Annotated in this window: 37 protein-coding genes (1 of these 37 only partly in view); 26 read left to right on the top strand and 11 right to left on the bottom strand. The window is 31.9% G+C overall.

Annotated features, from left to right (window positions below):
* Positions 1-218 precede the first annotated feature (218 nt).
* Entirely contained in the window at positions 219-2,051 is a 1,833-nt protein-coding gene (rpsA, locus tag Q4Q40_RS13985; protein WP_303302489.1) for a 30S ribosomal protein S1, read from the bottom strand.
* Positions 2,052-2,324: 273 nt separating this feature from the next.
* On the opposite strand from rpsA, the gene Q4Q40_RS13980 reads away from it, so the two are divergent.
* On the top strand, positions 2,325-2,705 hold the full coding sequence (locus Q4Q40_RS13980) for a LysM peptidoglycan-binding domain-containing protein (protein ID WP_303302488.1): 381 nt from the start codon (positions 2,325-2,327) through the stop codon (positions 2,703-2,705).
* Positions 2,706-2,779: 74 nt separating this feature from the next.
* Here the strand turns inward: Q4Q40_RS13980 and Q4Q40_RS13975 are convergent, their stop codons facing one another.
* From Q4Q40_RS13975 to Q4Q40_RS13955, 5 genes are all read right to left on the bottom strand, one after another.
* Entirely contained in the window at positions 2,780-3,484 is a 705-nt protein-coding gene (locus Q4Q40_RS13975) for a DUF547 domain-containing protein (RefSeq protein WP_303302487.1), read from the bottom strand.
* Between the two features lie 136 nt (positions 3,485-3,620).
* A complete protein-coding gene (gene cmk / locus Q4Q40_RS13970; protein WP_303302486.1) occupies positions 3,621-4,316 on the bottom strand; it encodes a (d)CMP kinase in 696 nt (231 codons plus the stop codon).
* Between the two features lie 121 nt (positions 4,317-4,437).
* Positions 4,438-5,457 (bottom strand): type IX secretion system protein PorQ, encoded by a 1,020-nt coding sequence (porQ, locus tag Q4Q40_RS13965; RefSeq protein ID WP_303302485.1) that lies wholly within the window; start codon positions 5,455-5,457, stop codon positions 4,438-4,440.
* 110 nt (positions 5,458-5,567) lie between these two features.
* Positions 5,568-8,018 carry an endopeptidase La gene (gene lon, locus Q4Q40_RS13960; RefSeq protein ID WP_303302484.1) on the bottom strand — a complete coding sequence of 817 codons (2,451 nt, stop codon included), beginning with the start codon at positions 8,016-8,018 and terminating at the stop codon, positions 5,568-5,570.
* Between the two features lie 190 nt (positions 8,019-8,208).
* Positions 8,209-8,859 carry a rhomboid family intramembrane serine protease gene (locus tag Q4Q40_RS13955; RefSeq protein ID WP_303302483.1) on the bottom strand — a complete coding sequence of 217 codons (651 nt, stop codon included), beginning with the start codon at positions 8,857-8,859 and terminating at the stop codon, positions 8,209-8,211.
* Between the two features lie 62 nt (positions 8,860-8,921).
* Between Q4Q40_RS13955 and Q4Q40_RS13950 the strand changes: the two genes are divergently transcribed.
* Positions 8,922-9,803: a lysophospholipid acyltransferase family protein gene (locus tag Q4Q40_RS13950; protein WP_303302482.1), complete on the top strand. Its 882-nt coding sequence runs from the start codon at positions 8,922-8,924 to the stop codon at positions 9,801-9,803.
* 356 nt (positions 9,804-10,159) lie between these two features.
* Here Q4Q40_RS13950 and glmM read toward each other — a convergent pair whose 3' ends face one another.
* Positions 10,160-11,560, bottom strand: a complete 1,401-nt coding sequence (gene glmM, locus Q4Q40_RS13945; protein WP_303302481.1) for a phosphoglucosamine mutase — start codon at positions 11,558-11,560, stop codon at positions 10,160-10,162.
* Between the two features lie 79 nt (positions 11,561-11,639).
* Between glmM and Q4Q40_RS13940 the strand changes: the two genes are divergently transcribed.
* From Q4Q40_RS13940 to Q4Q40_RS13890, 11 genes are all read left to right on the top strand, one after another.
* The gene (locus Q4Q40_RS13940; protein ID WP_303302480.1) at positions 11,640-12,233 is read left to right on the top strand and encodes an acyl carrier protein phosphodiesterase; all 594 of its coding nucleotides are present in this window, start codon (positions 11,640-11,642) and stop codon (positions 12,231-12,233) included.
* A gap of 4 nt (positions 12,234-12,237) precedes the next feature.
* Positions 12,238-13,926 (top strand): gamma-glutamyltransferase, encoded by a 1,689-nt coding sequence (ggt, locus tag Q4Q40_RS13935; protein ID WP_303302478.1) that lies wholly within the window; start codon positions 12,238-12,240, stop codon positions 13,924-13,926.
* Between the two features lie 73 nt (positions 13,927-13,999).
* A complete protein-coding gene (locus Q4Q40_RS13930) occupies positions 14,000-14,722 on the top strand; it encodes a hypothetical protein (RefSeq protein WP_303302477.1) in 723 nt (240 codons plus the stop codon).
* Between the two features lie 170 nt (positions 14,723-14,892).
* A complete protein-coding gene (locus tag Q4Q40_RS13925; RefSeq protein WP_303302476.1) occupies positions 14,893-17,946 on the top strand; it encodes an RHS repeat domain-containing protein in 3,054 nt (1,017 codons plus the stop codon).
* A 43-nt stretch (positions 17,947-17,989) separates the two neighbouring features.
* Positions 17,990-18,436 carry a hypothetical protein gene (locus tag Q4Q40_RS13920; protein WP_303302475.1) on the top strand — a complete coding sequence of 149 codons (447 nt, stop codon included), beginning with the start codon at positions 17,990-17,992 and terminating at the stop codon, positions 18,434-18,436.
* A gap of 6 nt (positions 18,437-18,442) precedes the next feature.
* The gene (locus Q4Q40_RS13915) at positions 18,443-22,834 is read left to right on the top strand and encodes a DUF6443 domain-containing protein (protein ID WP_303302474.1); all 4,392 of its coding nucleotides are present in this window, start codon (positions 18,443-18,445) and stop codon (positions 22,832-22,834) included.
* Positions 22,835-22,869: 35 nt separating this feature from the next.
* Positions 22,870-23,580: a CPBP family intramembrane glutamic endopeptidase gene (locus Q4Q40_RS13910; RefSeq protein ID WP_303302473.1), complete on the top strand. Its 711-nt coding sequence runs from the start codon at positions 22,870-22,872 to the stop codon at positions 23,578-23,580.
* Between the two features lie 833 nt (positions 23,581-24,413).
* The gene (locus Q4Q40_RS13905; protein ID WP_303302472.1) at positions 24,414-24,815 is read left to right on the top strand and encodes a hypothetical protein; all 402 of its coding nucleotides are present in this window, start codon (positions 24,414-24,416) and stop codon (positions 24,813-24,815) included.
* A 9-nt stretch (positions 24,816-24,824) separates the two neighbouring features.
* Positions 24,825-25,112 carry a hypothetical protein gene (locus Q4Q40_RS13900; protein WP_303302471.1) on the top strand — a complete coding sequence of 96 codons (288 nt, stop codon included), beginning with the start codon at positions 24,825-24,827 and terminating at the stop codon, positions 25,110-25,112.
* A gap of 59 nt (positions 25,113-25,171) precedes the next feature.
* Complete coding sequence (locus tag Q4Q40_RS13895; RefSeq protein ID WP_303302470.1) at positions 25,172-25,624, top strand: hypothetical protein; 453 nt, start codon at positions 25,172-25,174, stop codon at positions 25,622-25,624.
* A 569-nt stretch (positions 25,625-26,193) separates the two neighbouring features.
* On the top strand, positions 26,194-26,805 hold the full coding sequence (locus tag Q4Q40_RS13890; RefSeq protein ID WP_303302469.1) for a hypothetical protein: 612 nt from the start codon (positions 26,194-26,196) through the stop codon (positions 26,803-26,805).
* Between the two features lie 1,068 nt (positions 26,806-27,873).
* On the opposite strand, the gene Q4Q40_RS13880 is transcribed toward Q4Q40_RS13890, so the two are convergent.
* On the bottom strand, positions 27,874-28,500 hold the full coding sequence (locus tag Q4Q40_RS13880) for a CAP domain-containing protein (protein WP_303302468.1): 627 nt from the start codon (positions 28,498-28,500) through the stop codon (positions 27,874-27,876).
* A 172-nt stretch (positions 28,501-28,672) separates the two neighbouring features.
* Entirely contained in the window at positions 28,673-29,197 is a 525-nt protein-coding gene (locus tag Q4Q40_RS13875; RefSeq protein ID WP_303302467.1) for a DUF8685 domain-containing protein, read from the bottom strand.
* A gap of 461 nt (positions 29,198-29,658) precedes the next feature.
* Here Q4Q40_RS13875 and uvrA point away from each other — a divergent pair, with 461 nt between their 5' ends.
* The 12 genes from uvrA to Q4Q40_RS13815 all read left to right on the top strand — a co-directional run bounded on the left by uvrA (position 29,659) and on the right by Q4Q40_RS13815 (position 50,351).
* Positions 29,659-32,490: an excinuclease ABC subunit UvrA gene (gene uvrA, locus Q4Q40_RS13870; protein ID WP_303302466.1), complete on the top strand. Its 2,832-nt coding sequence runs from the start codon at positions 29,659-29,661 to the stop codon at positions 32,488-32,490.
* Positions 32,491-32,509: 19 nt separating this feature from the next.
* Positions 32,510-33,199 carry an LOG family protein gene (locus tag Q4Q40_RS13865; protein WP_303302465.1) on the top strand — a complete coding sequence of 230 codons (690 nt, stop codon included), beginning with the start codon at positions 32,510-32,512 and terminating at the stop codon, positions 33,197-33,199.
* Between the two features lie 103 nt (positions 33,200-33,302).
* On the top strand, positions 33,303-36,134 hold the full coding sequence (locus tag Q4Q40_RS13860) for a gluzincin family metallopeptidase (RefSeq protein ID WP_303302464.1): 2,832 nt from the start codon (positions 33,303-33,305) through the stop codon (positions 36,132-36,134).
* Positions 36,135-36,297: 163 nt separating this feature from the next.
* Complete coding sequence (locus Q4Q40_RS13855; RefSeq protein ID WP_303302463.1) at positions 36,298-38,709, top strand: alpha-ketoacid dehydrogenase subunit alpha/beta; 2,412 nt, start codon at positions 36,298-36,300, stop codon at positions 38,707-38,709.
* 90 nt (positions 38,710-38,799) lie between these two features.
* Positions 38,800-40,404 carry a class I SAM-dependent methyltransferase gene (locus Q4Q40_RS13850; protein WP_303302462.1) on the top strand — a complete coding sequence of 535 codons (1,605 nt, stop codon included), beginning with the start codon at positions 38,800-38,802 and terminating at the stop codon, positions 40,402-40,404.
* Positions 40,405-40,431: 27 nt separating this feature from the next.
* Positions 40,432-40,902, top strand: a complete 471-nt coding sequence (locus tag Q4Q40_RS13845) for a hypothetical protein (protein WP_303302460.1) — start codon at positions 40,432-40,434, stop codon at positions 40,900-40,902.
* 766 nt (positions 40,903-41,668) lie between these two features.
* On the top strand, positions 41,669-42,172 hold the full coding sequence (locus Q4Q40_RS13840) for a hypothetical protein (RefSeq protein WP_303302459.1): 504 nt from the start codon (positions 41,669-41,671) through the stop codon (positions 42,170-42,172).
* On the top strand, positions 42,162-43,886 hold the full coding sequence (locus tag Q4Q40_RS13835) for an ATP-binding protein (RefSeq protein WP_303302458.1): 1,725 nt from the start codon (positions 42,162-42,164) through the stop codon (positions 43,884-43,886). Before Q4Q40_RS13840 ends, Q4Q40_RS13835 begins: the two co-directional genes overlap by 11 nt.
* A 2-nt stretch (positions 43,887-43,888) precedes the next feature.
* Complete coding sequence (locus tag Q4Q40_RS13830) at positions 43,889-44,623, top strand: LytR/AlgR family response regulator transcription factor (protein WP_303302457.1); 735 nt, start codon at positions 43,889-43,891, stop codon at positions 44,621-44,623.
* A gap of 1,386 nt (positions 44,624-46,009) precedes the next feature.
* Complete coding sequence (locus tag Q4Q40_RS13825) at positions 46,010-46,897, top strand: dienelactone hydrolase family protein (RefSeq protein WP_303302456.1); 888 nt, start codon at positions 46,010-46,012, stop codon at positions 46,895-46,897.
* A gap of 171 nt (positions 46,898-47,068) precedes the next feature.
* Positions 47,069-49,495 (top strand): phenylalanine--tRNA ligase subunit beta, encoded by a 2,427-nt coding sequence (gene pheT / locus Q4Q40_RS13820; RefSeq protein ID WP_303302454.1) that lies wholly within the window; start codon positions 47,069-47,071, stop codon positions 49,493-49,495.
* A 55-nt stretch (positions 49,496-49,550) separates the two neighbouring features.
* Complete coding sequence (locus tag Q4Q40_RS13815; RefSeq protein ID WP_303302452.1) at positions 49,551-50,351, top strand: phosphatase PAP2 family protein; 801 nt, start codon at positions 49,551-49,553, stop codon at positions 50,349-50,351.
* A 150-nt stretch (positions 50,352-50,501) separates the two neighbouring features.
* On the opposite strand, the gene Q4Q40_RS13810 is transcribed toward Q4Q40_RS13815, so the two are convergent.
* On the bottom strand, positions 50,502-51,278 hold the full coding sequence (locus Q4Q40_RS13810; protein ID WP_303302451.1) for a phage tail-like protein: 777 nt from the start codon (positions 51,276-51,278) through the stop codon (positions 50,502-50,504).
* Between the two features lie 291 nt (positions 51,279-51,569).
* Between Q4Q40_RS13810 and Q4Q40_RS13805 the strand changes: the two genes are divergently transcribed.
* Complete coding sequence (locus Q4Q40_RS13805) at positions 51,570-51,809, top strand: putative signal transducing protein (protein ID WP_303302450.1); 240 nt, start codon at positions 51,570-51,572, stop codon at positions 51,807-51,809.
* Positions 51,810-51,897: 88 nt separating this feature from the next.
* Here the strand turns inward: Q4Q40_RS13805 and Q4Q40_RS13800 are convergent, their stop codons facing one another.
* Positions 51,898-52,853: the 3' portion of an ABC-F family ATP-binding cassette domain-containing protein gene (locus Q4Q40_RS13800; RefSeq protein ID WP_303302449.1), read on the bottom strand. 670 nt of this gene lie beyond the right edge of the window; the window shows 956 of its 1,626 coding nt (coding positions 671-1,626); its start codon lies off the right edge, out of view — the gene reads right to left on this strand; its stop codon occupies positions 51,898-51,900.

The raw sequence follows: 52,853 nt of genomic DNA, 5'->3' as shown, positions 1-52,853 counted from the left end.
AATCTTACAAGATAAAATTACAGAGATGGTTGATCAACTCGAGCCAGAGTTAGTTAAATCTATTACTGGATATGAATTATACACTAAAACATTTTTTGAGTATTTTTAAATCAGAAACGGTATAATTGTAAACACATTTTCGTTATCAATAATACATTTTAAACAAAAAAAAGCCTTCAATTTCTTGAAGGCTTTAATTTTATAAATGATTTGGAAAATTATACTTTCCCGTCCATTTTATCTTTAAGAGCTTGTAAAGCATCATTAGCATCACCTAAAGTTGGTTTTGCTTCTGCTGCTGCCGTAGCTGCTTTCTTAACTGCTGCTTTAACGTTTGCAACCTCTTCAGCTTTAAATACAGCTGTATGAGATGCTACTACACGTTTAAACTCTTTATTAAATTCAATGATTTTGAATTCTGCAGTTTCATCTTTCTTAAGTTTACTTCCATCTTCTTTCTCAAGATGACGAGAAGGCACAAATGCAACGATATCTTCGTTAAACTCAATAGTAGCTCCTTTATCAACAATCTCAGAGATAGCTGCATTATGAACAGTTTCTAAAGCGAATTCTGTTTCATATTTATCCCAAGGATTATCAGTTGTTTGTTTGTGACCTAAACTTAATTTACGTCCTTCAACATCTAACTCTAATACAATAACATCTAACTTATCTCCTACTGCACAGAACTCAGATGGATGTTTGATTTTCTTAGTCCAAGATAAATCTGAGATGTAAATTAATCCATCAATACCTTCTTCTAATTCAACAAAAACACCAAAGTTTGTAAAGTTACGTACAATACCAGTATGTTTAGATGCTAATGGATATTTCTCTGTAATATCTGTCCATGGATCTGGAGTTAATTGCTTAATACCAAGAGACATTTTACGATCTTCTCTATCAAGAGTTAAGATAACTGCTTCAACCTCATCTCCTACAGAAACGAAATCTTGAGCCGAACGTAAATGTGTAGACCAAGACATTTCAGATACGTGAATTAATCCTTCAACACCATCAACTACCTCAATAAATGCACCGTAATCTGCAATAACTACAACTTTACCTTTTACTTTATCACCTACTTTCACCTCTTCTGCAAGAGCTTCCCATGGGTGTTTACTTAATTGTTTTAATCCTAATTGAATTCTTGATTTGTTTTCATCAAAATCAAGGATTACAACATTAAGTTTTTGGTCTAATTCTACAATTTCGTTTGGATGATTAATTCTAGACCAAGATAAATCTGTGATATGAACTAAACCATCAACGCCACCAAGATCAATAAATACACCGTAAGAAGTAATGTTTTTAACAACACCTTCTAGTACTTGACCTTTTTCTAATTGACCAATAATTTCTTTCTTCTGTATTTCAATATCAGCTTCAATTAAAGCTTTATGAGATACTACAACGTTTTTGAATTCGTGGTTGATTTTAACAACTTTAAATTCCATTGTTTTATTTACGTACTGATCGTAATCTCTAATTGGTTTAACATCAATTTGAGATCCTGGTAAGAATGCTTCAATTCCGAAAACATCTACAATCATACCACCTTTAGTTCTGCATTTAACAAAACCATTAACGATTTCACCAGTATCATGAGCCGCATTAACACGATCCCATGCTTTAATAACACGTGCTTTTCTGTGAGATAATACTAATTGTCCTGTTGCATCTTCACGAACATCAATTAATACTTCTACTTTATCACCAATTGCTAAATTAGGGTTGTAACGAAATTCGTTTAAAGAAATAACACCTTCAGATTTTGCATTGATATCAATGATAGCATCTCTATCAGAAATGTGAACCACAGTACCTTCTACAACCTCATCATTAAGAGTGTCAACGAAATTTTCTGCTACTAATTTTTCAAATTCTTTAAGTTGTTTGTCATCAACCTCATCAATACCTTCTTGGTAATTGTGCCAATTGAACTCTTTTAAGAATTTTTCTGGATTTGCTTTCGCTTCAGAGATTACTGGAGCTTCTACTATTGGAGCATCTGTTGCTTCAACTTCAGCTTTTTTTTCTTTTTCAGCCATGTGCTGATTAAATTTTGTATTCTGTATGTTTTGGAAAATTTTATGCGATTAACACACAGAAGTGTTATATATAGATTTTATTTCATCCCTTTTATCTTTCCAATGATTCGCTAAAAGGAGTGCAAAAATACATTTTTTCAATAAAATAGCCTAATTTCAATACGTTATTTTAACTAACTGATTTTTAAGTCTATAATAAATTTCAAAAAAACTTATTTTTGGCATTCATTTTGTTATATTGTATTAATTAACAAAAATAAACTCACAACATTTATGACTATGAAAGCAAAATACCAATCAGTATTAGACTTGGGAGCATCTTTAAACATTCAAAATGGCGATGTACAAGAAGAAAATGGCATTTTAAAGGTTTCGGGGACAGCTAATACACCTTATGAAAAAAACCTAATTTGGGATAAAATAAAAGAAATTGGTGGTGAAAACCCAAGTGATATTGTAGCAGACATCAAAGTGGCCGATGAAAGTGTTTTTCACAGACATACTGTTAAAAGCGGTGAAACTTTAGGTAAAATAGCTGTGCAGTATTATGGTAAAGCGTCAAAATATCAAGATATATTTAAAGCAAATTCTGATATTTTAAAGAATCCAGATTTAATACATCCAGATCAAGAATTAATTATCCCAAATTTATAAATCTTAAATGGTTTATAAATAAAAACAAAAAAGACTATTAGGCAACTAATAGTCTTTTTTGTTTACTTCTCTTTTTATATTTTACGATGCAAATTCCAATCATAATCCAAATATACTATTTTAGTTTTTGCATTAATTTTAGCAGTTCCAGAATGTTTATTAATAAAATTTATCATCGTTTCTAAATTAGCAAAATCATCTTTATACCATAGAAAAGTTTTTGACAATTTACTTAAATTCACCCCTATTTGATTCTTTGTTGGGTCGTTCAAAAAATTACTGGTTGCTAATCCTAAATCACGTTCTACAGAATCATTTTCATAGGCTGTCCTTTTTAATACGGGCGATGATATTGCAGTTGAGTAAAGTGCAAAATGGATTCTAGGGTCTTCTAATTTTCGTAAAATCTCATGCTCTACATCATCTAGAGATATCTTTCCTCCAGCATAATCAATAACCTTTATGCTAAAGGCGTTTTGTACATAATTGATACTTTTAATAGGATAATGCTCAGATAATAGTTTTATAATATTAGCATTATAAAAATTAATCCAATATGCTTTTTTTTCACTTTTACTCCATCCGCTATTTGGAGATATTTTAGAAAAACTACGAGTAATTTTATTTAACTCATCTACATTTTTTAAGACTTTATCAAAATCCACAACGCCTTTAGAGGAGACGTGATCTTTTAAAAACTCATTATATGCTGTTAAATCGATTGTTTGCGAAAATCCATTTAGACAAACAAATAGTAATAGGGGCAAAATACTTTTCATTATAATTATTGTTTTGGTTAATATGAGATATTGAGTCGTCATTTTACAAAAAACTAACATACTAAATTATAATAATAGATACATTGCCATAGCCATTCACCCTGAATTTGTAGTAATTAAATTATAAATACAAATTTTATTCTATAGCTTCAAGTGTCATTTTAACTAAGTTTAAAAGCTTATCAAACTGCTCTTCTAATGTCATATTTGAATTATCAATTTCAATGGCATCTTTAGCTTTAAACAAAGGAGAGTCTTCTCTATTAGAATCTAAATAATCACGTTCTTGAACATTTTTTATAACGTCTTCATATTTAACCTCATCTCCTCTATTAATAAGTTCATCATAACGTCTCTTTGCACGTGTTTCTGCAGAGGCTGTCATAAATAATTTAAGGTCAGCTTTAGGAAAAACGACGGTTCCTATATCTCGACCATCCATAACTACGCCTTTATTTTTTCCCATTTCCTGTTGTTGTTCGACTAGTTTATGCCTAACTTCAGAAATAGCAGCTACCTTACTAACAAAACCAGATACCTCTAATGTTCTTATTTTTTTTTCAATATTAATGCCATTCAAATACACTTCAGCAAAACCGACAGACTTATTAAACTTAAAACTTATCTTAATTTTTGGTAACTGATGAATAAGCCCTTTAACATTAAAGCCATCATCGTTAATGAGTCCATTTTCCATAGCATAATATGTAACAGATCTATACATAGCACCTGTATCAACATAAACATAGCCTAGATGCTTAGCTAATTGTTTTGCTACAGTACTTTTTCCTGTTGATGAAAATCCGTCTATTGCTATAGTAATCTTTGGCATAAATATTAAGTTTGTAATGCCAAAAATACTTAAAATGCTAAAGAGAAAAACTAATAATTTAAATTAAGTTTGCTTTAAGTACTTATTACTTTAGTTCTTTAAATGAATGCATCTTGACTTATTATTGTAAATCTATTTGTAAACCAAAAAAGTTTGAATTAGCAGCACTTGTATATTTTGCGTGTGTATAGCTAAAGCGCATTTTATTCATTTTAATTGAAATACCTGCTGATAATCCCGAGAAATTACGCTGATCTATAATTCGTAATTCTTCACCTCTACGAAAGTTATAACCAAGTCTTATATTAAAACCACCTTCTGGAAATATTTCTGCTCCAAGAATGGTATGTCTTATTACTTGTCCTAAAAAGCCAATCTTTTCGTCTGTTTGATTACCTGATAAATCACTAACCGCTCGAGCAGGATTTGAACTAGCTATTGGCCATTGTTGTAAATTCTCTAACGTAACATGCCAACGAATTGGTACATTTTCTAGCTTTTGAGACATGCCAAAATCGACTTCAAACGGAAGACGTTCTCTAAGATCTGCATAAGTAGTTATTTGAGCACCTAGGTTTCTTACAGCTAGAGCTGCAATAAAATCTAAATCTTTATTAATATACAACAAGCCAAAATCTGTAGCAACACCGAGCGAATTATATTGTTCTAATTTTGATGTAATTAGTTTTAAATTGGCACCAATATAAAAATCGGAAAAACCTATTTGAAGTGCATACCCGATAGATAAAGCCGTTTCGTTCCCTGAAAATGTCCCAGTACTATTCCCGTTTTCATCATAACCATCAAACGAACCGTAATTAATATAAGTAATTCCTGCATGAAATGTTTGTATACGCCTATTTATAGTAGATGCATAAGCAACTGTTCCGTAACTAATACCTCCTAAGTAACTTGTATAGTTTAGCGCCAACTGATTATCCATTTCAGCATTTATAGTTGCTGGATTATAAAGTGCTTGGGTAACATCGTAATCAACATTTGTTAACACTTTCCCACCTAATGCCGCCTGACGAGGCGACGATATCAAATTAAGAAATTGATAAGTTGTTTCTCCCCCAAGTTGCCCTATAGCAAGCGCACTATAAGATAAACAAAAAATAGTGATAATTTTCTTTAGCATATTTACGATACAAAGTAAGTAAATCTATCTTAAAACGATGGCAAATATCTTTTATTTTGTAATACTGCATAAAAAACCCCGAAATGAATCGAGGTTATGTTTATCTTATTTTAAAGTTTTTTAGCATGCTTCACTTTTTGGTCTGTAACGGCGATTTTAATAACATCACTCATATCTGTTACATAATGAAATGTTAAACCTTTAAGGTAATCAGCTTTTATCTCGTCTATATCACGTTTATTCTCTTCGCATAGTAAAATTTCCTTTATACGTGCGCGTTTTGCTGCCAGAATCTTTTCTTTAATACCTCCAACTGGAAGCACTTTTCCTCGAAGGGTGATCTCTCCTGTCATCGCTAAACTTTTCTTCACTTTCTTTTGCGTGAATAACGATACTAATGATGTTAACATAGTTACTCCTGCGCTAGGACCATCTTTTGGTGTTGCACCTTCTGGCACATGAATATGTACATTATAAGTATCAAAAATGGCAGAGTCTATTCCAAAACTATCTGCATTAGATTTGATATATTCCATCGCAATAGTAGCAGACTCTTTCATTACTTTACCTAAATTACCAGTAATACTAAGGGTTCCTTTTCCTTTTGATAAAATAGATTCTATAAATAGTATATCACCACCAACACGTGTCCATGCCAGTCCTGTTACTACCCCTGCTACATTGTTATTTTCGTATTTATCACGCTCTAATTTAGGCCCGCCTAAAACTTCAATAACATCTTCGTTAGAAATTTTAATATTATAATCTTCTTCCATAGCAATATTTTTAGCTGCATAACGCACCATTTTTGCTATTTGTTTTTCTAAACCACGAACACCAGATTCCCGCGTATATCCTTCAACAATTTTTTCTAACTGCGCCTTCCCTATTTTGATATGGCTTTCTGTTAAGCCATGCTCTTTTAATTGCTTAGGTAACAAATGGCGTTTAGCTATTTCTACTTTTTCTTCAATAGTATACCCCGTTACATTGATGATTTCCATACGGTCACGCAATGCTGGTTGGATGGTAGACAGACTATTTGATGTTGCTATAAACATAACTTTAGAAAGGTCGTACCCCATTTCTAAGAAATTATCGTAGAACTCATTGTTTTGTTCAGGATCTAAAACCTCTAACATGGCCGAAGACGGATCTCCTTGATGTGAGTTAGATAGTTTATCTATTTCATCTAAAACAAAAACAGGATTGGATGTGCCCGCTTTCTTCAAACTTTGAATAATACGCCCTGGCATAGCTCCAATATAAGTTTTACGATGTCCGCGTATTTCTGCCTCATCACGTAAACCTCCTAACGAAATACGAACATACTCCCTGCCTAAAGCTTCTGCTATAGATTTTCCAAGCGATGTTTTTCCAACTCCTGGAGGGCCATACAGACATAAAATAGGTGATTTCATATCGTTACGCAATTTCAATACAGCAAGGTATTCTATGATTCTGCGTTTTACATCCTCTAATCCAAAATGATCTCTATCCAGTACCTTTTTAGCGTATTTTAAATCGAATTTATCTGTACTAAACTCATTCCATGGTAAATCTAGAAACAACTCCAAATAATTACGTTGGATTGAGTATTCTGCAACTTGCGGATTCATACGTTGCATTTTTGAAATTTCTTTATCGAAATGTTTTGCAACTTCTTTGCTCCATTGTTTTTCACTTGCTCGCAACTTCATTTCTTCAATCTCTTCATCATGACTCACGCCACCCAATTCTTCTTGAATGGTTTTCATTTGTTGATGCAAGAAATATTCGCGTTGTTGTTGACTCATGTCCATTTGAACCTTAGACTGAATGTCATTCTTAAGTTCTAATTTCTGAAATTCAACATTCATGAACTTAAGTGTGGCTAGAGCACGTTTCTTAAGATCATTCATTTCTAAAAGCGATTGCTTTTCAGCCACCGATATATTCATGTTAGAAGACACGAAATTTATTAGAAACGAATTGCTTTCTATATTCTTTATTGCAAAAGAAGCCTCACTTGGAATGTTTGGACTCTCTTTAATAATTTCTAACGCCAAGTCTTTTATAGAGTCTATAATTGCAGAAAACTCTTTATTATTAACTGCAGGTTTAGCCTCTGCCATATCTCTAATAGTGGCATTCATATAAGGATCTTCCGTAAGAACCTCGGCTACTTTAAAACGTTTTTTACCTTGAATAATAACTGTTACATTACCATCAGGCATTTTTAAAACACGTAGTATTCTCGCAACAGTTCCTGTTTCGTTAATATCTTTTGCCGATGGGTCTTCAACAGACTCATCTTTTTGAGATACCACACCAATAACTTTTCCGCCTTTATTAGCGTCGTTTATTAGTTTAATAGATTTGTCACGTCCCGCTGTAATAGGAATCACAACACCTGGAAACAATACCGTATTTCTTAATGATAAGATGGGCAATGTTTCTGGCAATTCCTCATTATTTATGGCTTCTTCATCTTCTGGTGTCATTAACGGAATTAATTCTGAGTTTTCATCAAATTCCTGCAATGACAAACTGTCAAGGGTAATAAAATTAGATTTCTTCATATATACATTCAAGTCAATCTGTCATTAAAACAAAATTGATCATTTTTTACATTTATTTCTTAAAACATTAAAACCATGAAAATCAATTACTTAAAAACAAATAAAGAGATTCATTACTACTATAAATTCAATAGCTATGCCAGATGCTAGTTAAAAGCATTAAAAATTTCAGAAATGAATTTTTAAAGGCCTACAACTTATCCATTTTCTTCAAAACAAATAATAGTACAATAGGCAATGCTAATAAACCAATCATAAGTAAATTGGTTTTAAATAACTCAGGCGATACGATTAAAGTAATAATATATCCACCTATGGCACCACCAAAATGAGCATCATGCCCTATATTACCTATTCTTTTCTTCATCCCGTAAATGGAGTATAATAAATAACCAATTCCGAAAATATATGCTGGTATAGGAATAGGAACAAAAAACATATATAGATCCATTCCTGGTCGTAATAAAATAGCAGCATATAAAATCCCTGTCACTGCGCCACTAGCTCCCACTGCGCTATAGTGGTATTCATTTTTATGAAAATAAAGCGATAACAAACTCCCCATTAATAAGCTACCTACATAAATTAAAACAAAATAAAATGGATTTAAAAGTATGGTAACTACAGGTGCAAAGAAATACAGAGTAAGCATATTGAACAATAAATGCTGTGTATCTACATGTAAAAACCCAGAACTGAATAGTCTGATTTTCTCACCTCTTTGTACACCTCCTATGTGAAATTTGTATTTATCAAAAAAACTATAATCACCAAATCCCTTATAAGATATGATGACATTTGCTGCTATTATAATTATGGTAATTACATCTAATTTGCCCATGGAGTATAAACGTTTAAAATCTATTTAGCATATATTTGCCGCTACAAATCTAAAATTAATTAATGCAATTTCTAATTTATATTATTGTTTATCCTTTTTTATGGTTTACATCCAAGCTTCCATTCAGATTATTGTATCTAGTTTCTGATGGTCTTTACATACTTCTTTACCATGTAATAGGCTATAGAAGAAAGGTTGTCAACAATAATTTAAGGCTTGTTTTTCCTGAAAAAACCGAAAAAGAAATTACTGCCATTAGAAAAAAATTCTACAAACATTTATGCGATATGTTTTTAGAAATGGCAAAAACCATGTCTATTTCTGAAAAAGAATTAAAAAAGCGATTTAAAATAACCAATCCAGGAGAATTTAAACGTTTAGAATCTTTAAACAAGAGTATTATTTTAATATTTGGACATTATGCCAGTTGGGAATGGTCTATTGTGCTTCAAAATTATCTAAACTTTAAAGGCTATGCTGTTTATAAAAAGTTAGCAAACCACCATTTTGATAAATTAGTTAGAGACATTCGGTCTAAATTTAATACAACATTAATTAGCACCAAAGAAACTATAAGCATTATCAACAAAAATGAGTCTAATGGGATTAAAAGTATTACTGGTTTTTTAAGCGATCAATCTCCTAGATTAAGCAAAGATGTATATTGGAACGAATTTATGGGTATTAATACGCCATGCTTTACTGGTGCAGAACGCTTAGCAAAAAAATTAGATTTATCTACTGCTTATTTAAAAGTATCAAAAATTAAGCGGGGTTTTTATGAAGCAGAAATTATAGTACTTGCAGAAGACTCCAATATGTATAAGGATTACGAATTAACAGACCTATTTCTTAAAGAAGTAGAAAAACAAATCCATAAAGCCCCTGAGTATTATTTCTGGACACATAAACGCTGGAAACATAAAGATGAATTTTCGAAATAGTCGCTTCTTAGTTAAGCAAAGCTTACGACTAAAGAATCTTTAGATATTAATTATAAAGATTCTTCGCTGTGCTATGAATGACAAACGATTGAAAATTAATCATTTATAAAATCCGTCAATGGTAGCACTTCGGCTGCGCTCAGTACAGGCTTCGTCGAAGACATTATATTATAAACCTTAGTTTTTAATAGCATTTCGACTCCCTTTTTCACTTGCTTTCAGTGTTCCTAGGCTTTTTAAAGAAAGTTTCTATTTTATTATTTACTTTTAGTTCACAAATCTTATTTGATAAATAGGAATTCATGAATCTTCGATTTCTTTGCGCATCCAAAAAAATAACAAAAGAAAAATAGTTTTTAGATTAAACTATTAGCTTTCGCAATAGCTCCAATCTCCTCGATAAACTTATCCGCCAAAGTATCTGCTTCTTTTTGCGATTTAGCTTCTGTATATATTCTAATTATAGGTTCTGTATTACTTTTTCGAAGGTGTACCCAACTTTCAGAAAAATCTATTTTAACACCATCAATAGTGGTTAGTTGTTCATTTTGATAACGGTTTTCCATATCTTTTAAAACCCCATCAACATCTAAATCTGGCGTTAATTGAATCTTCTTTTTGCTCATAAAATAATTAGGATACGTTTTTCTAAGCGCACTAACACTTATATTTTTATCAGCCAATAAACTCAAAAATAAAGCAACTCCAACTAACGCATCACGTCCGTAATGAGACTCTGGGTAAATAATACCGCCATTGCCTTCTCCTCCAATTACAACTTTATTCTTTTTCATAAGGTTTACAACATTCACCTCACCTACCGCACTAGCTTCATAAGTACCACCATATTTTTCGGTTACATCTTTCAATGCTCTCGTAGAACTCATATTACTAACAGTATTTCCAGGTGTTCTACTCAATACATAATCTGCACAAGCGACCAAGGTATATTCTTCACCAAACATCTCGCCATTTTCATCCATAAAAGCCAAACGATCCACATCTGGATCTACTACAATACCAAAATCTGCTTTATGTTTTTTAACTTCAGCAGATAAATCGGATAAATGTTCTTTTAAAGGCTCTGGATTATGCGGAAAATGCCCGTTTGGTTCACAATATAGTTTTATAACATCGACACCTAAACGTTCTAAAAGCAAGGGGATAGCAATACCTCCCGTCGAATTTACACCATCTACGACTACTTTAAAACGCGCTTCTTCAATAGGTTTAACTGTTACCAAAGGTAAATCTAGAACCTCTATAATATGTAAATCTATATAAGCTTTATTCTTCGTTATCTTTCCTAAGCTATCTACATCGGCAAAATTCATACGGTCGCTTTCTGCTATCTCTAAAATTTTAGCACCTTCAACAGCATCTATAAATTCGCCTTTTTCATTTAACAACTTTAAAGCATTCCATTGTTTTGGATTATGACTTGCAGTTAATATAATACCGCCATCTGCGTGTTCCATAGGTACAGCCACTTCTACTGTTGGTGTTGTAGAAAGTCCCACATCAATCACATGAATTCCTAAACCTACTAAAGTATTCATCACTAAATTTTGAATCATTTGTCCAGAAATACGAGCATCCCTACCTACTACAACACGGTAGTTTTCTTTTTCTCGGTTTTGTTTTAACCAAACGCCATAGGCTGCCGCAAATTTCACAGCATCGATAGGCGTTAGGTTTTCACCCACTTGTCCGCCAATAGTTCCTCTAATTCCTGAAATTGATTTTATAAGTGTCATAAGTCTTTTTTCAAATTAAAAAAGCAAATATACAATTACAAAATTGGAATACTAAAATCGGAATTCGTAAATTTCACAAATGAACTACTTAGCACATATTTATCTTTCAGGCGATAACGACCTAATTACTGTTGGTAATTTTATTGCAGATGGCATTAAAGGGAAAAGTTATAAAAAACATTTAAAAGATATTCAAATTGGTATTTTGTTGCATCGAAATATTGATACATACACTGATGCACACCAAACGGTGAGATTAAGTACAAAAAGGTTACACGAAAAATACGGACATTATTCTGGTATTATTGTAGACATCCTTTACGATCATTTTCTTGCCAAAAATTGGAGCAAATACTGTACGGTTCCTTTACATAAATATGTAGCTGATTTTTATAATTCTTTAGAAACTCATTATGACCTGCTCCCTTTACGAATACAAAAAATGATGCCGCATATGATAGCTGATAACTGGCTTCTTAGTTATGCTTCCATAGATGGTATCTCCAGAGTATTGAATGGTATGAACAGAAAAACAAAAAATAAATCTGGCATGCATGAAGCCGTCGTTGAACTTGAAGAATTTTACAAAGAATTCGAAAATGAATTTACGCTATTTTTTAATGAGTTGATTATCTTTTCTAAACAAAAACTTGAAGAACTAAATAAAATATAAATTTATGAAACAGCTAGTATCTATCTTATTATTATTTACCCTCTGTAATTCATGTAAAAAAACCGTTGCTCCTATAAAAACAGGTTTAATAGCTGAACATGCTATGGTCGTTTCTGCACGAGTAGAAGCCTCAAAGATTGGTAGTGATATTCTTAAGAAAGGAGGTAATGCTTTTGATGCCATGGCAGCTACGCAATTAGCCTTAGCTGTTGCCTACCCATATGCTGGAAACATAGGTGGTGGTGGTTTTATGATTTACCGAAAATCGGATGGTGATATTGGAGCACTAGATTATAGAGAAAAAGCACCGTTAGCAGCCACTAAAAGTATGTATTTAGATGAAAAAGGCGAAGTTATTCCCGAAAAAAGCACCATAGGAGCTATGGCAGTAGGCATCCCTGGATCTGTTGCTGGTATTTTTGCTGTGCATGAAAAGTTTGGTAGCCTACCTATAGAAGCCATCATAAGACCATCTATTAACCTAGCTTTAAAAGGCGTTATTGTTACAAAAAAGCAAGCAGCAAAAATAAAAAGATACCAACCTCTTTTTTTTAAAGCTAACAAAGATTCTATTCTATTTAGTAAAGCATGGAAAGAAAAGGACACTATTAAATATCCAGCACTTGCAAAAACATTAGAACGTCTTTTAATACATGGAAAAGATGAATTCTATAAAGGAGAAACAGCTAAACGCTTAGTAAGGTTTATTCAAGAAAATGGCGGTATTATAACCGAAGAAGATCTAGCGAAATATACCGTTAAATGGCGTAAGCCTACTACATTTATGTATGATGATCTAAAAATTATTTCTATGCCACCGCCTTCTAGTGGAGGTGTTTGTTTAGCGCAAATAATGACGATGGTTGAACCTTACGATTTACATGAATTCGGACATAATTCTGTTAAATCCATTCAAGTTATAACAGAAGCCGAACGACGAGCTTTTGCCGATAGAAGCTTTTATTTAGGAGATCCTGATTTTGTTAATATTCCTGATGACACATTAATAAGCAAATCTTATTTAAATGATCGCATGCGTACATTTTCTTTTGAAAAAGCAACATTATCTAGCGATGTTTCTCATGGAAACGTTCAAGTAGTTGAAAGCGACGAAACCACCCACTACTCCATCGTTGATCCATTTGGTAATGCCGTATCTGTTACCACAACTATAAATGGGGCTTATGGATCAAAATTATACTGTTCCGATCTAGGATTCTTTTTAAACAATGAAATGGACGACTTTAGTAGCAAGCCTGGGGCGCCAAATATGTTCGGACTTATAGGAGGTATTGCAAATAGCATCGTTCCAGAAAAACGGATGCTAAGCTCTATGACACCAACCATTATTGAAAAAAACGATAAACTATTCATGACCGTTGGTACACCTGGAGGATCCACTATTATAACATCTGTTTTACAAACCATTCTGAATGTCCATGAATTTAATATGACCATGCAAGAAGCCGTAAATGCACCTCGTTTTCATCATCAATGGTTACCAGACGAAATTAGAATGGAACCAAATTCGTTTGATAATACATCCATTCTTCAACTCCAAAAATTAGGATATTCTATAAATGAAAAGGATTCTCCTATAATTGGTAAGGTCGATGGAATACTTGTTTTAGATGATGAATTGTTAGAGGGTGGTGCAGATCGTCGAGGAGATGATACTGCCATCGGTTTTTAACCTTTTTTTTTTACTAACACAATACTATTTAATAATTTAGAGCTTATATTTAAAAAAATGACATAAAGGTTTTATGGCAAAGAAATCAAAAAAAATATTTAAAATAATATCTGGGGTAATCATATTTTTCACTTTACCTAGCTTATTGTTCTTTGGTTTTTTATTCTTTAAATACAATGAAGACCTACCTACAGGCATTCAAGGCAAACAAGCTGATGCCTTAGCTTATAAAATGCTTAAGGCTTTAGATTATGATGCTTTTAAAAACACCAATCATATTGAGTGGACCTACAAGAAAAGACATCATTATAAATGGGATAAAGAAAAGAACACCTGCGAAGTTTTCTGGAAAGATTTTAAAGTGGATTTAGATCTAAACGATCATAGCAAAAGTAAAGCTTACATACATAGCTTTAACGTTGAAAACGATATGACTAAGGGGTTACTTTCAAACGCCTTAGAATATTTTAACAACGACTCGTTTTGGCTGGTAGCTCCCTATAAAATCTTTAATAAAGGCACAGAACGCAGACTTGTAAAACTTGAAAATGGAGACGAAGCTCTTTTAGTTACCTACACCACTGGTGGATCTACTCCTGGAGATTCTTATTTATGGCTATTTGATAACACAGGAAAACCAAAAGCCTTTAAAATGTGGACATCTTTACTTCCTATTGATGGTTTAGAAGCCTCATGGAACGATTGGATAACCACAGAAAGTGGTGCCAAATTGCCCACGTTTCATAAATTACTTGTTTTAGGTTTGGAGATAAGTGATATTAAGGGAACACAATAACTGTTTTCTCAAGAATCTTCAGTATATAAGCAAAACCCATTAATCACATGTTAAAAAACCTACAAAAAAATAAGGTTTCCCCTTATTAGTGCTAAGGTAAAACCTTAGCTTTTTCTTACTAAAATTGTCGAGCTTTATAAGCACATTACAAACCATAAATTAATGTACTTATGAATACACGATTATTCCTCTTATTAGGTTTTATATTAACTTTCAAAATAGCTATAGCTCAAGACTTACCTGAAATAGTATATCCATCTCCTACAGCAGCAGCTTTAGGTGAATATGGAAATACACCTATATCCTTATCTACTGGTACTCCAAATATTAATATTCCTCTTTGGGAAATTAAAGGTAGAAAACTAAGTGTTCCTATATCATTATCCTATAGGGCTTCTGGTATAAAAGTAGAAGAACATGGTTCTAAGGTAGGTTTAGGGTGGACGCTTAATGCAGGAGGTGTTATTTCTAGAGTTGTTAAAGATGAAGAAGATAATAGTAATCAAGGAATGTCAAATTCACCTGCGATTGGTGATCTACTGTCGAGATTCTCTGACACTTACTATGCCATTCATGATGGCTTAAGATGGATTCGGGATTATTATGACAAAGAACCTGATCTCTATTATTATAATTTCTTAGGTTATTCAGGGAAGTTTGTTTTTGATGATGCTGAGAACCCTATAGTGTCTCCAGATATTAATTTTAAAATAGCTTTGAACAATAATCCTTTAGACCCTATGCAAATAATAGATGCTAATGGAACTATTTACACATTTGGATATTTGGAACACGAAACAGGAACAGGACATGTAACGGCTTATTATATAACAAGAATAGAAAGTTACGACTTAACAGAATGGATTGATTTTGAGTATATACAAGAAAAATACAAAACGCTTACAAATGATAGAGAAGAAACTTACATAAGCCATAGCCAAACTATCAATGCATTAACTTATCAGTACGCTAAATCCCCAACAAGTTATGGGCAAAGACTTTCTAAGATAACGACTAGTTTTGGGGAAACTGTAACCTTTAATGGCGGAGAAGTACGAGAAGATTTACGTGATTCAAATTTAATAGAAGAAGCCAAAAGACCAAAAACTATTGGAGGTATTGAAATAAGTTATTCTGGAAATTGTATAAAAAAGATAGATTTTGATTATGAATTTATAGAATCGGAAACACCTGGTCGTGTAAATGGGTCAACTACTAGTTACAATTGGGCAAATAAACGCCTTTATTTAAAATCCTTAACAGAGACAACCTGTAATGGTGATGATATAAAAACGCATGCATTTAAATATTATGGGAGAACTGCTGATAATAAAGACATGTTACCTAATAAATTATCTTTTGCACAAGATCATTGGGGTTATTTTAATGGGGCAATTACTAACACTTCTTATAGGCCTGCTTTTTCAGGAGACGTGCCGAAAATAAATTATTCTCATACCCCAGAATATGTAAACAGACAAGTTCCTGGAGCTGATCGTGAACCATCATATCCGCATATGGAGTATGGCACACTAAAATCTATTACGTACCCTACGGGAGGAGAAACGGAATTTGTTTTTGAGCAACATACTAATATATTATCTGATTATACTTTTAACAATTTTAATAGTAATGCTGGTGGTTTACGAGTGGCAGAGATAAAAAATAAGATAGATGGTTCAGTTGTAAAGCATAGAACATTTACTTATTCAGGAGGGCAATATGCAGATTATCCTAATTATGGAAATAGTAAAACGGTTTTTAGAACTGTAATAGATAATCATGATATTTCTCATTATCATATACATCCTGCATATAGGTGGGACTATTATATGGATGGTGTACCTTTCGGATCCAGTGACATTAATGATAATCCTAATGAAAATTATTTTTACAAAATAGGATCTGGTAATCCTATAGCTTTAGGAACCACTAATGGTTATCATTTAAGTTATGAACGTGTAACTGAAAAGGAAATAGGAAACGGAAGAATAGTTCATAATTTTACTGTACCAATTTTTTTAGGCCTGCTAAATAGTACAGTATATTGGTTTCGCAGATATGCTGGTTCTATTGTTCAAGCATATAATTTAGGTTCTTTTGATGCAGAAAGTTATGAGTGGCCTTATAATAACAAAAGAATTGATTGGAGTTGGAGAAGAGGATTACCTACATCTAAATTTTACTATTCAGAAACAAATGAACTTATTAAATCTATTGGGTATCAATATGATTATGTACAATTAAAGGGTACTAAAAGAAAAATTCAATATAATTATCTAACGGGAGACTATCAACTTTATTTAGATTATGATGTCCCCATGACTGGTTTAACTTTTAAATATACTGAGTTATATCATGCAGATGGCATTAAGCCAGAAGAGACGTATTATTTGGCAGATTATGAATTAGGTTTGGGAGTTGCTTTAATAAATAAAGAGACCATTACAGAAAATGGGGTTACTACAATTAAAAATCACACATACAATAATCAAAACCAACTAACATCAACTTCTTTTTCTAATAGTAAATCAGAAACCATAGTCTCAGAGAGTAAATATCCTCAAGATTTTGCAGCGCCTAATAATGTATATCAAAAAATGGTGGATGCAAATATTATTAATCCAGTAATTGAACAAAAAACAAAAAATGGAGCAGTAACATTATCAACTTTAAAAAACAATTATGAAGATTGGGGTAATGCAATTTATGCACCAGATATCATAAAGTCTTCAAAAGGCAGCGATGCATTAGAAGATAGAGTTGAGTTTATAGGTTATTATAACAATGGGAATGTACAAGAAGTCAAAAAGTCTGATGGTACTCATATTGTTTACATCTGGGGTTATAATGAAAAATTTCCCATAGCAAAAATAGAGAATGCTACATATTCAGAAGTATCTAGTCAAATTACTAATTTACATACAAAATCTAATGATGATGATGACAGAACTGTTGATGTTATAGATAGTAGCGGAGTTGTAACTAGCTATGTAGGTAATGAAGGTCAGCTACGTGCTGCTTTAAACACGTTAAGAAACTTATCTGATGCATTGGTCACCACCTACACTTTTGACCCACTTATAGGGGTAACAAGTATTACAAACCCCAAAGGCTATACGATGTATTATGAGTACGATGATTTTAACCGATTAGAGCAGGTAAAAGATGCTAATGGTAAGATACTATCTCAAAACGAATACCATTACAAAGGGCAACAATAAAGAATCAACACCCATCTACAATCCTAAAACAAAAAATATCATTATGAAATCACACATATATATTATCGCATTCATGTTAGTGCTTTTAAGTATCCCACAAACACTTAGCGGGCAAACTATTCAGGAAGAACTCATTGGCACTTGGACTTTTGATTATCAAGCCTCTTTAAATAGTATGGCACAAAAATCTAAAACTCATTTTAATGAAATGAATACCGTAAGAAAAAGCAAATTATCTAGTACTTATAAAAACCGAAAAATCACTTTTAATACAGATGGTTCTTATGTACAAGTTTTGTCAGATGGTAGGACTACAAACGCCAATTGGGCTACAAATACCAATAACAACTTAGCAATTACGAACCCTAATGGCAAAACCGTATTATTTAAAATTAAAAAACTAGAAACAAACAGCTTAATCTTAAGCCAAATAAATACTACTGGTAGTATGAATATTTTATTTACCAATTGGCATTTAACTAAAAACTAAGTTATTATGAATACTATAACAATAAAAAACAACAAATTTTATATACAAGCCCTAGTAGTATTGGTAATGTGTTTAGTGTGTTCCGGTAGTTTTTATGCACAAACCTATAGCATTGATGGACCTACAACTGCTAATGTTGGAGAAACTAAACCTTATATATTTTCAGATACCAATTCAAATACACTAGGTTCTGGGTATTCTTATTTTTGGTATGTTGGTTCTGGAGCAACAATAACAGAATCGAGTAGTAGTTCATATTTAGGTTATAATGATCCCGATATTTCTATTTCTTGGAGTTCTGCTGGCACTAAAAGTATTACTGTTGATGTGGATGATGATTTTTTTACTGAATATTATTATGATAATATAACTGTTACAATAATTAGCCCTGTTTCTACTCCTACTTTAAGTTCAGTAACTCATCCAACCTGTAGTCTTTCAACAGGAAGTTTTTCTATTACAAATTATAATGCGTCTTATACTTATTCCGTAGTTCCATCATCTGGGGTAACTATTTCAGGGGCAACTATTACAGCTCCCCAAGGAACTTATTATGTATCCGCTACCTTAAATGGAAACACATCAGCCTCTGCAAGCAAAACGGTTAATGCTCAGCCCTCAACACCCTCAACACCTTCAGTGGGTACCATTACACAACCTACAATTAGTGTAAGCACAGGAAGTGTAGTGCTAAGTAACTTACCTACCGGAACTTGGGTTATTAACCCAGGAAATATAACGGGCTCTGGTTCAAGTAAAACAGTTATTGGCTTATCAGCTTCTACCACTTATAATTTCACAGCAACTAATGCTTCTGGATGTATATCAGCAGCTTCGAGTAATGTGGTTATTAATGCGCAACCTACCGCTTCCACTTGCGGTCCTAGCGATGAAAATTATGTATACACCATAACACCCCAAATAGAATCTACAGATGTATCTCAAATCACACAGGACGATAACAAGATAGAGTCTATTGCTTATTTTGATGGATTGGGCAGACCTTTGCAAAGTATTGGCATTCGTGCTGGAGGAAACAGAGAAGATATTATTACGCATATTGCATATGATGAGTATGGCAGACAAGATAAAGATTATCTACCCTACGCAGAAACTACACAATGTGGAACTTATAGAGCAGATACTGAAAATGCAACTAAAAATTACTATTACAACGCCACCAGATTTGATGATGATTTTATAGGACTAACCCAAACTACAATAAATCCATATTCACAAAAAGAATTAGAAGCCTCTCCTCTGGGTAGAGTATTTAAACAATCAGCTCCAGGAGCTGATTGGGCATTAGGTGGAGGCAATGAAATAGAGTTTGATTATGAAACCTATACCGCTTCAGGGACTAATGTGAGAATTTATAGTGTAAGCCTTAGTTTTGCCAATAATACCTATACTCCAACATTAACAGGAGGCACTTCAAATTACGAAGCAGGAAAACTTTATAAAACCGTTACCAAAGATGAAAACCATAGTGTTGGAAATGATCATACCACCGAAGAATTTAAAAACAAACAAGGGCAGGTTATTTTAAAACGAACTTATGAGTCTGGAGTAGAACACGACACTTATTACGTATATGATGACTATGGAAATTTAACCTATGTATTACCACCAAAAATGGATGCATCATCTACTACAAATATATCTACAATAATAAGTCAATTAAATGATTTAGGATATCAATATAAATATGACAATCGTAATAGATTGGTAGAAAAAAGAATCCCAGGGAAAGACTGGGAATACATTGTATACAATAACTTAGACCACCCCATACTAACACAAGATGCTATACAAAAACAAAATGGCGAATGGTTATTTACCAAATACGATGCCTTTGGTAGAGTAGCCTATACAGGAAAAGCAACTAGTGTAATTAGCACAACACGTAAAGCTGTACAAGCTGAAGTTAACGCAATAAATGGAAATTTATGGGTTACACAAAGCACAAATAGCACAAATTATGGAGGCGTTAATATGTTTTATAACAATGGGGCTTACCCAACTACAGGCTTAGTAACACTTTCAGAAATACTTACTATTAATTATTACGATAGTTATGTAGACCGACCAACAAGTGCACCAACCTCTGTCGTACTTATGGAATCCGCTACCAACGAAACTAATACGACCTATGTAAAAGGACTAGCTACTGTAAGCAAAGTTAAAGTACTAGATGTAACTGGAACCAATGTTTGGATTAATACGCTAAGCTATTACGATACAAAATCTAGACCCATATATGTATATAATGAAAATACTTATTTAGGAACCGTTGATATTATTGAGAGTAAATTGGATTTTGTGGGCAAACCACTTAAAAGCAAAACGACACATACCAGAAATGGAATAACCATTGCCACTATAGATAATTATACATACGATCATGCTGGACGATTACTAACACAAACCCAATGTATTGGCGATCAAACCATGGGATACACCTGTTCTGGTAGTAGTGCCACTGCTGTAGATTTAGCCTTAACAGGAGATATTACTACAGATCAAGTTGCTAGTAATAGTATAATAATAACAAACGGAACTATTTTTCCGGATACACGCTTATGGATAAGCCCAGAAATACAAGAAGTTATTGCAGACAATACTTATGATGCATTAGGACAATTAGAAAGCAAAGGTGTAGGTGGCATATTAAACACTAACAGGTTACAAACGGTTGATTATACTTATAATGTTAGAGGCTGGCTAAAACAAATTAACGACCCTACAACATTAGGTAATGATTTATTTAGCTTTAAAATCAATTATAATACCACAGAATTAGGATCAACAAATACCGAATTATATAACGGAAACATTAGCGAAACTATATGGAAAACAGCTAACGATGACAGCTCAAACTCAACAAGGGCTTATGCTTATACCTATGATGCTTTAAATAGAATTACCAGTGCAGATTATGGTATAAAGTCTAGTAGTAGTTTTAATTTATCATCTGGGTTTGATGTTGGAATAGATGGTTATGATAAAAATGGAAACATCCTATCTTTATGGCGGGATAATATTACTGACAACAATAAAATCGATCAGCTTACTTATGCTTACGATAATAATGAAGTAAGTAATAAATTAAAAGTAGTAAATGATACTTCTGGTAGTACGGAAGGTTTTAATAATGGTGCTAGTTCTACTGATGAGTATAGCTATGATGTCAATGGCAACATGACCCAAGATGATAATAAAGGGATTACAGCAATTACCTACAATCATTTAAATTTACCAACACAAGTAACATTAGCTTCTGGAAATATTTCATATATTTACGATGCGACTGGAGTAAAGCTTAAAAAAACTGTAAGCACAGGAGCTACAACTGAGTATGCAGGTAATTATGTATACGAGAACAGTTCTTTGAAATTCTTTAATCACCCTGAGGGGTATGTTGATGTTGATAATGGTGCATATGAGTATGTGTATCAATATAAAGACCATTTAGGGAATGTGAGGTTGAGTTATAAAGACAATAACGGTACGTTAGAAATATTGGAAGAAAATAACTACTATCCTTTTGGTTTGAAACATAAAGGGTACAATAATAATGTAACTTCTACCAATATTGCGCTTAAACGTAAGTTTGGTGGTAAGGAGTATCAGGATGAGTTAGGTCTTGATTGGTATGATATTACAGCTAGGAACTATGATCCTGCTATTGGTAGGTGGATGAATTTAGATCCGTTGGCTGAACAGATGCGAAAACATTCTCCTTATAACTATGTATTTGATAATCCAATTCGTTTTATAGACCCTGATGGAATGGCACCTGTGTGGGAACCTCTCGGTAATGGTAGATGGAAAGCACAAGCTGGAGATAGTGCTTCCACTCTAGCTAGAGATGCAAATATAACCTTTGAGGAAGCCAAGGTAATAATGGCGAATACAAAAAAAGATAATATATTAGGTAATATGGGTACTTATATAGACTCTAATGATGGTATAGAGAAATCTGCTGTTGACACTGGTGATGTAGTGGATTTAAATAATGTTGATTTTTCACAATTTGGTGATAATCCTGTTTCAGACGTTTCTACTACATTTGGAGGCAATGGAGACAATGGTCACTATGACCAAGTAACAGGTGAGTGGCAAGTCACCGTTGGAGATAGTGTTTCCTTTTCTTCTAAGGATTTTCATATGTTTGATATGAAAGATGGTATTGATAGTGAAACAATTGAATTAGCAGATGAACTTGGTGGAGGTGTACTTGAAGCAATATTTGGTAAAGGAGCTGGCATGATAATGTCTACTCAAACACTAAATGATGGTGAGACATCTCAGTTAAACGAATACAGAGCTAGAAATATAGCTAAAGATGCTGCAAAGAACTACAAAGAAAAACATGAAAATGACAAAAAAGAATAATATTTTAAATCAAAGTAATATAACAAATAGGGTGAATGAAAATATCATATTTTAAAAGTTTTATAATAACTTTAATTTTTATTGTTTTAGTCATTATTGATAATGAATTAAAGCTGTACAAATATGGTATTCCATTTATTACACTTTCGTATTTTGTTGCATGTCTATTCTTAATAGATCGCAAAATTATAGATTATAAATTATTGAAATTTAAGGCTAAAGATGTATTTATGGTCATAATTTCAGCGATAGGGTTTTACATAGTAAATTTAATATTATCTATTGTTCCTTATATAATCACAAGTAATAAAATTACAATACCAATTGACGTAGTTTATAGTGTTAAAAACATAACTATTTTAATTTTAATTGTACCCATCGCAGAAGAGCTATTTTTCAGAGGTTTATTAACACACGGTATTAGTTTAGTACATAATAATAAATCAGCTGTATTGGTTTCTTCTATAATTTTTGCACTATTACATTATTATTCTGGGGGTATTTTAATAGCCTTTTTAGGAGGCTTATACTTTGGATATATCTATGTTAAAACTGAAAATATCTTTCTTTCAATAATTGCTCATATTTTTGCAAACACTATAATTTTATTCGATGAAAGAATTATTGAATTCATTACGAACAAAATAGATTTAACATCTAATATTTTCATGTTATTAGTTTTATTTATAATTGGGGTAACAGTCTGTATTTTTTCATTAAAAAAAATAAGTCCCGCTGGGTCATAGTATGCCCCTGCTAGTCCTCGTATGGCTAGCCCCCTGCTAGCGCTCGTCCAATGTCATTAAGTTAAGGGTTTATTTATTTAATTTTCACTTGTTTAGCATTGTTTTTGCGATTGGTTTTTCGTATATTATATTCATAATCAAAGCTTTAATATATTGAAAAAAAAACCCCGCTAGTCCTCGTATGGCTAGCGATCGTTTGCAACGAGTGCCGTTCTGAGTAAGAAAACAACAGAAGTTATGATTTTATGTCATAGCTTTTGTATTTTAGAAGCCATAAAAATAATCCATAAGAAAGTAGAAAAGAATGGCTATTATGAATGTTTGAGCAAGCAAGCAAAAAACAAAATAATGTGAATAAATATCAATTTTAGCAACATCATAATAAACCTATAGAATGCTGCTGACTGGAAATATTCTAACGCCAGAAATTACCAAAAGAATCATACTGTTTTAGAAATAGACGCTATTGTTTTTTTGGATAGAGAGTTAGAATAAAGGTTAAAACTAATATAAAAAACAGGTACGGTACTCGTTACAAACGAGCACTAGCTGGGGTAACGAGTGCCGTTACCAGTAAGAAAACAACAGAAGCTATGACATAAAAATCATAGCTTTTTGTATTTTAGAAGCCATAGACAATAATCTACAAGAAAGTAGAAAAGAATGACTATTATAAATGTTTGAGCGTGCAAGCAAAAAACAAAATAATGTGAGTAAATATCAATTTTAGCAACATCATAATAAACCTATAGAATGCTGCTGACTGGAAATATTCTATAGCCAGAAATTACCAAGAGGATCATACTGTTTTATAAAAAGACGCTATTGTTTTTTTGGATAGAATTAGAATAAAGGTTAAAACTAATAATAAAAACAGGTACGGTACTCGTTACAAACGAGCACTAGCTGGGAATAACGATAAGAGCATCAATATTTGGGGTAGTTTTACTGCTACTGAAATTAGTACATCTGTTGATACAGATGGTAATGTTCAAGGTCCAACAATAGAAAATGGGAATTTTGATGGAGATTTTAACTTAGGAAAAGGAAAAACAGTGTCTCTAACTGCTAAAGACATATCTACCGTGGGTGTTACTGGTAAATTAGGTCCAGCTAAAGCTTCTCTAAGCATAAATTTTTATAATTTAGCTTCTGGTTTATCAAAGACAGTTGAAGGAGGGGTTAATTATTTAGCAGAAAGAGCTAGTAGTATTCTTAATTGGCAACCAAATTAAATATTTGTAATGAAAAAAATTATAGAAAAATATAGTAAAAAACCTGAAAACTTATTTAAACTTTTGTTTGTCAATTTTTTATTTGCATATACACCTTTTGCTTTATTATTGGGATTCTTGTCATTATTTGATTTAGTGCCTGTCAATTTTAATGACGAGCAAGTTTATGGTATAAAAGGATTTCTCGTAGTTATATTATTTATTCCTTTTGTTGTATTTATTTTGAGTTTTTTTACTTGGCTATATTTTGTAATTGGTAATTTTTTCTTAAATATATTTAAAAAACTTTTTTTATGAAATTTCTATTGTGCATATCATTTTTTATTCTACCATTAAATCTTATATCTCAAGATACTTTGAAAACAAAATTTTATAGTATTGAAATTCCTGAGTCTTTAACATACGAAAGACTTAAATCTGACAAAGAAGATTTATCTAATACAGACGTTTTTAAAATAGTCGATTCTAAAAAGCAGGATATAAAGTATTTGATTTATTTAATGTCAAACAAATTAAATAGCAATGCTGAAACACTATCAGAGAATAATTTAAACGAATACTTAAAAGATTTAGGAAAAGTAGAAATACTAAACCATGAAAAAATCTTTTTTAAAAACTCAGAAATTTTTAAGTTAAAATTGTCATTAGGCAAAGAAATCATTGGAGTTGTATATTTGACCAATGTTAATAATGTTTTATATAGAATGCTTTTTATGGTTCCGGATAAATTTTATACAGATATTAAAAATGAGATAGATTTATTGCTCAGTACTACTTTGTTTTTGAAAGATAATTGGGATGACGTTTAAGGCATGAGTACCTTACAATTAGCAAAATTATTTAAAAACGAAGTCCCCCGCTAGTCCTCGTATGGCTAGCGATCGTTTGCAACGAGTGCCGTTACAAGTAAGAAAACAACAGAAGCTATGATTTTTATGTCATAGCTTTTTGTATTTTAGAAGCCATAGAAAATAATCCACAAGAAAGTAGAAAAGAATGGCTATTATGGAATGTTTGAGCAAGCAAAAAACAAAATAATGTGAGTAAATATCAATTTTAGCAACATCATAATAAACCTATAGAATGCTACTGACTGGAAATATTCTAACGCCAGAAATTACCAAGAGGATCATAATGTTTTAGAAATAGACGCTATTGTTTTTTTGGATAGAATTAGAATAAAGGTTAATAATAAACAGGTACGATACTCGTTACAAACAAGCACTAGCCGGGTATAATCAGCATATGGATGCAAGACAACCTAGTTCTTTATTTTTAGAAAAAGTACTTCCAGTAATGATTAACATGCATAAGACAGGTAAAACAGGACTTAGTAAAAGTGAAATAAAACAAAGGTTATTAAAATACAAGAATTAAAATGAAAAAGACACGATTTATAATTTTCTTGCTTCCCATAGTACTACTATCTTTGAGATGTGATAATGAAAAAAGGGTTCAAGATGAAACCATTTATTCAGATATAATCTCTAATTTAATAGATGATAATTATGAATATGAAGGGTTAAATGTTTATTTAAAGAACAAAGGGATAAGCATAGAAAATGACTCAATTGATATTGATTCTCTACACAATGATTATCTGAGATATAGAAAACCGAAAACAAATAAAAGATTGTATATTTCTAAAATGTTGAAGCCAATTGATTCAGATGAATTAAAGATATTAAAAGATGAAAGAAAGTTAAGTTCGATATATGTTTTTGAGGATAAAGAAGAAAAACTTCTTGATTTAGATTTAGTTCAGTCAAAAAAGTTTGATTTAAAAAGCATGAACAATGACATTAATTTTGATTTAGATATTGGGGCAATTGAATTTTCAAGAGTTTATTTTAATTTAGAAAAGAATCAAGGTATTTTATATTTTAAGTTTTTATGTGGTAATTTATGCGGTAATGAAAGCTATATTTTTATTAATAAAGAAAATAATCATTGGAAAATTACGAAAAAAGAATTGATTGCATCATATTAAAGCCCCTGCTAGTCCTCGTATGGCTAGCGATCGTTTGCAACGAGTGCCGTTACAAGTAAGAAAACAACAGAAGCTATGACATAAAAATCATAGCTTTTTGTATTTTAGAAGCCATAGAAAATAATCCACAAGAAAGTAGAAAATAATGGCTATTATGGGTGTTTGAGCGAGCAGGCAAAAAACAAAATAATGTGAGTAAATATCAATTTTGGCAACATCATAATAAACCTATAAAATGCTACTGGCTGGAAATATTCTAACGCCAGAAATTACCAAGAGGATCATACTGTTTTAGAAATAGACGCTATTGTTTTTTTGGGTAAAAGTTAGAATAAAGATTAAAACTAATAATAAAAAACAGATACGGCACTCGTTACAAACGAGTACTAGCCAGGGTTTACTAAATATTGATAACTATGTATAAATTTATCTTCTACAATTTATATAAGATTGCAAAAAAAACGGAAAAGGCTTGGATGCCAAATTTGAGGATGCCAGAAGTGATAGCTTTATTTTCTCTGTCTATTTTAGTTATGCTAAATTTGATAACTCTATTTGTTATTGTTGTACATGGATTCAATATTGTTGAAAATTTTAAATTAAAGTTAATTCATGTTCTAATTGTCATCTCATCTATAATATTTTTTAACTTTTATTTATTTACAAGCAAAAATATTTAATAATTGAAAAACATTTTAAAAGGAAATTATTTAGCAATAGTAAAATAAAAATAGTTCTTTTCTGGCTTTATATTATTTTAACTTTTGTAATAATAATAATAATGGTTTTTGAAGTTCTTGGTAATCGACCAAATTAATAATCACAGTGCTCTCGATAGCGAGGATGCTGATGGCAATATATCTACAAGCCCTTGCTAGTCCTCGTATGCGCTAGCACTTCGTCTTTGACGAGCGCCATTACGAGTAAGAAAACAACAGAAGCTATGATTTTTATGTCATAGCTTTTTGTGTTTTAGAAAGAACTTTTTAAATATGTAGCTGTAAATATCATATAAACAGTATTCTTAAAGGAATCAATTAAGCTATTTGATAAACACATAAAAACATATCAAAGTGAATCATAATAATTTACTACCACGCCATGCCTGTCCCTATCAATGGCATAATAACCAATGGCGACAGCTCGGCTTCTTTCTTCCATCATAGCCTGATAGTGACCACCATCTGGTCCTTCCTCATAAAAAAGTTTAGGCACCCACCAAATTGATTTTTCAACAGTTCCGTTTGAGGTGTCACCGCCTCGTCCACCACCAGCAGCACCCTGTGATTTCCAGCCACATCCATCACTCCAATGAGAAACATCATTTTCCACAGCTAATCTAGCCTCACGAGCAGCACAAAGCTCATATTCAATAGCACGTACATAAGGAGGTAAACCATGCATAGAACGATACTCATTAATCTGATTAAGCCCATACTCCCCTACATCAACATAACCACAGTAAGGATCATCTACCATTAGTTGCATTTCGCCATTGTTGCATAGGTTTTCAGGATTCCCATCACCATCGGGCAATCCACCTACTAAAGAGGTTGTTAATCTAGACAGAACTTCATCATCATCAATTCCTAAATCTATCATTGTTCCATGCTGTGGCGAATCATCTTTAGAGCAAGAAAATGATAAAAAAAGAAGCTGTAAAAAAATAACTAGAAGCCATTTATAAGACTTCATTCGGGAACATTTCATAATATATATAGTACGCTTTATAGATTTGGGAATCTTTAAAACGAATTTACAGTTTCAAAATTCTAAACTAAAATAAAATCGTATTAATTCGATGAACGTAACTATCTAAATATAAAATAGTCTGTTAATATTCTATTCTAAAAAATATACAAACCCATTACTTACTCCGTTGCCCTACAAAATTATGACTCTTCGATTTAAACAACACATTAAAACTTGTCAAGCTACCATAAATTCTGGTAATATATTGTTGCAAATCTATTTTACCCTGTTCATCCAAATCACTTGAATTTATACGTTGTTCCATAACACGTAATCGATCTCTAACCATCGTTATTTTATGGAAAAAGGTATCTATTGGTAACTCATAAGACTTTAAACTAGTATCGGCTGGTTCCAAAATGAGTCTACCGCCTTTATATTTATCTGAAATAGGCACAATTTCACTAACATCACTCCATTTTTTCAAAATACTCACCAAACTACTTTCTACATCAAAAAAGCTTACGGCATCCACATCACCATCAGCGGCTTCAATAATTTCAAAATCGCTATCTAAATCTATGGTTTCCAGTCCACCTTCTATAAAAGTCACCCAATAATGCTGCGTAGTCACGTTAGTTACAACACCTTTCCCGTATTCCGAATGATTAATTCTTGATCCTATTCCTAATAATTTCATAAATAATATTTTTATCATTTTCTCAAAGGAGAAAACATTTTAGTTTTTCTTTATGAAGTGGTTTAAACTTTTTTGATTGAAGCGAGAAATAGTTATTTCATAGATCAATTAAAGCGTTTTTTTTGCGATTCATAGTAACCCTATGCATCAATAAAAAGGCAAAAATTGAGTAAAAAAGAGCATTCTGTAGCCAATTGAAAAAAGTTTAAACCACTTCTATTTACAATTATAATAAATCTGGGATAAAACTTCACAGAAATTTAACTACAAATACCATTTGACATTTGATTTTTTTTAGAGTAAAGCTAAATATTCTTGTATGATGCGAAAAATAAAAATCAAGCATAGTGGTAGTTACGGTTTATTTTTATTTTTAAGCATACTGTAAAAAGAACCGTTATAATCAAAAAAATTCAAATATCAAATGGTATAATATCGTAACTTCGCAGTTTTGCGATTTTATGAGCCAATTTGACAATTTTATTGAAGTAAAGGGAGCCCGCGTACATAACCTTAAAAACATAGACGTATCTATACCCAGAGAGAAACTTGTAGTTATAACAGGATTATCTGGTAGTGGCAAATCTTCTTTAGCATTCGATACCATTTATGCCGAAGGACAACGTCGATATATTGAAACCTTTTCGGCTTATGCACGACAATTTCTAGGCGGTTTAGAAAGACCCGATGTTGATAAGATCGATGGCCTCTCCCCTGTTATTGCTATCGAACAAAAAACGACCAGCAAATCACCACGCTCTACCGTTGGTACGATTACTGAAATTTATGACTTTTTGCGTTTATTATTTGCACGAGCAAGTGACGCCTATAGTTATAATACAGGAGACAAAATGGTGAGTTACAGCGATGAGCAAATCAAGAAACTCATTATTAGTGACTTTAGCGGAAAACGCATTAACATACTAGCGCCCGTAGTACGTTCGCGTAAAGGGCATTATCGTGAATTATTCGAGCAAATTGCAAAACAAGGCTTTGTAAAAGTAAGAACCGACGGAGACATTAAAGACCTTACAAAAGGTATGAAATTAGACCGTTATAAAACACACGATATTGAAATTGTTATAGACAGGTTGGTGATTGACGCCTCTGTAGATAACGATAAGCGTCTTACCGAAACCATTAATACAGCGATGTATCATGGTGAAGATGTTCTTTTAGTAATTGATCAGGATACTAACGAAACCCGCTATTTTAGCAGAAATTTAATGTGCCCCTCTTCTGGGATTTCATACCCAAATCCAGAGCCCAATAATTTCTCTTTCAATTCTCCTAAAGGAGCCTGTTCTAATTGTAATGGTATTGGAGAATTATATCAAGTAAATGAAAATAAAATTGTTCCAGACGATAGCTTATCCATAAAAACTGGAGCATTGGCACCACACGGACCAGAAAAGAACAGTTGGATCTTTAAACAATTTGAAACCATTGCACAACGTTTCAATTTTAAACTAACAGATGCTTACAAAGACATTCCAGAAGAAGCCAAACAAATGATTTTGTATGGTGGTAACGAAAAATTCTCTGTAGAAAGCAAAGTACTTGGGGTGACTCGTGATTATAAAATAGATTTTGAAGGAGTCGCTAACTTTATTGATAATCAATACAAAACAGCAGAATCGACCTCTTTAAAACGTTGGGCAAAAGATTATATGGACAAAATTAAATGTCCAGAATGCCAAGGTTCCAGATTAAAAAAGGAATCACTTTATTTCAAAATAAATAATAAAAATATAGCAGAACTAGCCAATACAGATATTGTAGAATTAGCAACTTGGTTTCATAATTTACATGAGCATTTATCAGAAAAACAACTGAGGATAGCCGAGGAAATTTTAAAAGAAATAAAGTCCAGACTACAATTTTTATTAGATGTAGGCTTAGATTATTTATCATTAAACAGAAGTTCTAAATCATTATCTGGTGGTGAGGCACAGCGTATTCGTTTAGCCACCCAAATAGGCTCGCAATTGGTGGGGGTATTATATATTTTAGATGAGCCTAGTATTGGTTTACACCAACGCGATAACGAAAAACTCATTAATTCCTTAGTATCACTTCGTGATATAGGAAATTCGGTTATCGTTGTAGAACATGACAAAGACATGATTGAGCGTGCCGATTATGTTATTGATATCGGACCAAAAGCTGGAAAATATGGAGGAGAAATAATTAGTATTGGTAACCCCGATGAATTAAAAAAACATGATACTTTAACGGCAGATTATTTAAACGATACTAAAAAAATTGAAGTCCCTAAAAAACGCAGACCAGGCAATGGTAAGTTTTTAGAACTTAAAGGCTGTACAGGGAACAATTTAAAAAATGTATCTATAAAATTGCCATTAGGAAAAATGATAGGAGTTACTGGTGTTTCGGGGAGCGGAAAATCGACATTAATCAACGAGACCCTCTACCCTATTTTAAATGCTTATTATTTTAATGGTGTAAAAAAACCAATGCCTTATAAAAGCATTAAAGGCTTAGAACATATTGATAAAGTCATTGATATTAATCAATCACCCATTGGAAGAACACCACGAAGTAACCCCGTTACCTATACAGGCACTTTTAGTGAAATTAGAGCCTTATATGCTAAAATTCCCGAAGCCATGATTCGCGGTTATAAAGCAGGACGTTTTAGTTTTAACGTAAAAGGTGGACGTTGTGAAACCTGTCAAGGTGGCGGTTTACGAGTTATAGAAATGAATTTCCTTCCAGATGTATATGTTGAATGCGAAACCTGCCAAGGCAAGCGTTTTAATAGAGAAACCTTAGAAATTCGCTATAAAGGAAAATCAATTAGCGATGTATTAAACATGACCATTAATGAAGCTGTTTTGTTTTTTGAACACATTCCTAAAATTTATAAGAAGCTTAAAACAATCCAAGATGTTGGCTTAGGCTATATTACTCTGGGACAGCAAAGCACGACACTTTCTGGTGGCGAAGCACAACGTATTAAACTAGCCACAGAATTAAGTAAACGAGATACAGGAAATACATTTTACATTCTTGACGAACCTACAACAGGCTTACATTTTGAAGATATTCGAATACTCATGATTGTTCTTAATAAATTAGCAGACAAAGGCAACACCGTTCTTATTATCGAACACAATTTAGATGTTATAAAAACCGTTGACTACATTATCGATATTGGCTACGAAGGTGGACGAGGTGGCGGACAAATTATTGTTGAGGGGTCTCCTGAGGAAGTTATCAAGCATAAAAAAAGCTATACCGCTAAATTTCTTAAAAAAGAATTAAATTAGCAGATAAAAAACATGATCTATGAGAAACGAAAAGCATCATAAAGGATGGAATGAAATAAAAACAAACGATTCTTGGGCCATTTTTAAAATAATGGGAGAATTTGTTAATGGTTTTGAAAAGATGAGTAAAATAGGTCCCTGCGTATCTATTTTTGGATCTGCCAGAACAAAACCAGAAAACAAATACTATCAACTAGCAGAAAAAGTAGCAAAAAAAATCGTAGAAGCTGGATATGGTGTTATAACTGGCGGCGGTCCTGGAATTATGGAAGCTGGTAATAAAGGAGCCCACTTAGCTGGCGGCACCTCTGTTGGTTTAAATATTGATTTGCCTTTCGAGCAACATGACAACCCATATATAGACCAAGACAAGAGCTTAGATTTCGATTATTTCTTTGTCCGAAAAGTGATGTTTGTAAAATACTCTCAAGGCTTTGTTGTCATGCCTGGCGGCTTTGGTACTTTAGACGAACTTTTTGAAGCCTTAACACTTATACAGACACATAAAATTGGAAAGTTTCCAATTATTCTAGTAGGAACAGATTTCTGGGAAGGATTATTAGACTGGGTTAAAAAAACATTACTAGATTCATTTTCAAACATAAGCGCCAAAGATTTAGATTTAATTCATTTGGTAGATACCGAAGATGAAGTTATAGAGATTCTTGATTTATTCTATAAAGAATCTGGTTTAAGTCCTAATTTTTAAAAATCATAACTTTTTTACGACTAAAGACTTTAGGATCGAGATATTGGTAAATTTTAGAACGCAATTTTTACTATGAATTATTAATCTTTAAATATTTTGTAAATTGAAATTACGCTTTTTTAATTGCATTATTAATATACTAATATGCTTTACAAGCTTCAGTCAAAATAAGATTGACCTAAAGGCTATTTTTGATATTGAAAACAAACAAATCAAAATATCACAAACTATTCAATACCACAATACGACACAAGATGAATTACAAACCATTTATCTAAACGATTGGAATAATAGTTTTTCAACAAAAAAAACACCATTAGCCATAAGAATAGCAGATGAATACAAAAATGATTTTCATTTAGCAAAAAATAAGGACAGAGGTTTTTCTATTATCACTTCCATTAAACAAGGTCATGACAATTTAACATTTCAACAACTAGAAGATCAAATAGATATTATTAAGGTTGAATTAAAAAAACCCTTAAAACCAAATAGTACTTACAGTATTGATTTAGAATATATCGTTCAAATTCCAAATGCTAAATTCACAAGTTATGGCATAACAGATTCTGGTAATTTAAATTTAAGATATTGGTATATTACACCCGCAATTTATAATGGCGAATGGCAATATTATAGTAATAAAAATTTAGACGATCTGTTCATACCTGAATCAGATGTCACACTAGAAATTGAGCATCCTAACACCTATGTTTTAACTTCAGAATTAGATTTAATCAAAAAAACACAATTACCTAATAAACAAATAGTTAAGCTTCAAGGAAAAAACAGAAATAGCAATAAATTATTTTTAAGCAAAGGCTCAAATTTCAATACCATACAATCTGGTGACTTTTCTATAGTTTCTAACATAGATGACGAAGGTTTAGATGTTATAGAAAAAGTTATCATTACAGAAAAAGTCACAAAATTTATTCTGAAAAATTTTGGAGATTATCCACACAAAAGACTTTTAATAACAGAAATTGACAATGCAAAAGACCCAGTTTATGGTGTGAATTTTTTACCAAAATTTATAAAAACATATCCTGGTAATTTTCAATACGAGCTTAAATTATTAAAAATCACATTACGTAATTATTTAGAAAATACACTATTAGTAAACCCAAGGAAAGAACAGTGGTTTCTGGATGCCATACAGATTTATTATTTAATGAATTATGTTGAAGAATATTATCCAGACATGAAGTTTCTTGGTGCTATGGCCGATTTCTGGGGGATTAAATCTTTTCATATTTCAGACATGAAATTTAATGGCAAATACACGCTAGCTGCCATGTCTGCTGCAAGAACAAATATAGACCAGCCGCTCACCATGCGAAAAGATTCTTTGCTTAAGTTTAACACCAATATTGCTAACAAATATAAAGCAGGTATTGGACTCAAATATTTAGATGATTTTATAAACAGTCAAATATTAGAAACGAGCATTACATCATTTTTGTCTGAAAATAAATTAAAACAAACCACTACTAAAGACTTTGAAACACATTTAAAATCTAAAACCGATAAAGATATCGATTGGTTTTTTAAAGATTACCTAACCACTCGTAAAAAAATAGATTTCAAAATAAAAAAGGTCATTAAAACCAAAGATTCCATAACCCTTACCATAAAGAACAAAAGAGATAATAACATGCCTATTTCTTTGTACACTTTTAGCAAAGATAGTATTACCTCAAAAATATGGATAGAAAATATTACAAAAAATAAAACCCTTACAATCCCCAGAAACAATGTCGATAAGCTTGTTTTAAATTACGAAAATATAGTTCCCGAAATCAACACAAGAGATAATTGGAAATCATTAAAAGGCTTCTTTTTTAATAACAAACCATTACAATTTAGGCTTTTCAAAGATGTTGAGGATCCTTACTACAATCAAGTGTTCCTTATGCCAATTGCAGAATTCAACAACATTTATGATGGATTTACTCTGGGAATGCGCGCCTATAACACAACGCTTTTAAGAAAACTTCTTAAATATAAAATTGAGCCATCGTATGCCTTTAAATCTAGGTCTCTAACAGGCTCTGCGGCCATATCAAAAACACATTATTTTGAAAACAGCAACCTATTTGCTCTTAATTACGGAATTGTTGGAGGCTATACATCTTATGCCGAAGATCTATTTGTTAGACAAATAAAACCCTCAATAACATTATCATTTAGAAGAGATGATGATTTTCGCTCAAACAAAAGACAGTTCTTAAGATTTAGGTATTTAGACATTAAAAGAGATGAAGACACAAATAATATCTCCCCTATTTTCAGGCCTAACTATAAGGTTTTTAATATTCGCTATCAAAACTCGAACGACAATCTAATAAACTTTAATAAATGGTATACCGATTTTCAAGTTGGTGAAAAATTTAGCAAAATTGCTTTTAACTATGAGTACAGACGTTTATTCCAAAGCAACAGGCAATTAAATTTACGCATATTTGCTGGCGCTTTTTTAAAAAATAAAACAGATATAATCTCAGATTATTTCAGTTTTGCGTTAGACAGACCAACAGATTATTTATTTGACTACCCATATTTAGGACGTTCTGAAGATTCAGGTATCTTTAGTCAGCAATATATAGCAGCAGAAGGTGGATTTAAATCTAAACTAGAAACGCCTTTTGCAAACCAATGGATTACAACGCTTAACACGAGCACGACATTATGGAAATATGTATTAGCATATGGAGACCTCGGATTTGTTAAAAACAAGTTTAGCGACCCTCATTTTGTATACGATTCTGGTATAAGAATTAATCTGGTTACAGACTATTTCGAAATTTATCTTCCTGTATATTCAAACCTTGGTTGGGAAATAGATCAACCTAATTACGATGAAAAAATCAGATTTAAATTTACTGTAGACCCACAAGTGCTTTTAGGTTTATTTAGAAGACGCTGGTACTAATATTTTAAATAAAATTCATTTTTTAGTCATTTTTATTACGAAATAATCATTTTAACTTCTTTTTTTTGGTTATTTTTAACAATACCTCAATAATTTAGATACCTATATAATTGCAAAAACGACATTTTTTTTCTACTTTTGCACGAGCAAAAAGCACAGCCAAATGCAAACAATTCCAAAAACAAAAAACGATATATCATTTGACGATTTTAAAGCAGAAGTTATAAACGACTTCAAAATTGCTACTCAAAGTCGTGAATGTAGTCTATTAGGAAGACGTGAAGTCTTAACAGGCAAAGCAAAGTTTGGAATTTTTGGAGACGGCAAAGAAGTACCACAATTAGCTATGGCTAAGGCTTTTTTAAAAGGAGATTGGAGATCTGGTTACTATAGAGATCAAACATTCATGATGGCTATTGGCGAATTAACTATTGAGCAGTTTTTTGCTGGCTTATATGCTAATACCAATTTAGAGCTAGAACCTATGTCTGCTGGTCGCCAAATGGGTGGGCATTTTGTCACACATAGTTTAAATAAAGACGGTGACTGGAAAGATCTCACAAAGCAATATAACTCAAGTGCAGACATCTCTCCTACGGCAGCTCAAATGCCTCGTTTGCTAGGTTTAGCGCAAGCTTCAAAAATCTTTAGAAATGTTGATAATATAGACACAAAGAAGTTCTCTGTTAATGGGAATGAAGTAGCCTGGGGTACTATAGGAAATGCGAGTACTAGTGAAGGTTTGTTTTTTGAAACTATTAATGCTGCTGGTGTTTTACAAGTCCCTATGGTCATTAGTATTTGGGATGACGAATATGGTATCTCAGTACATGCTAAACACCAAACAACTAAAGAAAATATATCTGAAATCCTAAAAGGGTTTCAACGAGATGATAAACATAAAGGCTACGAAATACTACGCGTTAAAGGTTGGGATTATGCAAACCTTATGGAAACGTATCAAGAAGCTTCCACTATTGCCAGAAATGAGCATGTACCTGTATTAATTCATGTATCAGAATTAACACAACCGCAAGGTCACTCGACTTCTGGTTCCCATGAAAGGTACAAAGACGCCAAGCGATTAGAATGGGAAACACAACACGATTGCAATTTAAAATTGCGTGAATGGATTATAGAAAGTGGTATTGCTACAAATGAAACGCTTATAAAAATCGAAAGAACTATTAAAAAGGACGTTCGAGAAGCCAAGAAAAAAGCATGGAATGCCTATTTAAATCCTATTTTAAAAGAAAAACAAGAGCTAATTTCTATATTAACACAAGTAGCTTCATCTAGCGTAAATAATGTGTTTATATCTAAAATCAAAGAAGGTTTAGCTCATATAGATGAACCTACCAGAAAAGATATTTTATCAAGTGCCAGAAAAGCTTTAAGGTATGTAATAGGAGAAACATCTACAGAAAAACAACAACTTAGTAATTGGGTTAATAACTTCTTTAAAAATGTTCAGCCTGAATTTAGCTCGCATTTATATTCTGAAACCAATAGATCTAACACTCTTATAAAAGAAGTAAAACCAACTTATAATAAAGATGCCGCTCTAGTAGATGCGCGCATCATTCTACGTGATAACTTTGATGCCATTTTCAGTAACCACCCAGAAACACTTATTTTTGGTGAAGATACAGGTAAAATTGGAGATGTAAATCAAGGTTTAGAAGGTCTGCAAGAAAAGCATGGTGAATTACGTGTAGCAGACAGTGGGATACGAGAAGCTACCATTCTTGGGCAAGGTATAGGCATGGCATTACGTGGTTTAAGACCTATTGCAGAAATTCAATACCTTGACTATATTCTATATGCTCTACAGATAATTAGTGATGATTTAGCAACAGTTCATTACAGAACAAAAGGCAAACAAAAAGCACCTTTAATAATAAGAACCCGAGGACACAGACTTGAAGGTATTTGGCACTCAGGGTCTCAAATGGGCGGTATTTTAAATTTAGTAAGAGGCGTAAACGTTCTGGTTCCAAGAAATATGACTAAAGCTGCTGGGTTTTATAACACTCTTTTACAAGGAGACGATCCTGCTATTGTTGTTGAGTGCCTTAATGGGTATCGATTAAAAGAAATAATGCCAAACAACTTAAGCAGCATTAAAACACCTATCGGCGTTGTTGAAACCGTTAAAGAAGGCACCGATATTACTTTAGTATCTTATGGATCGACCTTACGTATTGTTGAGCAAACAGCAAAAGATCTTTTAGCAATTGGGATTGATGCAGAAGTTATAGATGTGCAATCATTATTACCTTTCGACTTAAACCATGACATAGCAAAGAGCATTTCAAAAACAAACCGTGTTATGGTAATTGATGAAGATGTTCCTGGAGGAGCTTCAGCATATATTTTGAATGAAATATTAAACATTCAAAATGCGTATCAATATCTCGATGGACAACCAAAAACACTTACAGCCAAGGCACACAGACCTGCCTATGGAAATGATGGCGATTATTTCTCTAAACCTTCTGCTGAAGATATTTTTGAAGCTGTATACGATATCATGCATGAAGCGAATCCCGCTGGTTTTCCAAAACTGCGATAATAAAAAACACATATTTTTATTTTAAACCTTTCAGTACCTAAATTGAAAGGTTTTTTATTTCTATATTTATAGTAGAAACAATTTAAAAGCATGTTAACCAAGCGAGATAAAGAAAAACTTCGAGCTACCATTTTTAGGCACCTTGACGGTATTGCTACAGCAACTACCGCTTATACATTACATAAAAATGGGGTGTTATCATATTTATTAGAACATAAAAAAGGAAACCTTCAAGATCTAGCTAAAAAATTCAACGCCAATAGCGGCTATCTTAATATAGGTTTACGCATATTATGTGCCCAAGGCTGGTTAACACAACATGTTGATAATACAAATAACACTGTAAGCTTTGAGGTAAATAAGCTAAGTAAAAAAGCCTTTAAGCTAACACCTTTATACGAAGACGCTGTTAACCTTTTAAATTATTCTGTTAAATTTCCTAAAGAACGTATTGGCCCAGATGCTTTTAATGCTTTAGAAAAAATATTTAAAAAGCACAAACATAACTTTGGTGTATCAACTATAGAAGAAAGTACTGTAGAATATCAAATTATAAAACATATTGAAGGCGTTATAGCAGCTCCAATCATTGTATTATTAGGCATGAATGGTTTTTTTCATAAATACTTCATGGAGGCTTCATTTAGAGCCCAGGAATATCATAAAAACCCAGAGAGTTTTAAGAAAATCCTTGACTTTTTATCTCATTTAGGGTGGTTTACCAAAAAGAAAGACACCTATCAATTTACAGATGAAGGTTTATTTTTTGCTAAACGAGCCAGTGCTTATGGGGTAACAGTCTCATATTTACCAACATTTGTCAAACTAAACGACCTCTTGTTTGGAAATCCATTCCTTTTAAAAACAGAGCTATTAGATGAAACTGAAAAACATGTAGATAGAGAAATGAATGTTTGGGGAAGCGGAGGTGCGCACTCTACTTACTTCAAGATAATAGACAACATCATTATCGAACTATTCAACAAACCTATTGACGAGCAACCAAAAGGGATTCTAGATATGGGGTGTGGCAATGGTGCTTTTATACAGCATATTTTTGATGTTATTGAGTATAAAACGCTAAGAGGCAAAATGCTTGATGCCTACCCATTATTATTAGTTGGTGCCGATTTTAATCAAGCAGCATTAAAAGTAACCAGGGCAAATTTAATTAAAGCCGATATTTGGGCCAAAGTAATTTGGGGCGACATAGGCAGACCAGACTTATTGGCTAAAGATTTAAAGGAAGATTACAATATCAATTTAAAAGACTTGCTAAATGTGAGAACCTTTTTAGATCACAACCGAATTTGGGAAGCACCACGAAAACCGACAAATAGAAGTAGCAATTCATCTGGAGCGTATGCCTATCAAGGAAAACATATTAGTAACAATTTAGTTGAAGATTCCCTATTAGAACACTTTCAAAAATGGAAGACCTACATAGAACGCTTTGGGTTATTAATTATAGAATTACACACCATAAACCCTAAATTAACAGCCAATAACTTAGGCAAGACTCCTGCGACGGCTTATGATGCAACACATGGCTATAGCGATCAATATATTTTAGAAGTAGCAGTTTTTAATAAAATAGTTTTAGAAGCTGGTTTACATCCAGACCCTCAATATTTCACTACCTTTCCAAATAATGAATTAGCCACAGTAAGTGTTAATCTATTAAAAGGAAATTAATAAAAATTTTAATCTTATAAGAAATTAATGAAAGCAGTAACGCTTAAAGAGATCAAACAAGAACTAAAAACACTCTCAACACTAGAAATACAAGAACTTTGTCTTCGTTTATCTAGATTTAAAAAAGAAAATAAAGAACTCCTAACCTATTTATTGTTTGAATCTCAAAATGAATCTGGGTATATAGAAAGTGTAAAAAGCTATGTGGATAATGAATTCGAATTAATAAACAGAGATAGCTACTTCTATATTAGAAAAAGCGTTCGGAAAATTTTAAGAAATATAAAAAAATATGTTCGCTATTCACAGAACAAAGAAACAGAAGTAGAACTGTTACTTTATTTTTGTCAAAAACTAAAAGACTTCTCCCCTAGTATAAGCAGGAGCGTACAACTACAGAACATGTATAACAGGCAGATACTTTTAGCAAAAAAAATAGTATTAACATTTCATGAAGATTTGCAGTATGATTATAATCTAATGCTAGATGACTTATAATATAAAACACCTTCGTATAAGATCAAAATAGGTCAAATGAATATCATTAAGCAGTATCAGATTTCGCTTGAACCCGATTATTAAGAACAAACTCTAAAAAGGCAATGACACCATGAGTCAATACTCTCAAAAGAGAAATTTAAGTTTTCGTAATTCAAAAACTTATTCTATATTTATAGAATAAATCGGACAAGATTGGTTTATAAAATTAAGGGATAATTACAACATAAATTACTCTACAAAATAATAAACCGAGCATATAGTAGCTTATGAAAATTTGGTGTTTTTACGATATAACGTCAAAACAAGTTTTAACATTTAATCAATAAGATTCAAAAGTTAAAACACTATTTTGGTTTAGTACAAACCCAAAAATTCTTCCCTCTTCCTACCCTTTGTCTTGTATAAGTATTTATAATCAACAATAATATTTAACCCCTAAAATCTTCAAAATGAGTTACAATCTTGTTTTATTATCCAGTGATTTTTATTTTTTTCATCACCAATCATTAATCAATCATTCCTTCCACAACAGAACTTTTTACTCAAGGAAAAGTGAAAAATTATTATAATCCCAGAAGTTCTCCATACCTTACATACTTAGAAATAGACCATTTAAAAATTTGAAGTTGAATTCAACAATTAACATATCAAAAACATCTTTCAAAAAATTGCAGATCGATGTTTAAAGAGTATATATCTTTACAATTTTAATGTTGATTACAACTATTAAAATAAACTAATTTTTTTTAAAATAAATAAAATAATGAAAAACGTAACTACATTAGCTGGAATCTCTATTACCCTAAATTTCAGTAACAAATTAAATGATACCCCTATTAAATCTGTCTATACATCCAGTGAACCTTTAGTTTCTATTTATAAAACTCAAACAGAAGGCGCATATACCGTAAATATTATCGCTCGTGTCCCGTTATCGGTCATAAGTCTTCAAAATAGCTGTACCCCTTTAAGTAGTGGTTTATTTTTAAATAATGAAAAAACACTTTTCTTAAATTATAATGGAGTAAGCAATATCAGTACATCTGTAAATAAACCAAATGAAATTTTACTATGTAGAACTTTTAGTGTTGTATACGATAGTGAAACTAAAGTTAATGAAGATTACGACCTATATCATATTCAATTCAATTATAGCTTTTTATCTAAAAACTTTCAATCCGCAGAGGCTATTATTGTTAAATTGAATAATACGGATCCAGAAACCGATAGAGGAACAGTAACAACAGTAAGATCTGATGAAAATTAATAAACTTAAAAAGTTATTGATTTTATTTTTACTGCCATGCTGTGTATTTTCTCAAAAAAATGAAGATCATTTTGCTTTAGAAAATAGCATTAAGAAAGTATGCAAAGGAAAATACACAAATTTTCATAAAGCGCATACTTTCTTTTTTGAAAAAAAAAAAGATTCCGCTTTTTTATATAGTAGTCAGGCATTAAATGATTTTATAGAAGAATCTGAAATAACTGATTACTTAAACTATATTCATGGTGTAAATGCTTATGAAAAGAAATTCTTTTCCATAGCTCAAAAAAAACTAAAGACAATCTCTAGTACGTTTCCCTACAAATATCTTGTAGATTATAATTTGGCAAATATTGCTTTAAATAACAACAAATATGAAGAAGCTTTACATCATTATAATGTAGTCATTAATTATAATAAAATTCAAAGTAGTCATACATTAAAAAGAATGTATCACAATGTTGGCATCTGCTATTTGCATTTAAAAAAGTATCCAGAATCTGAAAAATTCTTACTTAAAGAATTAAGCATTGCTCAAAACACAAAAGATACCTTAAGTGCTATATACGCTAAACTAGATTTAGGCAATTTGTATTATCAACAATATAAAGATAATAAAGCAATTTCCTATTTTAATAAAGCTTATACTTTAGCAAAGTTATTTTCAAATATAGAAGCAAAACAAGCTACTGCCAAAAATATGGCTGTTGTAGAAAAAAATAGAAAACACTATAAAAAAAGTGTTGATTATTACATTGAATATGGAAAATGGAGAGATTCTCTTTGGAATCGGGATAAAATTTCTGAGCTTCTAGAAAAAGACAAACAAATTACCGTAGCTGTTAAGGATAAAGAAATATTTATTCAAAAGGAGATTGCCAAAAAACAAAAGGGACGCGTACAATTATTTGCCATCTCATTTATTATTGTATTTCTTTTTTTAGCAACCTTGCTTTTCTTGTACAGAATTAAGATAAAGCAGCATAAACTTATAAACACACAAAAACAACAATTAGAGAAATTAAATACAACAAAAAATTATTTGTTATCAGTGATATCTCATGACTTAAGAACATCTGTGAATTTATTAAAAAACAATCATAAAAATTTATCAGAATTGTTAAATATTAATGATACGGAAGCAGCTATACTATTAAACAATGAAAATACTTCTATCTCTGAAAGTACATCTCAAGTATTAGATAATATCCTTAATTGGGCTTTACAGCAAAATGATCAATTATTATTTATGCCCGAAGCACATCCAATAGAAATTTTAATAGATGCTATTTTATTTGATTTTAAACCCCTCGCTATTACTAAGAATATTGAATTAGTTACAATCCATAAAAACTCTGATGCATTAGTGCTTTTAGATAAAGAATTATTTAAAATTGCTTTTAGGAATTTAATTGATAATGCTATTAAATATACGCAAAAAGGAGGTAAAATTAGCATAGAAACCTCGATTTTAGATAAAGAATTTATTCTTAAAATTAAAGATACTGGTGTTGGAATGTCTCCTACTATTTTAGATGTAATTAATAATTATGAGGCATTAACTGTTGAGAAAATAGAAAAATCTAAAGGTTTAGGTATTGGTTTGCAATTAAGTAAAACACTTATAACAAAAAATAATGGTACCTTTAAAATAGTAAATAATCCAGATGTAGGAATAACTGTTTTTTTAAAATTCCCCATACAAGAAATCTAAAAATGAAATCACTTCATATTCTTTTATTAGAAGACACTATTGCAGACTCTCAAAATATTATCAATCTCTTATCTAAAGATTATAATATTACTCTAGCTAATACCATAAAAAAAGCAAAAGACACTTTAGCATCTTCTCTTTTTGATTTGGCTATTTTAGATATAAGTATAAATGGTAAGTTAGATGGGATTGAATTCGCAAAACATATTCAGTCTACCCCTACTCCTATTCCTTTTTTCTTTCTTACAAGTATGCAAAGCAGAGCTGTTTTTGACCAAGCAAAATTAACGAAGCCCTTTACTTATTTGTTAAAACCATTTAATGTTATGGAATTACAATACTCTATTGAATTAGTTATAGAGAAACATTTTGAACAAAAAAACGCATTAAGATCAAACACAGGTTTATTAACACCCGATTACCTGCTTATAAAAAAACAAGATAAAATATGTAAAGTCATTCTTGATACAATAGAATATGTAGAAGTTGAAGAAAACTATAGTACTTTATACACATCAAACCAAAACCACGTTATTAAAAAGTCATTATCAAAAATTAAAGAAATGCTATTGGATAAAAATTTTGAGCAAATCCATAGAAAATTCTTAATCAATTTTGATAAAATAACAGAAATCAATCTTTCAGAAAACACTGTTTATTTAAGCCCTGGATTTCAAGCCTCCATAAGTGAGCGATTTAAAAAAAAATTAATTCATCGTTATGGAATTATAACATAATTATTTTTCATTTTTATTGCTTTTATACTATTATTCTCCATCTGTGCAAATAACTAAATTGCACAATTCTGTGCATTACGTTCGCACATACAAACAAGTACGTTTATCACCTCAATATATACGCATATCTACATATATAATTTAAGTATCAATATTTTCAGCACCTTTATACTAAAGAACTCATAATAAGCAGCTTTTTAACGCATCAATCAATGCATGGTTGCAGGTGGAATCTGAAAAGCAAAATTTAAATAGTTTCATAGTAATCCCTAAAACGAATATGACATGAATATTAAAAGATTATCATAATTTTCTGAAACTTTTTCTTATAAAATAAATCTAGATATTCCCTTTGGTAACATCTATGAACAATTAGATTTAGTAACAGATTATAATACTGAGTTAGCAATATCTACAAATACTTCGAAATCATATTAAGTGTTAATATCAAACAGCTTTAAATCTAAATTATCGCCTAACATTTCGAGAATAATGCAAACGAAAACAAAAAACATCACCTTAGTATTATTCTTATTAACGGCAAGTTTACTAATGATAAATATTATTTATCAAGATCCTACTGCTAGTATCGCTCATAGAATAGACTTGGCAAAGTTGTTCTTTTACATAGGTATTATAGGCTTTATACTTTGTCTAAAATTTATTGAATTGAAAGAGATTTACTTATTTCTCATAACATTTACGATCATAGCATACGGTATTTCATTATACCATAATCTAAATCTATTGAAAATAAATTATGAAACATATCTATATTATGAAATGTTATTTGACTAAACTACTACTCCTATGGACTTCCAGTCCATAGGTTCGTTTTGGCAGACTGAAAGTCTGCTTCGTGAAATATGGTAAAACTGAATTTGTGTGAATTCGTGAAACCTGCCAGCCGGCAGGCTGGTTCGTGTCAAAAGTTTTTAGAAGCTGAAAGCGACATGCACTAAAGTACATAGTTTTAACTCCATTTGAGACCAATAAAATGAATTAGGAAACTTAACGAAAAGGGAGAAAATTTTAAAAAAAATTCTTAAAATTGACTATCTCTCCCTGCCTTTGCCAGCAGACAGATCTGAGGCAAGCCATAAGAGTATACTTCGGCTCCGATCAACACAGGTTTTTGTCAGTTTCATATTGCCTTTAGAAGCAACAATCGAATTTTGTTATTTTGACTCACCCAACCTAACTACCCAAATTAACAGAGGTGTTCAACAACAAAACATGTGTAATAAACAGATCCTAATTATTAAAAAATATAGTGTCTACATTTAATGAACATTAATTCCCCATTCCCACTTATATACAAAATACTAGCAGGTTTTATATTCCATTATTATTTGTTAAATTAGATGCTTAAGCAAATTCATACCCATGAAACCACTAAAAAAGGAAGCCATAAGTCAGGACGTTTTTGATTTATATGATGATTATGCACATAACGAAATTGGCAGACGTCAATTTATAGAAAAATTATCTACCTATGCCATAGGCGGTATCACAGTAGCATCACTTTTAAGCTTCATGTCGCCCAATTACAAAGATACTATAACAGTAAAACAGAATGATCCGAGGTTACATTCAGATTATATTACCTACAATTCTCCAAAAGGTGGAGGTTCAATTCGCGGGTTGTTGTCTAAACCCAACGACACAAATACCAAACTTCCAGGTGTTATTGTGGTTCATGAAAACAGAGGTCTAAATCCGTATATCGAAGACGTAGGCAGACGCACAGCCTTAGATGGATTTATATCACTAGCTCCAGATGCTTTAACACCATTAGGCGGTTACCCAGGAAACGATGATGATGGCAGAGCTTTACAAAAAAAGCGCGACCGAAATGAGATGCTCGAAGACTTTATTGCTGCCTTTGAATATTTAAAATCTCATGAACACTGCAATGGAAAGATTGGTATTGTCGGATTTTGTTTTGGTGGTTGGATATCCAATATGCTGGCAGTTAGAGTTCCCGAACTTTTAGCTGCAGTTCCTTTTTATGGCAGACAACCTAGTGATGAAGATGCTGCCAAAATAAAAACACCACTGTTATTGCAATATGCCGAATTAGATACCAGAGTTAATGCTGGTTGGCCTGATTTTGAAGCTGTACTTAAAACCAATAATATAGACTATAAAGTACATTTTTATCCTGGTGTCAATCATGGGTTTCATAATAACACCACACCTCGTTATGATAAAAAAGCTGCAAATTTAGCCTGGAGTAGAACTATAGACTTTTTTAAAGAAAAATTAAGCTAGTCTATAAAATGCATTATTAAAACTAGTATAGATTGTATGATTCGAAATAACAGCACAGTACCTATCAAATAAAAGATAATATTTAATCCTTTTTAATTCACAAATTACAAAGCAATGTTTGAATGCTAACTTCAATATTTTATCTTTGCACCCTTAAAAGAGCAATAGTTTATGAAGATTTCATACAATTGGTTAAAACAGTTTTTAAAAACTGAATGGACACCAGAACAAACTAGTGAATTACTTACAGATTTAGGTCTTGAGATAGAAGGTATTGAAACCTATCAATCTGTTAAAGGAGGACTAGAAGGTATCGTTATTGGTGAGGTTTTAACCTGTGTTAAACACCCAAATGCCGACAAGTTAAAAATAACAACTGTAAATATGGGAGGCGAAACTCCTTTACAAATAGTTTGTGGCGCTCCAAATGTGGCTGCTGGACAAAAAGTGCCTGTTGCAACTATCGGAACCACTTTGTATACTGAAGAAGGCGACTCTTGGACCATAAAAAAAGGTAAAATACGAGGGGAAGAAAGTCATGGAATGATTTGTGCTGAAGATGAGTTAGGCTTAGGAAAATCTCATGATGGTATCATGGTTTTAGATAATACCCTTAAAGTTGGAACACTTGCTGCTGATATTTTTGATATTGAAAACGATCAGGTATTTGAAATTGGGCTTACCCCAAATAGAGCAGATGCCATGAGTCATTTAGGAACTGCCCGCGATCTAAAAGCTGGTTTAGTTCAAAAAGATATTAATTTAGAACTTATAACACCTTCTGTTAGTTCTTTTAATATAGATAACCGCACCCTAAAAATTGATATTGATGTTTTAAATAAAGATTTAGCACCCCGCTATTGTGGTGTTACTATATCTGGACTAAAAGTAAAGAAGTCCCCTACTTGGCTACAACACCGACTAAAAGCTATTGGTTTAAGTCCTATAAATAATATTGTTGATGCTACAAACTATGTATTACACGATTTAGGACAGCCTTTACATGCTTTTGATGCTGTAAAAATTTCTGGTAATAAAATTGAAGTAAAAACACTAGCTACAGGAACCAAATTTACAACCTTAGATGGCGTAGAGCGTGAATTACATGAAGATGATTTAATGATTTGTGATGCAGAAAAGCCCATGTGTATTGCTGGTGTTTTTGGTGGTATAGATTCTGGTGTTACCGAAGCTACAACAAGTATTTTTTTAGAAAGTGCCTATTTTAACCCTATAAGCATTCGTAAATCTGCTAAAAGACACGGATTAAATACAGATGCCTCTTTTAGATTTGAACGCGGTATCGATCCAAATATTACTGAGTATGCATTAAAACGTGCTGCACTATTAATTCAAGAGCTAGCTGGTGGTAAAATTACTAGTGATTTAATTGACCTTTATCCAAAAAAAATTAAAGACTTTGAAGTACGGTTAAGTTTTGATAATGCTAAAAAACTAATTGGTGAAGAAATCCCAAAGGAGGTCATTAAGCGTATTTTATCATCATTAGATATAAAAGTAAACAACGTTACCGAAACAGGATTAGGTTTAACAGTCCCAGCTTATAGAAACGATGTTCAACGAGAAGCAGATATTATTGAAGAAATTTTGCGTGTGTATGGATATAACAATATAAATACTACCAAAAAATTAAACGCTTCTATTTCCAGCACGTCTAAATTTGAAGATTATAAAATACAAAACATTATAGGCAATCAATTAGCCTCTCAAGGTTTCTATGAAATTCTTTCCAATTCATTAACCACTCCAAATTATACCGCTTTAAGCGAGCAGTTAAAGGATGAACATAATATTACTATACTAAATGCATTAAGTAATGATTTATCTGTTTTAAGACAATCGTTATTGTTTTCTGGATTAGAAGCTATATCATTTAACATCAATAGAAAACGTGCCGATTTAAAGTTATTTGAATACGGTAAAACATATCATGGTTTTGGAGATAAAAGAGAAGAATTTAAACATTTATCGCTTTTTATAACAGGAAATCAAACATCAGAGAATTGGCATAACGCAAGTAAAAAAAGTGATTTCTTTTTTATTAAAGGTGCTATTATCTCTGTGCTTCAACGTCTTGGTATTTCAAGATTTAATGAAACACCTGTTAATAATGATTTTTTTAGTGAAGGGTTAGAATTAAGCCAAGGGAAAAAGAAATTAGTGGACTTTGGGTTAATAAAAAAACCGATATTAAAACATTTTGATATCTCTCAAGAAGTCTTGTTTGCTAATTTTAATTGGGATGCTATTTTAGAATTAGTCAAACATAATAATATTAAATTTAAGGCAATCCCTAAGTACCCAGAAGTACGACGTGATTTTGCCTTATTACTAGATGATAAAGTAACTTTCGAATCTATTTATAAAATAGCAAAACAAAGTGAAAAACAACTATTAAAAAATGTCAATCTATTTGATGTATATCAAGGTAAAAACCTACCTAAAGGGAAAAAGAGTTATGCTGTTAGTTTTACATTACAAGACGAAAACAAAACCCTTACAGATAAGCAAATAGACAAAATTATGAATAAGTTACAAACTAATTTTGAGACGCAACTTGGTGCAGAATTGCGATAAGATATCAGTACAAAAAAAATTTTTTCTAATAGTTATATGTTTGGTCTCTTTTAATTTGAGCGCACAGAAAATACGCTTAAAAAAAACAAAAGACACCGCTTCCATAGGTCGATTAGCAAGCCATGATGCTAAACAAGCTTTTTTAGGTGTTAAACATGCTTTTACCAGACCTTTTTATTGGAAAAAGAAAGATTTTAAAACTTTAGGAGCTATAACTTTAGGACTTTTTGCGCTTTCTTCTATAGACGATGAAAGTAGTGCTTTCTTAATTCGTCAAGAACCAAATGTACCAAACATATTTCAAGAAGCTGGTACTCGGTTTGGAAGCCCGCAAGTCTATTTTATTGCAAATGCTGGATTGTATGGTTTTGGATTATTTACAAAAAATGAAACGATTAGAAAAACAAGTGTATTAATTATTTCATCTTCGTTCACTACAGGACTCATACAAAGCTTTAGCAAAACTGCTTTTGGTAGAGCTCGTCCAGAGAATGGTTATAAAAGTACAGAATTTAGGTTTTGGTCAAATGAACCTGAATTTCATTCATTCCCATCTGGACATACTGTTTTATCTATAACCATGGCTCATGCCATTGCTAAACAGTTTGATAACACCTGGTCTAAAGTTGGGGTATATACATTGGGCTCAGTAGCTCCCATTTCAAGATTATTTGCTGGTGCTCATTGGCTCACAGACATTGCCTTAGGTACTGCCTTAAGTATTGTTGTTGTTGACTCTGTAGATAAATTTCTATTCAATACTAAAGCTTATGATTATCCCGTGAAAAAAAAGAATCGTATTTCATGGAAACTTAACTTTACAGGAAATAAAATTGGCGTTGTTGGTGTATTTTAACTGTTTGTGTTTTTAACAACATATTCAACTTTTAAAAACAAATCGTCAAATAATAATTTTGAAGAATAAATGATAAAAATCTAAAAAGCTAATTTAATATTAAATTAGCCTTTTTTAGATCCTTACTATTAATGATAAATTTATATCATTCTATAAAAAAGTAATTAATAATTTGTTTGATGCTGCATTTAACATTTCTTGTGATGTCATGTTGTCTCCTCCTGCCCAACTACTAATCCGAGCGCCAACACTAACACTTCTAGTCGCTGTAGCACCCAAGAAACTCGCAGCGTATACTTTTACCTTTACCGTGTAAACTCCAGCATTGAGGGTGATAGCATGCGAAAATGTAGAATTATTCATTAAAAGTCTAAAACTATTTCCTCCTGGGTTGTGAACCATCGGCAAGTAATTAGACGATCTAACATCATTAGCGCCGTTAATTTCAAGGATGGTAAACATTTGAGCAAAGCCAGAAGTCGTTGAAGCTAATGTTTGACCAGTAAACAAGGTCCAATCTATTTTAATGGTTTCATCTTCTAAAAGTGTAAACGTAGAATTTAAGTCTGGTACATCAAGCCATTGTTTATCATTTGTTGTATCAATCACCAAAGAGTTACTAGAAACAATAACGGTAGGTATTGTTGAATTGTCCGTCTTATTTAAACACTCCCAATTAGGCGCAAAAGGAGGGCCAATATTTACAGATGTACACTTATTGGTTAAATCATATACCATAAGCCCAGTTGCAGGGTTAAGGATATTATTTTTCTGATTATTGGTAAGTCGTGGAATCAGTAGACCCTTATCTGTACTTTCTACATCCATAACCGATGAGCCATCAGGCGTTGTAGTTCCAATACCAACTTGAGCATAAGTAATAGAAATAAAGCAATATAAGATAAAGCTTAGAGTAGGTTTTTTCATTATAAATATCATTTAGGGTTATAAGTCGAACAATTATAAATAAAAAAAAAAAACAGAACAACAAACTCATAGTAAATACGTTAAAATGCATCCATTCGTCTAACACTATAAATTTTACAGAAAAACAAAGGAAATTAAAGCATTTTTTAAACGTATTTACTTATTAAAAATAAGATATAAATCGTACAAAAATTCACAATAAGACCTTATAAAACAAATAGTTAACATAAATTCATTTTTATATAACAATATAATTTTGTATCTTTAAAAGACACCTATATACTTTCAACGATGATAGATTCAAGTTATATAAAAATATTTACTGGAGACCTTATAATTGTTCAACGTATTGTTAATCAGTTAGAAATTGTTAACATTAACCCTATTGTTAAAGATCCAACCGAATCTGCTCGTTTAGCTGGTTTTGGTGGCGGTATTGTACCTGGTTTTCAAGAAGTTTTTGTAAATAAAGATGAGCTCGACAAAGCTGTTCCTATTATTGAAAGTATAACTGCTGAATTAAAATCGTAAAACAGAATACAAAATAAGTTTTATCTTACATTATTTATGTAAAACTCCAGATAAGACTATGTATGCTCTTGTTATAAACTATAGATTGTTACACGGTAACAGCATACATTTTATTACGCAATTCTTTAATTTTAGGATCTTGCATGTATTCATCAAACGTCGTGTATCTATCAATAACTCCGTTAGGTGTTAACTCTACAACTCTATTAGCAACAGTTTGCGCAAATTCATGATCGTGTGTCGTGAATAAAATAGTGCCTTTAAAGTTTTTAAGTGAATTATTAAAAGCTGTTATACTCTCTAAATCTAAATGATTTGTAGGCTCATCTAATTGAAGTACATTAGCTCTTGTCATCATCATTCTAGATAGCATACAACGTACCTTTTCTCCTCCAGATAATACAGAAGATTTCTTAAATGCTTCCTCCCCACTAAAAATCATTTTCCCTAAAAAGCCACGGATATTAACTTCTTCCCTTTCTTCTTCTGTTTGCGCCCATTGACGTAACCAATCAATCAAAGTTAAGTCATTATCAAAAAACGCACTGTTATCTAATGGTAAATAAGATTGTGTTGTAGTTATACCCCAAGCAAACTTACCTGCATCTGCCTTTTCTTTATTATTTAATATTTGATAAAACGCCGATGTTGCTCTAGAATCTCTTGAGAAAACGACTATTTTATCTCCTTTTGTTAAATTTAAATCGATCTCTTTAAATAATGTCTCTCCATCTGCAGATGCCGCTAAACCTTCAATATTTAAAATCTGATCTCCTGCTTCCCTATCACGCTCAAAAATAATGGCAGGATAGCGTCGAGATGTTGGTTTTATATCATTAATATTTAACTTATCAATCATTTTTTTTCTACTGGTAGCTTGTTTACTTTTTGCTACGTTAGCAGAAAAACGTCTGATAAATTCTTCTAATTCTTTTTTCTTTTCTTCTGCCTTTTTATTTTGCTGTGCACGTTGACGCGCAGCTAACTGAGACGATTCGTACCAAAAAGTGTAGTTTCCTGAAAAGTGGTTTATTTTCCCAAAAT

It is taken from the genome of Flavivirga jejuensis (assembly GCF_030540765.1).
GTDB classification, from domain to species: Bacteria; Bacteroidota; Bacteroidia; order Flavobacteriales; family Flavobacteriaceae; genus Flavivirga; species Flavivirga jejuensis.
This window is presented reverse-complemented; position numbering and strand designations above follow the sequence as displayed.

Bases quoted from the DNA above. Each gene is read 5' to 3' on its own strand.
- Q4Q40_RS13890 (WP_303302469.1), top strand. From the start codon at position 26,194: ATGAAAAAGACACGATTTATAATTTTCTTGCTTCCCATAGTACTACTA.
- Q4Q40_RS13900 (WP_303302471.1), top strand. From the start codon at position 24,825: ATGAAAAAAATTATAGAAAAATATAGTAAAAAACCTGAAAACTTATTT.
- ggt (WP_303302478.1), top strand. From the start codon at position 12,238: ATGAAACAGCTAGTATCTATCTTATTATTATTTACCCTCTGTAATTCA.
- rpsA (WP_303302489.1), bottom strand. From the start codon at position 2,051: ATGGCTGAAAAAGAAAAAAAAGCTGAAGTTGAAGCAACAGATGCTCCA.
- Q4Q40_RS13825 (WP_303302456.1), top strand. From the start codon at position 46,010: ATGAAACCACTAAAAAAGGAAGCCATAAGTCAGGACGTTTTTGATTTA.
- Q4Q40_RS13805 (WP_303302450.1), top strand. From the start codon at position 51,570: ATGATAGATTCAAGTTATATAAAAATATTTACTGGAGACCTTATAATT.
- Q4Q40_RS13830 (WP_303302457.1), top strand. From the start codon at position 43,889: ATGAAATCACTTCATATTCTTTTATTAGAAGACACTATTGCAGACTCT.
- Q4Q40_RS13810 (WP_303302451.1), bottom strand. From the start codon at position 51,278: ATGAAAAAACCTACTCTAAGCTTTATCTTATATTGCTTTATTTCTATT.
- uvrA (WP_303302466.1), top strand. From the start codon at position 29,659: ATGAGCCAATTTGACAATTTTATTGAAGTAAAGGGAGCCCGCGTACAT.
- lon (WP_303302484.1), bottom strand. From the start codon at position 8,018: ATGAAGAAATCTAATTTTATTACCCTTGACAGTTTGTCATTGCAGGAA.
- Q4Q40_RS13855 (WP_303302463.1), top strand. From the start codon at position 36,298: ATGCAAACAATTCCAAAAACAAAAAACGATATATCATTTGACGATTTT.
- Q4Q40_RS13980 (WP_303302488.1), top strand. From the start codon at position 2,325: ATGACTATGAAAGCAAAATACCAATCAGTATTAGACTTGGGAGCATCT.
- porQ (WP_303302485.1), bottom strand. From the start codon at position 5,457: ATGCTAAAGAAAATTATCACTATTTTTTGTTTATCTTATAGTGCGCTT.
- glmM (WP_303302481.1), bottom strand. From the start codon at position 11,560: ATGACACTTATAAAATCAATTTCAGGAATTAGAGGAACTATTGGCGGA.
- Q4Q40_RS13865 (WP_303302465.1), top strand. From the start codon at position 32,510: ATGAGAAACGAAAAGCATCATAAAGGATGGAATGAAATAAAAACAAAC.
- Q4Q40_RS13875 (WP_303302467.1), bottom strand. From the start codon at position 29,197: ATGAAATTATTAGGAATAGGATCAAGAATTAATCATTCGGAATACGGG.
- Q4Q40_RS13840 (WP_303302459.1), top strand. From the start codon at position 41,669: ATGAAAAACGTAACTACATTAGCTGGAATCTCTATTACCCTAAATTTC.
- Q4Q40_RS13955 (WP_303302483.1), bottom strand. From the start codon at position 8,859: ATGGGCAAATTAGATGTAATTACCATAATTATAATAGCAGCAAATGTC.
- Q4Q40_RS13880 (WP_303302468.1), bottom strand. From the start codon at position 28,500: ATGAAGTCTTATAAATGGCTTCTAGTTATTTTTTTACAGCTTCTTTTT.
- cmk (WP_303302486.1), bottom strand. From the start codon at position 4,316: ATGCCAAAGATTACTATAGCAATAGACGGATTTTCATCAACAGGAAAA.
- Q4Q40_RS13850 (WP_303302462.1), top strand. From the start codon at position 38,800: ATGTTAACCAAGCGAGATAAAGAAAAACTTCGAGCTACCATTTTTAGG.
- Q4Q40_RS13975 (WP_303302487.1), bottom strand. From the start codon at position 3,484: ATGAAAAGTATTTTGCCCCTATTACTATTTGTTTGTCTAAATGGATTT.
- Q4Q40_RS13835 (WP_303302458.1), top strand. From the start codon at position 42,162: ATGAAAATTAATAAACTTAAAAAGTTATTGATTTTATTTTTACTGCCA.
- Q4Q40_RS13950 (WP_303302482.1), top strand. From the start codon at position 8,922: ATGCAATTTCTAATTTATATTATTGTTTATCCTTTTTTATGGTTTACA.
- pheT (WP_303302454.1), top strand. From the start codon at position 47,069: ATGAAGATTTCATACAATTGGTTAAAACAGTTTTTAAAAACTGAATGG.
- Q4Q40_RS13910 (WP_303302473.1), top strand. From the start codon at position 22,870: ATGAAAATATCATATTTTAAAAGTTTTATAATAACTTTAATTTTTATT.
- Q4Q40_RS13925 (WP_303302476.1), top strand. From the start codon at position 14,893: ATGAATACACGATTATTCCTCTTATTAGGTTTTATATTAACTTTCAAA.
- Q4Q40_RS13930 (WP_303302477.1), top strand. From the start codon at position 14,000: ATGGCAAAGAAATCAAAAAAAATATTTAAAATAATATCTGGGGTAATC.
- Q4Q40_RS13915 (WP_303302474.1), top strand. From the start codon at position 18,443: ATGAATACTATAACAATAAAAAACAACAAATTTTATATACAAGCCCTA.
- Q4Q40_RS13845 (WP_303302460.1), top strand. From the start codon at position 40,432: ATGAAAGCAGTAACGCTTAAAGAGATCAAACAAGAACTAAAAACACTC.
- Q4Q40_RS13920 (WP_303302475.1), top strand. From the start codon at position 17,990: ATGAAATCACACATATATATTATCGCATTCATGTTAGTGCTTTTAAGT.
- Q4Q40_RS13940 (WP_303302480.1), top strand. From the start codon at position 11,640: ATGAACTACTTAGCACATATTTATCTTTCAGGCGATAACGACCTAATT.